Raw genomic sequence first — 57,671 nt, 5'->3', positions numbered from 1 at the left:
GGTGTCAAACCAAAAATACCAAGAACAGCTTCCTGAGTCAGTAGCCCACGTAAGCCCATAAACAAACCAGTGGCAACCAGTACAGGAATAATAGGTACAAATACATCCCCAAAAATCCGAATAGCCCGTCTAAAAGTTAGTTTTTCTGGTGCAGTTAAATCATCATCGACTTTAGCAGACATTGCTTGTCCAATTAAAGGCATAAATTCTTCATAAACCTTATCAACAAGTCCTGTCCCAAGGATAATTTGATATTGGCCGGAATTATAAAAGCTACCTTTTACTTTATCTAAATTTTCAACAGCTTTTACATCAACCAAATCCTGATTTTTTGTAATGATTCTTAACCGAGTTGCACAGTGTTGGGCAGACTTTACATTCTCTGCACCACCGACATACTGTAGTATTTCTTTTGCTAGTGTTTTATTATCCATTTTCTTCTCAACTTTCTAATTTTGAATAGGTAATCTTCATCTGGTGCGAGGAACGAATGTCACAAGAACGGTTTTCTTGCTGCAAGAAATAACGTAAGGACATAACCTTCTCACCCTGGTTTATGAAAAATTCCATGGCAGAGCTATCAATAAAAATTTGCAGTGCAGTCAGTTCCTTGAGTGGAACTGTTTTTGTATGCACCTGTTTATCTGACCAAGATATTCTTGAAAGGATAAATTCTTGATTCTTGTATACAAGAGTCACATTTTGGTCAAAGAATGCAAGTTCAAAGCTCGAAGGGCTATTACTCCATGTCATATCAATAACAGACTGAGTAGCCAGCTCCTCTGATTCATAACGAACCGTTTCAAGCGATTCTATCAATATTCTTCTTTCAAGAATTTCTTGGAGAGGCAATTGGTAAAGTTTGCCATCTATCACCCTTAATTCCCTAGGCATGGTCAGACAATGTAGGTAACCGAACTCTCTTGTCGGGCAGGCTTCTTCCTCTTTAGAGTTCATACGACTCATCCATGCCCACATCAAGCGTCTTCCTTTGGGATCTAAAAATGTTTGCGGAGCATGAAAATCAAACCCATCATCTATTGGTCGAATTTCCGTTTTTGGATGAAACTCATTCCTGTTTAGATTCCCAATATAATGAGCTGAATAGCCTGAAATATCCTTATCATTTCTCAAGTCACGCTTCTGAGGACAAACTAAGAGTACAGACTCTCCATCCAGTTCAAAATAATCTGGACACTCCGCCATCTGTTCTAAATCCTTTGAAGTATAGAAGATACCTCGATAGTTCCACTCTTTACAATCAATGGATTGATAATAGGCTATCGCCCCTTGACCAGTTTTTGTCTGACTACCAACAATCATGTGGTAACCATTTTGATCAGACCATACCTTAGGATCACGATGGTGTTCTGTATATTCTTCTGGTGTCGTGATAACTGAGTCATTTTTTTGAAAGGTTTTGCCGTCTTCACTGATAGCTTGGCATTGAAGAGAACGCCTTTTTCCATCTATTTTACTATTACCAGTATAGAAAATGTGCAGCTTATCTTCAATCACAAGAGCTGAACCCGAATAGACTCCCGACACATCCTTGTCAGAATCTGGAAGCAAGGCACTCCCTTGATGTTCCCATCTTAGTAAATCATTTGATGTAAACAAGCCCCATTCCTTATAGCCATGATGGAGATCAAAGCGATTCCATTGGTGGAACACGTAATAGGTTCCTTGAAAATAGGTTAGGCCATTTGGGTCATTCAATAACCCTCTAGGAGCTTCAAGATGAAAATAATTTTTATATAGATTTTCCAAATATTACCTCCCGAATAAATAAAACGCTTTCAACTAGTTGTTGTTTATATTTTAGCGGATTGACTGCTATTATCATATAGAAAATTTATAGTACTTTATGGAAAAATCTAATCTCTTCTGGTATTTTATTTCTTGTTTCGCTATACTGTAGATATGGAACACTATCTCAAACAATACACTGATCGTTTTACTGATTTTAGTAACAAACATATCTCGGACTTAATTCTTTACAGTAGCGGTATCGAACAATGCATCCCCAACTACTCCTATAGTCTAAAAGGTCGTGAATACCATCTCATTACCTTTGTCAGTCAAGGAAAAGGAACCTTTGAGATTGAAGACAAAGTCTACGACATTAAGGCTAATCAACTATTTATTATTCCTGCAGGATATTGGTTCAAGTATACCGCTGATGCCACTGATCCTTGGAGATATTCTTGGATTGGTTTTTTGGGAATTAAGTCAAACTTTATTTATCAGGCTGCCGAAAGACACCAATTTGTCTATGATTGCAGAGATGCTAGCCAGTATGAAGGCATGATTGCAAGCATTCTTGACAGTTCGGGCGACACCTTTAGTTCCTTCTTGAAAATTAACGGACTGATGTATAGTCTTCTGGGTGATTTGACCGAGGAAATAGGGATTTTGAACCAATCTACCAATCAGCAACTTTCTACACTTGCTAGACATTTTATGGATTTACATTACCATGATCCTATCCAAATGACTGATGTTGCAGAGTTTGTGGGGGTTCATCCCAACTATCTGGCCAATATTTTTAAGAAGGAAACCAATACCACTCCCAAAAGCTATCTGACAAATTTACGGATTCGAAAGGCCAAGGAACTACTTCTCGAAACCAGCGATTCCGTTTCGTTGATTTCCCAGTCCGTTGGATTTACTGATAGCCTCTCCTTCTCCAAATTTTTCAAGAAGGAAACAGGAAGCTCTCCTCTGCATTATCGAAAGGAACAGGCCCATGATTCAGATTCGCTTTGATCAGCAACAGAACTTTTTTTACCTCTCCAACGCCCGTATGTCTTATATTCTGGAACTTTACCAAAACCAGCAGCTCTTTCATCGTTATTGGGGGCCAAAACTGACTCACTTCCACGCTTGGAATCAGGCACCCAGCCAGAAAAAGACCTTTGCGGCCTTTAGAGATTTTGACCAACCTCAGGAGTCCCTCGAAGCCTATCCCCTTGAATTTTCCTTGCCCTATCAGGGGGACTATATGGAGCCTAGTCTTGAAGTTATCTTGGCTAATCTTTCTCAAATCGTCCATTTTGACTTTCAATCCTATCAGATTATTGAAGGGACTCCTGAACTTGAAGGCCTGCCACATGCTCGAAACAACCAGGACAGTCCTGCCCAAACCTTGATATTGACTTTTGTAGATGAAAAAGCCCAACTGACACTGGAACACTATTATACTATTTTCCAAAATCATGACAGCATCGTTCGTTCTTACAAACTGCTGAACCACGGAAAAAATCCCGTGATGATCAATAAGTTGATGAGTGCTTCTATTGATATTCCCTTCGATTATCAAGTGCTGACAAGTTTTAGCGGTTCCCATCAGGCTGAATTTCAATTACAGAAGAAAGAAATCCATCCAGGACAAAGCATGCAGTCTACACGGAGAGGGGCTAGCGGTCCACAGTATCCCCCTTTTCTTGCTATTTCATCTGCAAACACAGATGATTTTTCAGGTGAAGTAAAAGCCATGACCTTGATCTATAGTGGCGAACACGCTGAATCTGTAGAGCGTAATCAGTATGACTTTGTTCGTCTGCAAATCGGGCTAAATCCAGATAGCTTTTCATGGAAACTCAAACCAAATGATAGCTTTCAGACACCCCAAGCTATCCTCACCTATAGTAAAGAAGGTTTTAACGGCATGTCGCAACAATTTCATCGCTTTACGAAAGACCATCTTGTTCCGCCTCAGTTTGCACATCGTTACGCTCCAATTTTAGTCAACAGCTGGGAGATGACCTACTTTGATGTCAATCATGAAAAGATGGCCTCACTTATCTCCAAAGCTGCTCAGCTTGGGTTTGAAGCTGTTATTTTAGATGACGGTTGGTTTCTAGGAAGGGAGAATAGTCGGTCTTCTCTTGGTGACTGGACGGTTGACAGAGAAAAATTTCCCCATGACCTCCACCCCCTCATTCAGACCTGTCATGAACATGGCCTGCAATTTGGTATCTGGTTTGAACCCGAAATGATTTCCTCAAGGAGTCTTCTGGTTCAAGAAAAACCTCATTGGGTAGTGGGTTCCAAGTTCCGCCCCCCATTGTATAGCCGTCACCAATATTGTCTGGACCTAAGTCAAAGAGAGGTTCAGGACTGGCTGATTGATACCCTGACCCACTTTATTCAGAGCTACCAAGTCGATTATATCAAGTGGGATATGAATAGACATCTGGTAGAACACGAAAGTCAGGTAACTGTTCTAGGTAGTGCAAAAGAATTTGCCCATCGTTATATGCTGGGTCTCTACCGAATTGTTGACACTATTACCAAACGCTTCCCTGACTTATTGATTGAAAACTGTTCTAGTGGCGGTGGCCGATTGGATTACGGGATGCTCTACTACTTCCCACAAACTTGGGCAAGTGATAATACAGATGGATTTGACCGCCAGGCGATTCAAGACGGGGCAAGCTATCTCTTCCATCCCTATCAATTGACTGGACATGTTTCTGTTACTCCCAACCATCAAACTCAGCGAGTGACCCCGCTTCAAACCCGCCTCGATCTAGCATCTGCTACGAATATGGGCTACGAACTCAATCTACTTGACTTTTCTGAGGAAGAGGAGGTGGTGGTTATGGAGCATATCAAGGAATACAAAAAACAGCGTCCCCTTATAAAACACGGTAATTTCTATCGCTTGCAGTCTCCTTTCACTAGTAATCAGACTGCCTGGCTGTTTGAAAGTCCTGATAAATCCCACTATCAACTCGTTGCCTTTAGAAATATCTTCAAGGTCTCTCAGCATCATACCATTATTAAGATTCCATATCTTGACCAAGACGCAAACTATGTAGACCAAAACGGAAGAGAATTTTCAGGAGCTGAGTTGGCCTATTCTGGTATTCATATTCCATTTGCAGCCAGTGATTTTCAGTCTTATAGTCTGGAATTACGCAGAATATAAAAAGTACACTAGGAACATGTGTGAACCTAGTGTACTTTTCATTTCAATGTTTTTCTGGATACTGTTGCTACTACTGTTCTTCTTACCGCCTACTTCCTCCTCGGTTTCAAGGCTGACAGACCGTGGGCCTTGATGGTTTGAAGAAGATAGGGCCAGGCATGCTGACTGATTTTGACACTTTTTCCCTTGGCCAAGCCTTTCATCTGGGCCTCGTAATAACTGACACCGATAATGGGACCAAGAGCCTGATCCAGTTTTGGAAGACCTGTTGTCAGGCGAGGCGTTGTCAGTTGCACATCACCGACTTGACGGTAATCATTGACTAGACTTGCACGAAGGACAAAGGGTCTGGCAAGACCAATCATGGACACACCATCCTTGATAGCCTCCTCCATCTGAGTGACTTTTCGGAAACCGCCTGTTGAAACAATAGGAACAGAAGTCAAATCTGCTAAGGCAAGGGCATAGGTCACAAATCCAGCCCCATTCTCATATTCACTGCCAAAAACCGGCGTCTCATAATTGCCACCTGAAATTTCAATCAGGTCGATACCCAAGTCAGACATGGTTTTCACCACATGCTTACAATCCTCAAAACCAAAGCCTTCTTCCTTAAAATCGGAAGCATTCAATTTCAAGGCGATGGTAAAATCTGGCCCCACTTTTTCACGCAGACCTTGGTAGATTTCCACCAAGAAGCGCATGCGATTGTCCAGACTTCCACCATAAACGTCCGTCCGCTGATTATCTGCTGGCGAGAGGAATTGATTGATCAAGTAACCATGTGCAGCGTGCAACTGTACACCTGTAAATCCTGCAGCTTTTGCCCGAAGGCCTGCTGCAATAAAGTTATCCCTGGCTTCTTTGATGTCAAACACGGTCATCTCTCTCGGAGGACGAAAGGCAGAAGCTGAACCACCTGAAATCGGAATGGCACTGGGTGCAATGGGGGTTTGATTGATGGAGCGATACATCTGTTTGCCAGGGTGATTGAGCTGGAGCCAGATAGGCACACCGTTCTTTTTCCCAATGGCTGCCCATTTCCGAAATTGAGCCAGATGAGCTTCAGAATCAAGAACCACATTGCCCGGCTCACCAAGGTAGCGGCCGTCCACCATGACATTGCCTGTCACTAAGACGCCCATTCCCTGCTTGGCCCAAAAATCATATAAGGCGATCAGGTCATCTGAGGGAGCTCCCTGACTATCTGCCATGGTTTCGCTCATGGCGGATTTGAAAAAGCGATTGTCTAAGACCTGATCATTGGGCAGTTGCAGGCTTTCTAGCAAGATCTTAGTCACGGTAGCCCTCCTTGAATACGTGGATTTTCTTATCAAGATAGGCTAGTAAGGCTTGGCTCTTTGTCCAATCAAAGCCTTTTAGGCTGACCTTTGCCACTTTCTTTTCTGCAAAATAGCGACCTGACGCCCCAGCCACTTCTGGTGACAGGCTTAAGTAGTAACCTGTTTCAATCCCCTGGTCCAAATCCTTGGAAAATGGTTTCATCAGACGAGTGAGAATCCGACTTTTCAGGTTGCGTTTGACGCCATCATTGCCCAGATTTGTCGCAATCAAGCCAGGATGGTAGGCATTGATGGTCACAGATGACCCTTGCTTTTCTAAGGCTTCTACCTGAGCTATGGCCAGCCAAATGGTGTATAGTTTGGCATTATTGTAAGCCATGGCTGCAGAATAGCTCTGCTCTAAACCAAAATCCAAGCCTCTGATTTGTGCAAAATGGTGCATGAAAGAAGAGGTATGAATGACCCTGCCTGCTGCTTTTTCCAGCAAGGGCAGCAACTCCGTCGTCAGGATATAGGGAACTTGGACAGACAGCATGAAGGTCATCTTGATATTTTCTGCCGTTGCCACACGGGCATCACCAAAGTAGGCTCCCGCATTGTTGAACAAGACATCAATCTGCTCAAAATCTCGTTTAATCTCTTGGCTGAAACGATAGACATCTGCTAACTTGGAAAAGTCTGCAAGATAGCCGTGAACCTTTTTATTTCCTGTTTTTAGGTGGATATCACTGAGAGTAACTCGGAGTTTTTCGCTATTTCGCCCGTGCAAGATGACTTCATGACCTTCACTGGCCAATTTCATGGCTAGGTGTTTGCCTATTCCGTCTGTTGAACTTGTGATTAAAATGGTTTTAGGCATTGGTTTCCTCCAAAAAGGCCATCAAAGATTTTGAAAACTCCTCTGCATTTTGGAAGATGGAGCCGTGACCTGCATTGGTATAGATGATCAGTTGGCTGTTTTTGATTTTCTCGTGCATGATATAGGAATTTTCAGTTGGAACTTGCATATCCTTATCGCCATTGACAATCAGGGTTGGTTGCGTGATAAAGGCCAGCTCGTCTTGAGGCTCTCTGCCCCAGCCTTTGATAGCTTTCAGCTGTGTCAAAAATCCTGGAACCTTCATGGCTTTGTCAGCATCAGTTGCCCTTCTTTGGCCCATACGACCCAAGACTTTTTCTGCCTCGAAACGACCTGCTTCATCATGATTGTAAAAGATGTAGCGTTTTGGATCCACACGCTCAAAGCCAGCCCTCAGCATATAGCGGAAGGTTTTTCCTGTCACCTTATCGACTTCAACACCACCACGAGGACCTGTGCCTGCTAAAATCAAACGGTTGACTAGCTGACTATCCAGACGGACAATTTCTTGGGCAATAAAACCACCCATAGACAGACCCAGCAGATTGATTTTCTCATGACCCAAAGCCTTGATGATGGCAAGAGCCTGCTCGGCCATTCCTGGAATAGTCGGTGCTACCTTGCCCTGACTAGCTCCCACGCCAGGCAGGTCTAGGACAATCACATGGTGCTGTTCAGCCAGCAAATCCAGCAATTTTGGATCCCAGTTGTCCAAGGTCGCTGCTAGGTGAACCAGCATGACCAAAGGAAGGTCTGACTTGCCCTTGCTGAGCTCACGATAGGCGATTTGGTTCCCAGCGACAGTAATATAGTTATTTTTTTTTGTGATATAAGACATGACTTCTCCTATTTTTCAAAACTGAGGACGGTTTTTCCGCGTGAACGGCCGTTGGCAACCTTATCAAGGGCTGCGTTGACTTCTTCAAATGGATAAACGGTATCGATTGACGGTTTGATTTCAAGCTTGCTGAAAATGTCTGCTACTTCTTGCAGCTGCTGGCCATTGCTTTCTACGAAAATGAAATGGTAGTGCACGCCGTAGCTGTCAGCCATCTTGTCAAACTTGCGACCAACCAAGCCAAACAGGACTTGTTTCCATTTTGGCAGGTTCATGCGTTTGGCAAAGGCGCCATTTGGCATGGCACGAAGGGAAACCAACTGTCCACCTTTTTTCATGATCGACATTTGTTTCTCCGTCTCTGCACCGCCCAGTGTGTCCAGAACATAGTCGATTTGGGAGAGGGTTTTGGTGTAATCTTCTGTCTTGTAGTCGATAAACTGGTCTGCTCCCAGCGCCAAGACCCGCTCTGCATTTGCTCCATCTCCATTTGTGATAACAGTCAAGCCCTTGGCCTTGGCGATTGGAATGGCCATACCGCCGACACCACCGGTTCCCCCTGAGATGAAGATGGTCTTACCAGCCTCAGCCCCCATGAGATCCAGCGCCTGCATAATGGTCAGGGCCGTCAGGGGAACGGCCGCCGCCTCCACATCGGTCAGGTAGTCTGGGACTTTGGCAAGGGCAGCTACTTCCACCGCCGCATACTCGGCAAAAGCACCGATACTATCAAGCGGAAGGCGGCCGAAGACACGGTCGCCTGCTGCAAATGTGGTTACAGTTGCACCGACTTCTTCGACCAGGCCAACAACCTCATTGCCAGCTGTTTGTGGCAATTTATAAGGAACAATCATTTTGACATCTCCGCGAGAAATCATATTATCCAGGGGATTGACGCCTGCTGCGGTCACTTTGACCAGGACTTGGTTGGGTTGGATTTGTGGTTTGGCAATGTCAGTCAGGCTGAGGGCGATATTGTTTTTGTTATAAGATATGTGTTGTGCTGCTTTCATGGTTTCTCCTTTTATTTAACAACTTGTATCTGATACAGGTCTAACTGTATTCTAAGAAAATCTGACTAAGCCAGTCAGATGCGCTTTTGCTTGGCTTCCGCGTAAAGATTCTCAATCACCTTGTCCAAACTTTGCTGGGCCAAGTCTTCCTCCAGTTGTTTTTCAACCTTGGTAAAAATTGGGCTCACTGCGCCTACAATATGCTTGCCGACAGGGCATTCCTGATTGACATGCTGGTGCTGCTGAAAGAGTTGGATATGGGTGACTTCCTGGGTTGCAAAGTAGATTTCCAAGAGGCTCATCTCAGCTGGCTCCTTGCTCAGCTCATAACCAGCCTTGCCCTGCTGGGACTGGATAAGGCCTGCGTTTTTCAAGAGGGCAATGACCTTTCGGATATAGCTGGCATTGGTGCCAACACTGTTTGCCAAGGCCTGCGATGTCATGACATCACTGCTCTCGCTAATCATGGTAAGAATGTGAAGGGCAACAGAAAACTTAGTGTCCATAGGTTCTCCTTTGTGTTGTATCTGATACACGAACAAGTTTAACACAAAACATTTCCCTTGGCAAGGATTTGGTTTAAAAAATCACAACCGATTGGTTGTGACGAATTGACCCTATCCTTATGAAGATAAGCAGTTTGCCTCTTTTCTGCCAAAGCATTTTGAACCATAGCACGGGCGACCTGCCCTAGCCGAATGCCCTTCCAGCCTGCCACAGGACCGACCAGAACGGGCGAGATGACTTGGAAGATTTTGATTCAAATGCCCTTGTCTACTGTCAGCCCCTCTCGCTTGGGTGCAATCAACATAGACGGCCGATAAAAGCGGTGAGTGTATAGATTCAGTTTGAGCAAGTCCTCATCCAAACGGCCTTGACTTGTAGATACTTATAGCCTGTTTTACTATTGGCTCCCATAGCAGAAACGAAATTGAAGCTTTTGACCCTGCCTGCACAGAGTTTATGGGAAAAGCTGCTGGAGATAGGCATGGCTCTCCAGCTGTTCTTTGGGATCGAGCATATCTACCAGATCAATTTCATAGATGCTAGTGGCTTTTGGATTGAGCAAGGGAATAACCCGCTTCCAGTCGATGGACCCTTGGCCCAGAGGCAGACTGTCATGCTCCTGCCCTTTTGAATCAACCAAATGATAGTGCACAATATGATCTTTCAAATAGGTCAAAGACTCTTCCAAGGCCTCCTGTTTCCCCTTTAAGGCGATGAAGGCGTGGGAAACATCGTAGGCCAGACGATAGCTGCGCTTAAAAATCTCACGCTCAAGCTCCCTATGCCCAAAACAAAAGAGAGGGGAAATGGAATTTTCAAACATAATCCGATCTTTTCCCAAGTCCCGATAAGTATCCAGTCTTTGCCAAAGGACTTCCGTAGCTTCAGCCAAACTCCGATAATCCGCAATAAAAGCATGGGTCTGTTTTTCGTAGGAGCCATGAACCAGCACCTGTATGTCATACTGAGCAGCCAAATCTAGCAAAGTCCTTGTGGAAAAATCAATAAAATCCACTAATTGTGGATGGCAGTCAGCCTTGGCAACCAGCTCCAGCATCTCCCCTCGATAAAATACAGGGTGGTGCAGGATGATATCCCGAATGCCAGCATCCTTTACTCTCCTAATCCCCTGTTCCAGCCTAGACAGTCCCTCTTTTGTAAAATTTTCTTCCGAGGTATAAAATTCAAAGACGCTTGGCTGATGTTTCAGACGGCTTTCTACTTGGTTGGGATCAGCACTTGATTTTAGTCCTAAACGCATATAGCTACCTCCTATCTCTCAAGACCCATTATAACAGATATACCGTCACTTTTTTCTCAACTCAAGTGTTTCTGTTCCCTTTTGTAACATTAGAAAACACCGCAGCAAGCTACGGCGCTAGGATCTGTTTGATTTCACAGGGCCATTGACTAAACTCGTAGCCTTAAAACTTCCCGAGATTGGTCAAGTCTTTTTTGTCTGGCATGACTTCCTTGTTGTCCCAATGCTCCACAATCTTGCCGTCCTTGAGGCGGTAGATGTCAAAGTGGGCGTAGTCCTGACCTGCGATCCAGACCTTGGAATAGGCCACCACATAGTCACCCTGTCCCATCACCTTGAAAACAAAGTCGTAGGTAACTTGATTCTCTACAAGATAGTCCTTATAAGCTGCACCGCCCTGGGCGATTTCTTGGTTGTGCTGAATCAAGTCATCTGCCACATAGTCGTCAAATTTTTCGATTTCCCCATTTTGAAGGACATCGACCAAGAAGCGACGGACGATTTTCTTGTTTTCCTCGGTCTTGTCCAAATCGGTCAGCTCAAAGTCTGCGTAAATCGGGTCTGTTTGGCCAATGGTTTTTGGATAGGCGTCAATAACATCCCAGTGCTCGACGATGCGGCCTTGGTCATCCGAGCGGAAGATGTCCGCCGTCACCCACTCAGCCTCACCATCATTGAGTTTCTGGTGGACATGAACAAAGACGAAATTCCCGTCTTCAATCGCACGGACAATGGTGATTTCCCGCTTGGGATTGCGCTTGAAAAAGTCCTCAAAGAAAGCCGCAAAGCCCTCCTTTTCATCAGGCACACCTGTACTGTGCTGGGTGTAGCTGGCTCCCATATAGTTTTCATGAACTTCCTTGATTTCTCCGTCTCGAATGCCACGGAGGTAGAGATTTTTTGCGTTTTCTAGTTGATTGGACATAATTTTTTCCTGTTTTTTATTTTTTTGCTTTATTTCCTGTTCTAAGTCAAGAAGGTATTGTTTGCGTGCCACTCCTCCACCATAACCGCCCAAATCACCATTACTGGCAATAACACGATGACAAGGAATTAAAATGGAAATTTGATTGGCTCCATTAGCATTACCAACCGCCCTCACCTTATTAACATCTCCTAAATTTCCTGCCAAATCTTTATAAGAACGTGTTTCTCCAACTGGAATTTCTTGTAATTGTTCCCAAACTTTCTGTTGAAATGGTGAGCCAAATAAATATAGAGGGGTCGTAAATATTGCTGTCTGTCCCGCAAAATAAGCTGACAATTCCTCTTCTAAACGCCTCAACAGAGAATTTTTTCCTTGAAAAATTCTTGCGTTAAACTTCTGGCGTAGACGCTCAATCTCACGTTCAAGTCCTCTGCGATTATCAAACTCTAGTAAATAGAGATAGTCCTCATCTGCTAGAGCAATCATACGCCCTAGTGGTGTCATGATGAAAGTAGAGATTATCAGTTTTACCTCCGTCTTCTTAGCTGGATTTCCCATTATCTTACTAAAAGCATCATTAAAGCCACTAGCAGATTGATACCCCATCGCTACTTGTTGGTGGATAACTTTTTGTCCATTTTCTATATTCTTAAAAGCAAGTCCCATTCGTCTAGCACGTGCATACTGAACAAAGGTCATCTGGTAAATATCCTTAAATTTTCTTCTTACGGTCGCCGAGTGAATGCCCAGTTTCCGAAAATCCTCTTCCTTCCATCGCTTCTCTGGATTCTCCTCTACCGCTTCGACCAATATCTTGACCTCATCTGGTAATTGATTGGGATAGGACATGGGATTACAAATCTTACACGGGCGATATCCTGCCAATAAAGCTTCTTCTGCTCTTTCGTAAAAGAAACAATTTTCAAATTTTGGTTTTCTCGCCCGACAAGTAGCGTGACAGAAAACTCCTGTTGTTTTGATTGCTGCAAAAAAGATACCATCAAAGTCACTATCTCGATTAACCAGTGCCTTATAGTATTGTTTTCTTAGCATTTCATCCGTAATCATTTCACTACCTCGCATTTTCTAATCACCCCATTATACATCAGGATGAATAAGAAAACTTCCGAAAAATGAACAAGTATTTCCACAGACTCCTATTTTAGTAAATTTTCTTTTTCTAAATATTCCCTCGCCACTTCTTCAGCCGATTTGCCTTCCACATCGACCGCATAGTTCATCTGGGTCATCTCCTCGGTCGAGATTTTACCCGCCAGAACTCCTAGAACTTGCTCCAACTCTGGGTATTTCTCTAAGGTTTCTTGGGACAAAAGCGGAGCGGCCTGATAAGGAGGGAAGAGCTGTTTGTCGTCTTCTAGGATTTTCAGCTTGTAAGTAACCACCTTGCTGTCTGTTGAGAAGGCTTCCACAATCTGCACATCCCCGTTTTTAATGGCTTCGTAGCGCAGAGCTGGCTCCATGGTCTTGACAGTGAGGTTGAGACCATAGAGGTTTTTCAGGCCCAAATTCCCATCTTCCCTGTCATTAAATTCCAGGGAGAAACCAGCGACTGCTGTGCCCTGAACCTTGGCCAAGTCTGAAATGGTTGTAAGGCCATTTGCCTTGGCATAGTCTTCCGTCACCGCAATGGCAAAGGTGTTTTGGAAGTCCATGGGTTGCAGATAAACCAGACCATCCTGTTCCAAGATAGCCTTGCGGGCCGCCTCATAGACCTCTTCTGGATTGTTGGACAGGTCTGTCGGAGGATTGGTCAAAAGGGTGGTCGTGATGGTGCCTGTGTACTCTGGATAAATGTCGATTGAGCCTGACTTGAGGGCTTCATAGAGGAAGCTGGTTTTGCCAAAATTAGGCTTGATGTCGACTGAAATATCAGTTTGATCCTCAATCAGGAGTTTGTACATATTGATCAGGATTTCAGGCTCGGCTCCCAGTTTCCCAGCGATGACAACCTTCTTGGACTGGCCTTGGAAAACCGGAACATAGCTGACCCCAACCGCAAAGAGGGTGACCAGCAAGGCCAAGAGGATGGTTTTTGGCTTTTTATCCTGTAAGAGCTTGATGACATAGCCAAAGACTACTGCCAGGACAGCCGAGGACACCGCCCCAATCAAAATCAGGGCCGAATCATTGCGGTCAATGCCCAGCAGGATAAAGGAACCCAGCCCGCCAGCCCCTACCAGGGCGGCCAAAGTGGCTGTTCCGATAATCATGATGGCGGCTGTCCGAATGCCCGACATAAGAATGGGCATGGCCAGGGCCAACTCAAATTTTTTCAGCTTTTCCCACTTAGTCATCCCAAAGGCGGTCGCTGCTTCTTCCAGATAAGGGTCAATCTCTGCCAGTCCTGTCAGGGTTCCCTGCAGAATGGGAAAGACTGCATAGATGACCAGGGCCACCACAGCTGGCAGGGTCCCAATACCCATAAAGGGAATGAATAGCCCCAAGAGTGCCAAAGAAGGAATGGTCTGAAAGATTCCCGTAATTTGCAGGCTCCACTCGGTCAGGCGTTTTTTATTGGACAAGAGCAGACCTAGAGGAACCGCGATGGCAATAGCGATAATCAAAGAGAGTAGGGAAATCCGTAGGTGCTCAAAGAGGGCTATCTGCCAATCTCCCTGTCTTTCTACAAAGGTTTGGATTAGGTTCATTTGGCACCTCCGCTTGTCTGCATAAATTCGGTGACAAAGTCATCTGCTGGATGATGGCGAAGCTCATCAGGGCTGCCAATCTGCAGAACCTGTCCCTCTTTCATGAGGCAAATTCGGTCGGCCAGCTTGACCGCCTCATCCATATCATGGGTCACAAAGACGGTTGTCATACCAAATTCCTGATGGAGAGCCTTGATCAAATCCTGGAGCTGACTTCTGCTGATGGGGTCCAAGGCTGAAAAGGGCTCATCCATGAGCAAGACCTTGGGATTGGCAATAATGGCCCGCAAAATCCCAATCCGCTGCCGCTCTCCGCCAGAAAGGTCCTTGGGCAGACGGTTCAGGTACTGGTCAGGCTCCAAGCCCACCTTGGTCAAGAGTTCTCTGGTTTTTTCCAGAATCGCTGCCTTGTCCATACCCTTCATTTCAGGAATGAGGGCAATGTTCTCTGCCACGGTCATATTTGGGAAAAGAGCAATCTGCTGGAGAACATAACCTGTTTCCAGACGCAGCTCCCGAAGATTGTAGTCCTTGAGCCGCTTGCCCTGAAAGAGAATATCGCCATCTGTTTGCTCCAAGAGGCGGTTAATCAACTTCAAGGTTGTTGTTTTTCCACAGCCGCTGGGACCAATGAGGACAAAGAACTCCCCTTCTTGAATGGTAAAGGTCAAGTTGCGTAAGATTGGCCCATTGACAGAGCAGTCTAGGGTCACATTTTGGTAGTCAATCATAGATCCCCCCTTCTTCCTTTAAAAACAATGCTGTAATGGACTGGCTATAACGTTCTGACAGCTGCAAAAACAAGGTCTGTTCCTCATCAGACAAGGCTTGCATCGCTTTCATCTCCAAAGCCTCTAATGGATCCAATATAGCTGAAGCATAGGAACGGCCTGCTTCTGTCAATGTTAGTAACTTGTGGCGCTTATCCTGAGGATTTTCTTTGCAGGTCAGATAGCCTTTTTCTATAAATTTCTTGATGGTTGCATTGACCACTTGCTTGCTGGCATAAGTTTTTTCACTGATACGCTTCTGAGTAATCCCTTGAGGATTGTAGTAGATCCACATCAGCATGTAAAGCCCCTTGCTCTGTAAACCATGCCGTCTGGCATAGCCTTCATAAAAGGCCAGCTGCTGATCAAAAATACGAGCATACTGCTTGGTTTGTCGGTGTAAATCTGACATCTTAACTCTCCTTCTCATGGTTTAGTACAATCACTTTGCCAAAACTCTCTTTTCCTTCCAAGTAAGCATGGGCCTCTTGAATCCTGTCCAGTGAAAAAATCTTCTCAGGCCCGACTGGGACATGATAACTTGCGATATAGTCAAACATCTCTTGAAGCTTGGTTTTGGAAACATTGCCTGATGCAAAAGTGGTCAGATAAACGTTGTGTCGCAGCATTTCAATTGGATCAAAATCTTCCAGATACCATTTGCCGCCAAGCTGACCAGTTGAACAGACGATACCGCCCTCTTGCAAGTGAGCTAAAGAATCTGCTATGGTGGCAGGCCCGACCAGCTCCAAAATCTTATCAAAGGTCAGCTCTGTCTGCAGGCGGCCCTGTTCGTCCACGATAACATCTGTAAAACCAGAGGCTAGCAGTTTATCCTTCTTCGCCAGACTTCTGGCTGAGGCATAGACTGAAAGATGGGGATAACGGGCTTTGACCAGTTTGACAAAGGCCTGGCCCACACCGCTGGTTCCACCCCTGACCAGAACCTTATCGCTGGCTTCAATCTTCAGATTTTTCATCGAACCATAAGCTGTATAGTAGGTTTCAGGAACGCTGGCAAGCTCTGCCCAGTCTAGGTCAGTCCTGATGACATAAAGGTTGCTGTTAGGAACCAAGGCGTATTCAGCATAGGAGCCATCGTAGGCACGCCCCATCTCCCCCATGATAGACACCACCTTGAGTCCGACCAGCAGATTCTGACTGTCGCTGGTTTCTTCGATAAGACCAACCAGCTCAATGCCTAGAACTCTGGGAAAGGAAACGCTGGGTGACAGTCCCTGTCTGGTAAAAATCTCCGAATGGTTAATGCCAAAGCCCATGACCTTGACCAACGACCAGCCTGGTTTGAGGCGAGGACGTTCGCGTTCAACGACTTCAAGAACTTCTGGGCCACCTGCTTGAGATACGACTACTGCTTTCATGCCATTCCCTCCGTTATTAGTCAATAGTTTTTACTAGTTGCATTTACTATATACTTTTATTCTTACCCTGTCAAGAAATTAGTACAATATTTTGACTAATTGAGATAAAAAACAGATAAACTAGACACCATTTACAAGATGCACCCCGATTTTCAAATAGACGAACCGTTTCAGTCTGTTCGCATTCTATAATACCTTGACAAACGTGCACCTTCTGTTTACAATAGGAAACAAAAAGGCATGAACACATAGTTATGTGGACTTAGAGTATAAAGGAGTTGCCCATGAAAAAAGGATACAAATGGTTGCTTGCGTTGGTCAGTCTTTGTTTGGCTGTTAGCTTTTTGACCTCCTGTGGCTTTCTCAATCAGGAATATCAAGAAGACGATGAAACCAGCTTGTTCGAGCAAGAATCCAACGACGACATTGAGGATGAAGACGACTAAACGCCCCAGGAAGATTCCTGAGGCGTTTTTGATTTGAAATATTATTGACGTGAGCGATTGGCATAGGATTGCCAATCAATACTGCGGGCCTGACACCAGTTTTGAACATCCGGTCCGAGAATCAAATCCTTGGTTCGTAGTTCCTCAATATTTTTAGCCCCCACAAGGGTCATGATGGACGCTAGCTGTCTTCTGTGGAGCTGGATGTCACGAAGAGCATCTTCCATAAGGTCAATCTTGCCCGTTTTCACATATTGAAGGTAGCGATTGGACATTCCAACCAGATCAGCTCCCAAAGCTAGTGACTTCACAATATCCAACGGGTTCTTGATACCGCCAGAAGCAATGAGTTGAGGTCGTTCTTCCTTTGGCAGACTCATGGCTTCTACCAAAGAAATAACCGTTGATTGCCCCCACCCCTCTAGGAAATCATAGTGTTTAATGGTGCGACGATTGTTTTCAATTTTGGCAAAATCCGTGCCACCTGTTCCTGAAATATCCACAGTCTGAACACCGACTGAAGCCAGCTGGGCCACCGTTTCACGGCTCATACCAAAGCCCACTTCTTTGACGATAACGGGCACTTCCAATTCTCGAACGATGGTTTCAATATTTTTCAGCCACATGGAGAAGTCACGATCACCCTCTGGCATAATGACTTCTTGGGGGGCATTGATATGGATTTGAAGCGCATTGGCTTCGAGCAAATCGACCGCCCGTTTGGCATTTTCAAGGTCATGGTGAGCTCCCAAATTAGCAAAGATGATACCGAATGGATTTTCTCGACGCATGACAGAGAAGCTCTCTGCAACAGAAGGCTCCTTGATGGCAGCGCTGACGGAGCCGGAAGCTAGGGCAATTTTCCCATAATGAGCCATAATTCCCAGTAAACGGTTGATTTCTCTAGTTTTTTTGCTACCACCTGTCATGGCATTGATAAAGAAGGGAGTCGCAAATTCCAAACCAGCTACTGTGGTTGAAATGTCCACATCGTTAATCTTCATCTCTGGTAGTGACTGGTGGACAAAGCGTGTTTCTTCAAAATCCTTGGCAGATTGATAGGTAAATTGTTGACTGGCCAGTTCTACATGCTGGTCCTTTCTGTTTCTTCCATGGGCTCGATTATCAATCATAGGTTCTCCTTATTCTCCATAGGTTATAGCTAGATCAAGCGGTTGGATTCCCGCTTCTAGCCAAGCCTGACATATTTCTTGTTGCTGCTTAGAGCTGGTCACCAGACAAAAGCCACAGTCACCGCCGCCTGCTCCCGAGGACTTAGCTGGCGCTCCCTTATCAAGTGCTAATTGACAGAGCCGGCTCAGTAGCGGGGTCTCAATCACAAGTCCCATTTCTCGGGCAAACTCTCTCAAGAGTCTGCGATTTTCTAAAATTGCTTCTTCTACCTCGTGAGCGGATCCAGCCTGACAGGCAGCAACCAGTTTGTGGACACAGGCTTTGCTTGCAGATAGGAAGGATACTCGGTAGGCCGTCTTATCTGCTTGCTGACCTTGTTGCTGCATCTGAGTGACCAATTTTTCCGTTGACGCAGCCTTACCTGTCCAACCGACCAAGAGTCTTAGCTCTGCTGGTAATTGGAGGGACTGGATGGACAAGCCCTGCCAATCAGCCTCCAAGAGTTCTGGCAGAGAAAGCTCTGCCATTTTTTGCGCTAACCAGACCTTATCAACAGAGTGATAAGCAATCAATCCTTCAAAACTGGACGACGCCAAATCTCCGAAGGAGCCGGTCATCTGTAAGCACATCTGACAGAGGGCAGCCAATTTGAAGACCAACAGGGGCTGACTTTCTTGGTGATAGTAATCCAGTAAGGCCTTGATACTTGCGACTGTGACGGCTCCTGATGACCCTAGTCCATACTTGGTGCCTGTTGCTGCATCATCCAAGCTAGAGGTGACCGTGAGTGAGTAGTAGCCTTCAACCGCCTGCCCTAGAGCACGGAGATAATCTTCTACTAGCTGCATGGCGGTACTGATGATGCGATAGGGATTCTCACCCTGCACTTCCAGTTGGTCGCCCTTTCGTATCCAGTTTAGGGTTAGATTGGCCTGCTGGCTAGAATGGATCCGCCCCTCGTCTGCACGCGCGATGCGCACCCATAGACGTTGATTGACCGCAGCAATCACCGCTGGATAACCAGGCTCAACAACTGCGTATTCACCTGCCAGAAAGAGTTTTCCTGACGCACTTGCTTGGCTAATCATAGTTGTCCACCTGCCCCAAAGCGCTCCAGCGAAGCTTGCCAGTCTGCTTCGGTCAACTGACTAGCCCCTTTTCCTGGCAGACTAGTGATTATCTTATCAGCAGGAAAGTGTTGGCTGAGTGCTCCAACTAACTTGTCCACATCACTTGCTCTGCAAAGAACCTTGACATTAGGGCCTGCATCCATGGTCATATAAGCTGAAACTCCCAAGTCTTGCCGCACCTGCCGAACAGCCTCTTGGGCCAGTAAGCTGCCTGCATTCCAATAGGTAAATGGTGGATTGGCTGAAAGAGTGGTCGCATGCATCTTCATACCGTTATGCTCCGCAATCTGACCAACCTTATCAAAATCTCGCTCCGCAATCGCTTTTTTAATGGCAGCCAAGTCCGCCTTAGCAGTGTCAACCCAAGCCTGATAAAAGGGAGAGGTCGCAACTGTATGATCCATCCCTTCCCGACTGGCTACCTTTTTCTGGCTGGTATCAACTGCCAGCACCAGCATAGCAAGATCCCAGTCTGCCGGATCTATCGGCCGAGCAAGTGAATCTTCTGAGCAGGTACCCATCTCCCATTCAACAAATCCGCCGAACAAACTGCGAGTGCTGGAACCTGACCCCCTACGGGCAAAAGTGGACAACTGCTCCATGGACAAATCCAACTGCAAGGCACTTGCGGTTGCCAAGGCTAGGGCCGCAAAAGCAGAAGCCGAGCTTGCCAAACCTGCTGCTGTCGGTACAAAATTGAGGCTTTCAACTCGAGCAAAACGCTTCTCACCTATATATTCGCGAAATAAATTCAAAAAACGAGAAATTTTTTCAATTTCTTTTTCCGACTGCTCTTTTTGATTCAATGAAAAGCTGTCCGCAGTCAATTCTGTATCAAAAACTACCTTGGTATCCGTATAAAAGGCATCCAGTGTCAGAGATAGACTGGAATTCATCGGTAAAAACAATTCCTTGTCCCTTTTTCCCCAGTATTTAATCAGGGCAATATTGGTATGGGCACGCGCGATGCCGATTGATTGAGTCATCTTATTCTCCTAAGTATTGAATCCAAGTCTGTTTGGCACCTGCCTCCTGCAGGGCTGCAACAATCCTATCAGCTGCTTCTTGATCCTTGGCTAGTGCAATCATGCAGCCACCACGGCCGCCTCCTGTCAACTTGGCCCCCAGAGCACCTGTCTGCCTAGCAACAGCTACCAGATGATCCAGTTGCTCATCTGAAACTCCCAATTGCTGAAGATAATGGTGGGCTTGGTTCATCTTGTTGCCTAGACTTTCTGCACGATTTTCTGCCAAATCTTCTTTGGCTCCCAGGGTCAGCTCCCCCAAGGCTTCAAGCCAATTTTTGACCTCATTTTTTTGCCGCCACAAGACAGCCACATCGGTGATGGCTTCCAAGGTATGCCCTGTTTTTCCTGTATCGGCCACCACTAGATGGGCATCGAGCTGGATAGTCAAGGGTTGGATTGGATGGCCCTTGATAAAGAAAACAGGCGATTTTCCACTGGTAGTCGTCGCATCAATTCCTGACGGATTTCCGTGGGCAATTTTCTCCGAGGACTGAACAATATCCCAAAGCTCCTGATCGGTCAGCTCCTTTTTGTAATAGGCAAAGAGAGAGCGGGCGACTGCTACCGCCACTGCCGCACTGGAGCCCATTCCCCGCTCTGCTGGAATCGTTGAGCGAATTTCCACATGAATAGCCGGATCTGTCGGAGCCCCGATGCGATAGAGAGAAAAGCGGATGGCATGCTTGAGACTCTCCCAAATCTTGGGCATCTCATGCACCAAGCCCTGATAAAAATCACAGGTTACCGACAGAGCCTCTCCTTTAGAGCTTACTGTTGCGACAATTTCAACAGCAGAAAAAGGCATAGCGATGGCTGGTTGACCGTAGACCACTGCATGCTCCCCCATTAAAATAATTTTTCCTGTTGCTTTTCCAACTGCTTGCATACTCTCTCCTTGTCAATCCTAGTGAATCGTTCACAGGATTGAGGGCTCCTATCTTTTCTTATTCTCAACTTTGTCAAGACTTTTCACCAAAAAGGCCGTTCTAATCCTTCTTCTTAAGCAATCACTCATATTATATCATTTTATAGACAATTGAAAAAAGAAAATAGCCATTCTTCCGCAAGAGTTTGGAAATGAGCTGAAAACTTTCTAACTTGCCACTGGCATTGTTGTTTGTTAGGCAGGCTGTCGCTATTTTTGACACTAAAAAAGAAGTCGATTGGCATCAACTTCCTCAGTTTAATAGACCTTCCCCATGTTTTCTCAGTTCCCGCCGGAAACAAAGTGATAAGAAAACGGCTCGGAACACATTGTCCACAATCGTTCCAATCCAGATAGCTGCAAGACCCAACTGAAAAACCGTCAGTAAAATATAAGCCCCAACAATTCTTACCAGCCACATCCCGATTGTCGTTGCATAAAGAGGGAGTTTGGCATTCCCCAAGCCTTGCCAAAGGGCGGTGAAGATTAGAGTTGCGGCTGTTGCCGGCAAGCCTATCAAGCAAAATAAAATAACCAGTTGACCCGCCGTCGTAGCTTGTGCATCTGTCGTGTAGAGGGCAAGAAGCGGCTGACGACCAACAAAGATCAACAGCCCAACCAAGCCCATGGAAAGGAGCGCAAGAAACAGACTAGCCCGTCCTAGCGCACGAATCTCGCGCCAATCTGCACGACCTTTTTCCTGAGCAGTCAGGATGATAGTTGCTGTAGCAAGACCCAAGCCGGGCATATAGTTAAACTGGGTCAAGGTTTCACCGATGCTATTTCCTGCTACCACAGCCGTACCTAGGCTAACAATCATCCCTACCACCACCAAATCTCCTAGCCGCATCATCAGGCGTTCCCCAGCTGCAGGCAGGGCCAGACGCAACAACTGCCTATCCAACTTCCAGCTCGGTTTGCCCAAAGGAATTTTTACAAAATACCAGAGAATCAAGCAACCGATAAGACGGGATAGGATGGTTCCCCAAGCCACCCCTGCAATACCAGCCTTCAGAACGAAAACAGCCAGAGCAGACAAGAGGGCGTTGAGCAGATTGGACAAGAGGCTGACATACATGGGCAGCCGAACCCGCCCAGTCGCCCGCAAAATAGCGCCGAGACTGGTCATGAACCCTAAACAGCCGACCGCTCCTCCCACTAATACCAGATAGAGTCCGCCAGCTTCTGCAACCTCTTTTTCAGCTCCCATCCAAAGCAACAAATTTGGGCCTAAAAGTATGGATAAGACTCCCAGAATAAGACTGAGCAAAAGGGTCAGTTTCACCCCTTCTGTCAACTGTTGAGAAAGAAGAGCCTGGTCTTTTTTTCCAACGGTTTGCCCTAAGTAGGCAGAAAGAGCTGCTCCTAGGGCAATGAAAATCGCTTGGTAGATAGCTAGAACATTATTGGCGACAGAAACACCAGACAGAGCAACCAATCCCAAAAAGGCTACTAGGTAGGAATCCACCATCCCCATCAACATCTGCAACATATTTTCTACCATAGCCGGCAGGGCTATCTGCAAAATATCCTTGTATCTTTTTTTCATATCTCTCCGTAAAGCAAAAGGGCGTTTCCGCCCCTTTTCCTATCTTTATTCAAGTCCCAGATACCGCTCAACTTCCGCTTGCATCTGATCTGCTGCTACCACCGTCTTGTGACGGACTGGAGCTGTTTCAAGACCATCAACTGCTGGCGGAACAGCAACACCTGAGATGGCATGAAGCTTGGCAAGGGCTTCAAAATCTGTCAAGCCTGACTCGCCTGTAACAGCCTCCACGGCAACAACCGGAAACTTGTACGGACTAGCTGTTGAAGCAATAACCGTCGGAGTTTGATCTCCCGTTTTTTCCACATACTGTTTATAGACAGCTGAAGCCACGGCCGTATGCGGATCCTCGATATAAGCTGACTCCTCAAAGACACGCTTGATTTCAGCAGCCGTTTCAGCTTCTGTCGCAAAGGCCGCATCAAAGAGAGATAGAATATCCGCGTCAGCTCCTTGAATGTCATACTGCCCCACTGTATTCAAGGCTGCCATTAACTCAGCAGTCTTTGCAGCATCATTTCCAAAAAGATGGAAAATCAAACGCTCTAAGTTGGATGACACCAAGATGTCCATCGATGGGCTGGTCGTCACGCGGAAAGCCCGTTTCTTGTCATAAACACCTGTCGCAAAGAAATCTGTCAAAACATTGTTGTCGTTGGAAGCACAAATCAACTTGCCGACAGGAAGGCCGATTTGCTTGGCATAATAGGCCGCCAGAATATTTCCGAAGTTGCCTGTTGGAACCGTGAAATTGACCTTGTCACCAGCCTGAATATCTCCACTCTTGACCAATTGAGCATAAGCGTAAACATAGTAGACAATCTGTGGCACCAAGCGACCGATATTCATCGAGTTGGCCGATGAGAACTGCAAATTCTTGTCTGCCAACTTGGCGCGAAGCTCCTCATCATTAAACATGTTCTTCACATTGGTCTGAGCGTCGTCAAAGTTCCCGTCAATAGCGACCACATGAGTATTGTTGCCAAGTTGCGTCGTCATCTGCAACTCCTGCACCTTGGATACCCCGTCACGCGGATAAAAGACGATAATCTCTGTTCCTGGAACATCCGCAAAACCAGCCATCGCAGCCTTGCCTGTATCACCAGAAGTAGCCGTCAAAATAACAATCTTGTTCTTCAGACCATGTTTTTTCGCGGCAGTGGTCATAAAGTAAGGCAGGATAGACAAGGCCATGTCCTTAAAGGCAATCGTCGAGCCGCGGAAAAGTTCTAAGTTATACCGCCCCTTAAGTTTGACCACAGGAGCAATAGCCGGTGTATCGAACTTACTGTCATAAGCGTTCTCAATACAGTAATCCAACTCCTCAGAGGTAAAATCATCTAAAAATGCAGATAAAATCAATTTCGCCACTTCCTGATAAGAAGCGTCCTTGAGTTTGTTGAAATCCAGCTCCACCTGCGGATAGCTGACAGGCGTAAACAAACCACCATCAGCTGCCAAGCCTTCTAAGATAGCCTGACTAGCAGAAACTCGATTGTGTGCATCGCGTGTTGATTGATAAACTAGTGTCATGTTCTTCCCCAAAAATCATATTTTATCCATTTTACCACAATTTGACAGAAAATTGGCAATATATTACAAAAAACCAGACAAAAGTCCGGTTTCTCCTTATTTTACACTTTTTTGCCTTACAAAATCACTTCTGCAAAGAGACAATCCAGCTCAAGAAGGTCAATATCCTTTTTCAGATGGATTTTTATTTTGCCTATCTTGGTCCAGAGTTGCACTTCAGAACTAAAGTCCAAGAAATTGCCCGCATTTTCTGTTGACCACATCAAAATGGAGCTGTAAGGGAGAGAGTAGGTTTCAATCTTCTTTCCTGTCAGTCCTTGGGCATCACGGACAATCAAACGTTTGTTGGTAAATAGGGCCTTATCACGAATCGTTTCATATGCCGCTTTCACTTCCTCACCTTTTAACAAAAGGTGGGAAACATCCGTCGGAGTTGGGCATTCTTTGATAAAGGTCCAAGCAAGCGTGCTTATTTCTGCCATAACGGCCTCCTTCAATAATCTAGACTTATTATATCATAGGCTTGTCTGTATTTTGCTCCTTCAAAAAAGCAAGCGCCCATACAAAAACTCCCTACTCAAGCAGGGAGTCTTGGCCATCAGTCTATCGAAGACTGACGAGAAATTAGATTATTAGAGGTGATTATTTGATACGACCTGGACGCTTTTTGTAACCATAGTAAGCATCTTCGATGATTTCTTGCATATGGTCAACCATTGCCAAGCGTGGGTTAGCAGGTGTACATTGATCTTCGTAGGCAAGAAGAGCCAACTCACGAGAGTATTTCTTGAGTTCTTTCTCATCAACGCCTTGGTCTTTCAAGTTCATCTTGATGCCGACGCGCTCACCCAACTCATAAACAGCTTTAGCGTAAGATGCTACACCTTCTTCTGGAGTTGAAGCTGGAAGTCCAAGCATTTTTGCGATGTCTTGGTACTTCTCATCCGCACGGTAGTAGTTGTACTTAGGCCATGTAGCGGTCTTAGCTGGACGAGTACCGTTGTAACGGATAACGTATGGAAGCAAGATAGCGTTGGTACGACCGTGAACTGTGTGGAAACGTCCACCAAGTTTGTGAGCCATAGAGTGAGAAATACCTAGGAAGGCGTTGGCAAAGGCCATACCTGCCATTGTTGAAGCGTTGTGCATCTTCTCACGAGAAGTCCAGTCTGCTTCTTTAACAGATTTTTCAAGGTTTTCAAATACCAACTTGATTGCTTGAAGAGCCAAACCGTCTGTGTAGTCATTGGCAACTGTTGACACATAGGCTTCTGTCGCGTGGGTCAATACGTCCATACCAGTATCTGCTGCTACGAAGTCTGGCACACTCATAACGAAGGCTGGATCCACAATCGCGATGGTTGGAGTCAATGAGTAGTCTGCAAGTGGGTACTTGCGGTTGTTCTTCTTGTCTGAGATAACGGCAAATGGTGTTACTTCTGAACCGGTACCAGATGTTGTTGGAATACCAACGTACTTAGCCTTTTCACCCAATTCTGGGAACTTGAAGGCACGTTTACGGATGTCCATGAATTTTTGAACCAAGTCACGGAAGTCCACTTCTGGTTGCTCATAGAAGAACCACATGATTTTCGCAGCATCCATTACAGAACCACCACCGATAGCAACGATTGTGTCTGGTTTGAAGGCTTTCATCGCTTCTGCACCACGCTCAACAGTTGTGATGTCTGGATCTGGTTCGATGTCTGAGAAGACTGTATACATCACCTTGTTTGAGCGCAATTGAAGCTGTTCGATAACGCGTTGAACAAAGCCGAGCTTCACAACCATTTCATCGGCTACGATCATGACTTTCTCAACATCTGCCATTTTTTGGAGATATTGGATTGAGTCACGTTCAAAGTAAATTTTCGCTGGAACTTTAAACCACTGCATATTGTTTCTCCGTCTTCCTACTTTCTTGATGTTGAGCAAGTTAAGGGCACTTACGTTGTCACTTACTGAGTTACGTCCATAAGAACCACATCCGAGAGTAAGAGATGGAAGGAAGGCGTTATAAACGTCACCGATACCACCGAAGGTAGATGGAGAGTTCCAGATAACACGGATAGCTTTCACGCGTGTTCCAAATTCTTTCGCCAAGTCTGCATCTTCTGTGTGGATAGCTGCAGAGTGACCAAGCCCGTGGAATTCAACCATTTGACGAGCTGCTTCCAGACCTTCTTCACGGCCTTCAACTTTCAAGACAGCGATAACTGGTGACAATTTTTCACGAGTAAGAGGCTCCTTTTCACCGATTTCAGCTACTTCTGCCGCCAAAATGTTAGTGCCTTCTGGTACTTTGAAACCAGCTTGCTCAGCAATCCAAGCTGCAGGTTTACCAACGATATCAGCGTTCAATTTACCTTCTGCACAGTTCTTGCTGTTTGCTTTCACGCCGAAGCAGAACTCTTCCAGAAGCGCTTTTTCTTTTTTGTTGACGAAGTAAGTGTGGTAAGATTTGAATTCATTCACAAATTCATCATAGATGTCTTTGTCCACGATAACTGCCTGCTCAGATGCACAGACCATACCATTGTCAAATGACTTAGACATTACGATGTCGTGAGCTGCTTGACGGATGTTTGCAGATTTTTCAACATAGGCTGGTACGTTACCGGCACCTACACCAAGAGCTGGTTTACCGCATGAGTATGCTGCACGCACCATAGCGTTACCACCGGTCGCAAGAATCGTTGCAATACCGTCGTGTTTCATCAATTCAGAAGTTGCTTCCATTGATGGTTTTGTAATCCACTGGATACAGTTTTCAGGCGCACCTGCCGCTACCGCTGCTTCATACACAACGCGCGCTGCGTGAGCAGATGATTCTTGTGCAGATGGGTGGAAGGCAAAGACGATTGGGTTACGAGTCTTCAAAGCAATCAATGATTTAAAGATTGCAGTTGAAGTTGGGTTGGTTGTTGGAGTAACCCCACAGATAACACCAACTGGCTCAGCAATCAAGGTCAAACCAGTCACTTCATCATCTTCGATAACGCCAACTGTTTTAACACCACGCATATTGTTAACAACGTGCTCACAAGCAAAGAGGTTTTTTGTCGCCTTGTCTTCAAAGACACCACGGCCAGTTTCTTCATGAGCATGTTGAGCCAAAACACCATGTTGATCAAGAGCTGCCACAGATGCTTTAGCTACAATGTAGTCCACTTGTTCTTGGTCAAGCAGGCGGAACTCCTCCAAGGCAACTAACCCTTTTTGAACAAGCTCATCAACATGTGCGCGAGCCTCTAGCAACTTTTCTTCTGGTGATACTTTTTTCTCAGCCATTTGGTTTCCTCCAATAGTTTAATTTCTAGTCAACAAACTTTGTTAACTTTTTCACAAAAACATTCTACACTATTTTTTCGTTCTTGTAAAGTGTTTGTTAAATATTTCACAAATTATTTTTCCTATTTTGTGAACTTACTCTGCAAATCCGGCTAAAACATAGCTTTCCCTTGCTTTCTTTGTGAACTTTTTTTCCGAACTTTTTTTCTTTCACAAGGAAATTCTCCCTCTTTTATCCGAAAAAAGAGCAGCAGGAAACTCCTGCTACTCATCCGAAAAACAGAGATAGGTCTTGAACAGGTAATCAGGAGTTATAAGGCAGATTATCCTGATGCAGCACCTCAGAAGGGGCTCAAAACTAAAACAGAGACTCACACAAAACGTGAATCTCTGTTTTTCTTTAGAGGAGAAGTTTTTTTATCTTAGACTCAGCTAATTGATCCATAATTGTTTGGAAATCGCTCTTTACTTGGGCCAAGCTTGTTTCCAGCTGTGTCCGGGTCTGGTTGTTTTTAACGAGCACCTGACCTGTCTCGATTTCGCTGCTCCCCAACGTAATGATACATTTTGCGCCGAAAACATCTGCTGATTTAAATTGGGCCTTGAGCTTGCGATCCAGATAATCACGTTCGGCTTTAAATCCTTGTCTGCGTAAAGCTTGAACCAGCTCCAGCGCTCCGCTATTGGCCTCCTGACCCAAGACTGCAATGTAAACATCCAACTGGGTGTCTAGTGGAAGGCTGATTCCTTGCTTGTCAAGAACCAGAATAAGGCGTTCAATCCCTAGCCCAAAGCCAAAACCAGCCGTGGCAGGCCCGCCAAAATACTCTACCAAACCATCGTAGCGACCACCCGCACAAATCGTCAGCTCGGTATCTGCTACTTGGGTAATAAACTCAAAAATGGTGTGGTTGTAATAGTCCAAACCGCGCACCATATTGCTGTCAATGACATAGGAAATCCCCAGATTATCCAACATGGACTTGACCGCTTCAAAGTGAGCGGTGCTTTCCTCATCCAGATAATCCAAAATAGAGGGAGCATTCTCCACCGCCTGCTTGTCTTCTTTTTCCTTAGAGTCTAGGACACGAAGAGGATTTTCCTCCAAGCGGCGCTGACTGTCCTTAGATAACTGGTCCTTGAGCGGAGTGAGGTAATCAATCAGAGCTTGGCGATAAGCTGCGCGGCTCTCTGGATTGCCCAGGCTGTTGAGGTGGAGGGTAACTTGCTGGATCCCCAGCTCCTCAAATAGCTGGTAGGCCATTGCAATGGTTTCCACATCGGTCGCTGGATTGCTGGAGCCGAAACATTCCACCCCTATCTGATGGAACTGGCGCAGACGACCTGCTTGCGGACGCTCGTAGCGAAACATAGGGCCCATATAGTAGAATTTAGAGGGTTTTTGCACTTCTGGGGCAAAGAGCTTGTTTTCCACATAAGAGCGGACAACTGGTGCTGTTCCTTCTGGACGAAGGGTGATGTGGCGGTCGCCCTTATCGTAGAAATCGTACATCTCCTTTGTCACGATGTCTGTTGTATCCCCAACGGAGCGGCTGATGACCTCATAGTGCTCAAAAATGGGCGTGCGAATTTCCGCATAGTTGTATTGGGCAAAAAGCTTGCGCGCAAAACCTTCCACGTACTGCCACTTGGCAGACTCCTGCGGAAGAATGTCCTGAGTTCCTTTTGGTTTTTGAAGTTTCATCGTTTAAAATGCAACAGATGTCGAATGCAAGGTAAAAACAAATCGTATCCATCTCGATCTTCCGTATGGTTTGTTTTTTTACACAAGGTTTTGTCTGTGCATATTCCTTTCTGAAATATAAGTCTGAAACAAACACTCGTCCAGACCACTTGTAATCTCCTTATTTTACCATAAATGCTCTGCTATTTCTCAAAAAAATGAAAAAAATCGTGTCAAGTAACTTTACTTTACAAAAAAGTTTTGATATACTGTTACAGTTGGCGAAAGCCAAAACATACACTTGAAAGGAAAATAAAGAAAATGGCAGTACCTGCACGTCGCACCTCAAAAGCGAAGAAAAACAAACGTCGCACTCACTACAAAGTAGCAGCTCCAACTGTGAAATTTGATGAAACAACTGGAGATTACTCACGTTCTCACCGTGTATCTTTGAAAGGATACTACAAGGGACGTAAGATCGAAAAAGCAGCTTCAGCTGAATAATAGAAGGGAGATACCATGCGCGTAAACATTACACTTGAACACAAAGAATCTGGTGAACGCTTGTACCTTACTTCAAAAAACAAACGCAACACTCCAGACCGTCTTCAATTGAAAAAATACTCACCAAAATTGCGCAAACACGTGATTTTTACTGAGGTGAAATAGGGATTCACTACACGTCAATAGGCGGTAGAAACCTTGATTTTAAGCGATTTTTGAAAGATGAACTTTCATTACATTGCAGTACAAATCAATTGAAACTCTACAATTTTCTCTACATTTTTTAGATAATAAAATTTAAGTAGAACATGCAGATAATGAAAGGAACACTTCGAATGAGGTGTTCCTTTTATATAACAAAAACTCTACTATTTGGAATAGTTCATTTATTATAATTATGTCAAACCTTATGTTTTTTTATTTTTGTATAGATAAAATCTTTGGGATTATCAGGTGTCCTCAATATCTAATGATTCTAATTTTTCAATTGATATTTGATATTGAATCTAGTCAGAATCTTTCCAAATTATAGCTTGACAAATATTTCAACTGTCATGAGTAATTCTCTTAGACCAATAACTCTAATTCTTCTATATCTTCCTCTCTATCATTTTTGATTGCAGAAAATGCAGATAAAGTAGCTTCAAATGCATCAGCTCTAAAAGTTCTATTCCCTTCTCGAATACCATTCTCAAAAAGAGTTTTTAAATTTTTTTCTTTTTCCAAAAACATACTTTCAACAAAGCTAAATTTTTTTGTACTAGAAGAAATATCATTACAGTTCAAGTACATACTATAAAGATAATTCTTAAAATTCATGCTCTCATTCCATAAATATGACGTTATAGGATTTGCTCCCAAATATTCAGCAGTATAATCATTTGAAGGCTGGAATAGATGTAACTTATCTCTATTCTGTGCTAGTGCTAGCTGCTCGGGTTTAAACTCACTGAACGTATTATTATCATAATACCAAGTACTTCTCCGCTTTATAGACTCTTCTTCATCCATAAAAAACATATCTGGATTAAAATTTCTAACATTTTGATAGTTCCCAGTTGCAATCCCATCAAGTCCAACCGATGCAAACATCAAATCTTGTGGATTAGCATAACCTATAATAATCTTTTTCCCAGATAACTTTAGACTAAGTATTGCGTCCAAAAGATTGTATAAATAAACTGAATTTGATACAAAAGGTTCTTCGTTTGGTTTCCTTAAAGTTAAATAGTAGCCATCGACCTTAGATAAAACTAAAAATCCAATAAAATCGCTAAACCGCTCGTCTAACACAAAATCACTTCCAATTGAAATAGTCTGATAAAAAACGCCATCAATATCGCTCGATAAACCACCGTACATAAGGTCTTCTTGTTGTTGTATCCAATCTTCACTAAAACTGTTAGAAAATGTTCCTGGAATAATATATTCATCTACACCCAATGTATTTTTTTGAAAATTGATGACATTTTTTGAAAATTGCTTTGCTTCTTCACCAGTAAATGAAGTTGTTTTATAATCTAATTGTTCAAAGTAGGGAAAATTCAAAATTTTATCTAAGTTTGTCCTTGGTTGGTAAAATTGCGGGTCAAATAAAATCTTCCCGCCGTTCTTCTTTATTTCATTAGCGTGCTCTTTCAATCTTTGAGGCCGTTGTCCTGATTGCAGAGCTCGCGGAGACAATATAACCTCAATATTGTTGTATTTGCCAGAAAATTCTTTATTCAGAGCCATCATGCCGTAGCCCTGCTGTAAAATCATTCTCATCTAGTAACCTTTCCTTTTTAAAAAATCTAATATTTCAAGTGCCGAACTAGAACGTTTATGTACTACCGGAGATAAATTCTTTTTTATAACATATTTTAATTCTTCTGGAATATTATTAAAGTCAACCGAATCCGGAGAAAGTTTTAATGTTTTTTGTAAAATTCTCTCCTTTGAGATTTCTCCTTGTACTATAGGATTTGTTCCTGTTAATAGTTCATATAATACAACAGCCCATGAAAATAAATCTGTTCTCTCCGAAATCAACTTTTTTTTATTTGCAACTTGCTCTGGGGCTGCATAACCAATTGTCATCGGCCCAAAAATGGCTAAGTCAGAAGTTATTGAATCATCTGTTAAATCTCTTGCGATTCCAAAGTCTAACAACACTAACTCTCCATTTTCTGTAATCATTATATTTTCGGGCTTCACATCTCTATGAACTAATTTTTTTTGGTGAACTAAAGCCAATGCTTCTAGTAATTCCTTCCCAATTATAACAGCTTCTTCAAATGCTAGGCCGCTTTTATTAAACTCTCTCAAAGTTTTTCCAGTGACAAAACTTTCAAGAATTATAAAGATTTCTTGCTGTCCAATCTTTACTATCTGAGTATCCAAAATTACTGGAAAATATCTTGATGATAATAATTTTAAAATATCAATCTCTCTTTTTGTTCTCTTCTCGCCATCATCGCTCGTAAACTTAATTATTTTAATAACTAAATTCTTCTTTAAACTCTTATCGAAAGCTTGATAAACTGTTTTCATACCACCGTGACCAATAGGGTTAGGATTTATCTCTAAATCCGGATATGTAAGAAACAATTTATCTAATACAAGTCTAAAAAAATCATCGTTATTCAATCTTAAATTTTCCATCTACTATCCCTTCATTTATTTCCCAAAGAAGTGGTGTGTTTATTAGTTTATTTTTCCTATTTTTTGTTTTAAAAATAATTTTATGGTTACTCGTAACAGCTACTCCAACCCCTCTTCTATGTGCTAGCTCCTTAGCTTTCTGCTGTATATCTTCTGATAATTCCGGCAACAAAATAAAAGACTGATTTGAAAACCAAAGATGACGCTCAGCTTGCTCAATAACATATTTCCAATTTGTCAATTTAGCTTCATAAACTGATAAAGAAGAAATAAAGAGAAGGTCGTTAATGCTCTTTAATTTTATGAGATTTCCATCAATATCTATCATATCTCTGTTCATTAGCCGACTTAAAGAAGAGTTTAAAATAGGTAATTCTAGATTTAAGTTTCGTAAAACTGTTTCCTTCTTCACATAAGACTTTCCTTTTAAATAAGAAAGTATATATGTATCTACCCTCTGTATGTGAGGGATATTAGAATTAAGAAGCCTTTTTTCTAATAGCGACGTGTTTATTGATAACTCAATAATATCTGGTCTTCCAAAATTTGTTGGCAATTCTCTAATATAGAATTTTTTGTTTTTCTTTGAAAATTTTATAAACGAATCCACTAACTCAAATTCAGTTAAAAACATTTATTCTCAACTCCTAACTTGTATATTATAACATCTTTTTAGTGTTTCATTGAACCTTTTCATTGCCAATCAAGTAAAATTTTATAAAAATGTCATTTAAACAATATAAAAAGAGGAATCTACTTCAAATTCCTCTTTAGTTCATATTTTTAGTAATCTCATTAAACGAAGAAATTAACTTTTGTTGCTTCTCATTTGATAAACTTGAAATATTTTTGCTCAAAGTCTCTAAGGATACAGCATTCTCTGAAAATTGAAAATCAAAGAAGTCTTCTACTGAGATATCTAATGCTCCAATAACTTTCTCTAGAGTTTGAATTTTAAAATCATATTTTTGAGTCTCAATATTTTGTATTGCTTTAATACCTAACCCAGCCATCTCCGATAATTTTTCTTGACTAAGCTTTTTTTCTTTTCTACATTCCCTTATTCTAAGTGAAATATATTCTTGTAATTGGTCGTGTTTCATGTTTCACCTCTTTCGTTTATTCTACTATCCATTTTCTCCAACTATAAGTACAACAAACAATCTAAAATCACACGAAAGTGTTGCGCATTGTCTGTTTTGTTGATACAATAGATAAATAACCATACAAAAGGAGAATTTTATGTTCAAAAAGAAAACTTTTATCACTACAATTGGACTTTTAACCTCTTTAACTTTGATGAGTGCCTGTTCAAATACCAGCAAACCTTCCACAAATACTTCTCACTCTCAAGAGAAAACTTCTTCTGAAAAAACAAAAGAAGTCAGTATCGGAAACTATATAAACCAATCCAAAAAAGCTACCCAGCTCTGGTATGAAATCGACGGAGAAGAAGCTATCAAGGGAGTATATGTCTTTGAAGATAATCAAGTAACTTATTATGATACTTCTTATGAAGCTACTACAAACACTGAGACAACCATTTCTTCTGCACAATTTAAAGCTGACTATGTTGGAAAAAATGTTTACTCGGCTGGTGGAAATACACAAAGTTTCTTTGATAGCTTTGATGGAACAGATACGGCAGAAAAAATTTCTGAAGAAATGCTAATTGATATTATCAAGAAATACGATACTGAAGATGGTAATGCTGATGGAATAATTGATGTTACGATTCCAGATACACTTACTCTTGAAAGTATTTCAGCTTTATCAGATGATGAAATTATTAAACAAGCTAAAGCATTTGAAAAGGCTAGTGCCCATAAACAAATTATTTTTGAAAAAGTATCACTTGCGCTTAGACAATTGGTTGATGGAAAAGATACTACTTCAGCAATAGACAAGTTGACAGAAATTGAAAACCAATATAACCAAAAGGTAGCGTCAGATTATCAATTGAAAATTTTACCTGATGAGGACTTGGCAGAAACACTAGAAGAAACCCTAACAATTCCTATCAAAAAACTTAGCTATGATAATGTTATTGATTATACCTATGTTATTAAGGACGAATCTTTCTCTGCACATTTAGCCTATTCTCAATTTGCTTCAGAATCAGTAGATGATGTGAAATATATTGGCTTCCCATCGTTTGTCACAAAGCAAAAAGACGGCGAAAATGTGACTCTAGTTTATGATACCTACGATTTGAGACCTGACAATGTTCAAGTAACTTCAGATAGCGTTGACGATGAAGAATAAGAGAAGGAGAAGAGAAGGAGAAGATGATGAAGAAAATTAAAGCACTTTTGCTGGCACTCACAACCGTACTGTTACTTACTGCTTGTTCTGCTAGTAATCAAAGTCTGGATGGAACATATACTTACGAAGAAGATGGAAGTATCATGACAATAATAATTGATGGGCAAGATGGTTCACTTAGCATTGAAGCAGGTGATGGCTCAGGTTCACTATTTGTAGACAATATTAGCACAGATTTTACAGTGGACAAAGAAAACAAAATATTTAATGTAGAAGGAGAAGAGCTTGAATATTCTCTTTCAGGAAATACTTTAACTGTAAGTGGAGATGGCTTCGGAACTGTAAAATTGAAGAGAGAATAATAAATGAAAGACGAGCTTTAAATGGCTCGCCTTTTTATATTAATTTGAATCGACTTCTGATATACCATACATATCCCATAATCCTTCCGGAATGTATTCCTTTAGCATACAATTCTCCCTATTTGCATTAGTTGGTAATTTTATAGATGTGAGATTGCCATCTCTATTGTATTGTTGACACAACTTTGCTATTTCACTATACACCATATTTTGCCTTACCTGAATCTTAGTTGGCTCATGTAACATTTTTCTATTCCAATATTGAACACGACTATATTTTTCATCATCATCCAAAAAGAACATATTCACCGAACGAAATACACTATTTATTTTCCTTCTATCATTTTTAACTTCAATATACAGATATTCTTCTGTAAAAGAATTAATGATATTGGAAAACTTCAGTTGATTTTTACTTCCTCTAAAAAGTTCAAAAACATTAGTCAGCTCACTTGATGATAACACTCCAAATTCTCTCAAACTAGCCTCGGCACTTGTGAACTCTTTTCGAAAAGATTCTGTTTTTGCTAAAGTCATACACTGAATAAAAGTGTAAATACGCTCAATATCTAGAAGCACTTTCTCTCTATCAATCAGCATATAGACTTCATTAGATTGCTGTTTAATATTATTCAAGATTAAGTCACAATATCTCTCACTAATTACTAGAGTTGGATTATTACTCAATTCTTCTAATAAGTTTTGAAAAATAAATTGTTGGATTTCAGCATAAATAACAGGCAGGTATAAATCGGAAAGTAGACTGTAAACCTTTTTTTCCACCTCATTTTTATCAGATATAAAATCTGTAAGTACTTTAGTAGCCTTTGAAATGGAATTAACAATATCTTCTGAGATAATTGTTTCTATCGAGAGAATGGATAACCTTCGCAACTTGCGACTTTTTTCTGCTATTAATGTAATTATCTTTTCATCATAAAAAGTTTTTCCATTTTGAACCACTTTCTCAAGCAAAATGGTGTCCAGCTCATCATAAATCTGCTGAATAATACGGTCGATACTTGAACGACTGATATTCTCATTCGGAAAAACACTACTTCTTATATACTGTCCTGTTGGCAGAAACCCCTTGTTAAAGAAATACAAAATATCATCAACTGAATAATAAATTTTAGGATTGATTAACATTAACGTTAATACTATTGCATTTTCAAGATATACTTTATACTGAGTCTGCGTATATTCATCCTTTGAAAAATCATCATTAACGGGGTGAGAAGATTGTGAAAATCCATTTAGTTTATCATATAAACTTAAAACGGTATTTTCTAATAAGCGCCTATCTTTCTTGTTCACCTTGAATTTTGCAAAACATTCTTGTAAAAGTTCATAAATCATTTTTAATTCCGTAACTGAATTTGAAGAATTAATATGGTATTCTAAGCGCTCAACTATCTCTGAAATCTCTAATCCTTTATACAATTCATCTGTGAATATTTTCCAAGGATGATTATCAGACCAGATTTTTCTATTGACTACATGACACTCATAAAACAATCTGCTTTCTTCTCTCTCAGCTAAGATTTTATAAAATTCATCTCTATTTGAACAGCTATTCATAATATTTTTTGTGGATATCTCAATTTTTTTATCAAAAATTTTAAACAACATAGTTCACTTAACTCCTTTATTTCGTGAAAAATTTTTGTCTACTTTTCTTCAAATCACGCTCAAACCCTTGTCAAACAAGGACTTGTGGCTATACTCAAAACTCGCTCAAAAACTCATTTCTTTTGTTTTTTAAGTATTGTAAACTAAGACTCAAGAAGTGCTTCAAAGAACGAAAGTGAGGTTTGAATTATGACAAGTAATAACTACTAACTACATGATATCATCTTTTTCGTAGAAAAAAAGATGGAGCTTTTCCAAAAAAGAAAGGAACTAATTTATGCTAATATATCCAACTTTTGATGGCGTCCCAGAACTTTTAGGAAAATTCATCCTGTTTGACATGGATGAAACCAAAAAAACTCGGGGTGGAATTGAAATAAATCTAGATGATAACTACCAAATTGTTGCGTATTCTGAAAACAATCACGCTCCAATATTCAGCGGTATTATTATCGGTGAGAACAAAAACACATTGCGTGTCGCAAGCACAGACACGAAACTTGATTCATTTTTAAGCGACTATGTGTTAAAGAAAGATAAGTTGATAAAGGAAATTGCTTCTCTTGAATCGGAGTTTGAAGAAAAAGCTGATTTGAAAGACAGTGAAATTTTCAATTTAGATACTGAAATTAACGAGCTAAAAAATCAACTTAAAGAACTACAGCAAACATACAAAAAACGTAAAAAATTAGTTGATGCTGAACTTAGAAAAAACTTTTATAACTGGATTAACAGCAACTGGTTTCTTAGAATCTTGTATTCGCTTTATGAAAACTTATCATAAGTTGAATTCACTTTAGACTTAATCAATTAATTATATAAAATTGAAAAAGCTGACATGAAATAATGCGCAGTTTAAAGAAAGCATAGATTGTGAAACGAATGAATCTGCTTTGCAGATAGCGTTATGCATCGAGTCTGAACGATTGCGTGAAGACGCAGAAAATAACGCGTCAGAATGAGTGCAACAAGCTGTGCTTTCTAGAACTCGCATTATCATTCAGTGATAACTTCTGTTTTATAATTACGATTAAACAAAGTATTCAACATATGATGTTTTCTTAGCATACAAGATTTAAAAACTTGCTGAAATACAGCTAAAATTTTGACTGTTCAGCAACTAATTTTACAACTTTGTATTTAGATGTTTCTGTTGATTTTTTATCGTCAAGAAAGTCTAAATATCATTCACGTTTGAAATTAAACTTGTACTCTCATCAAGAGAAAATGTCTTTTCAGTTTAGCTAATTAAAAAAATAACAAAGAAAAAATGAGGATTAATAATATGGCTCAAGTAGAAATTATAACAGTATTAGGTATCAGTAATAAAGAAGATAAAAAAGAGGGTTGGTTATCTTGTGTCAAAACCAATGCACCAGCTTGGAAAACACTGTTCTTACCTTTCAATAAAGAAATTTTTACCTCTACCTTCTCTAAATTAGGAATCTATGAGGTATCTCTCGTTGACCAATCAGGATTCGGCCAACGTCCAAAGTTTGAGATTTCTGAAGCACGACTCATTGTATCAGTGGATGACATACTCAAAACTTTCAAGTAAATTTTAACTCTAATTATTCTAACGGGTGTACAAAAGGGCTTGTCAACAGTAGTACACCCAAGAATAGTTAAAAGAATAATTATCGAAAAGGATTTTAACTATGACACAAAAACAATCTAATTTGACTGTAGTCGCTGGTACACAACAATTAGAATTTGAGTTTTGGAAAAATTATCCTAAAGAGCTTATCCAAAAAGCTATTGATGGAGATGCAAAAGAACTACTCCATAAAATGGTAGAATATCTTTCTACAATCGTAGTAGTTGCAGACGCTTACATTATCATCCATAATAAGGATTGGTCCGAAGTCTGGAATCCATCACTCAATGAATACGAAAAAGTATTAAAAACGATACACGTTCATTTTCTTTTTAAACTTGCTGAAGGAGCTACTTTACCTGAAATTGCGAATGCATTAGGTCTTGAAACTCAATATTTAGAAAAGCCAAAATCTGGAAGGTATGCCTACGACAACCTATTGTCTTACCTAATACATGCCAAAGAACCTGATAAATTCTTTTACTCTCCATCAGAAGTAGTTACTCTAATGGGAAGAGATTATCAAACAATTTATAATGAGCGAATTCGTACATGGGAGAAGGGACGTGCTAAAAAGACTTCAAAACAGGCTAAAAACGACGTTGAAGCACTTATTATGGATATCATCAAAGGTAAAATAAAAAAGGATGAGATTCTGAATAACCCTGAATTTTATGCTATATATGCATTCAATAAATCAAAGTTGAATGAAGCATTCGAGACCTATGCAGAACGAAAGTCACTAAAAACTTACAAAGATTTAGAATTAGGATTGTTTCAAAAAACTATCATCTTTCTGCAAGGTGCATCTGGGCTGGGTAAAACTACGCTAGCAAAAGAACTAGCACATAAACTTCAGTTCTTATCAAGGGTTAATGGAGAGGATTGGGAGACTGTTATTACAGCAGCAACAAATCCTTTTGATGATGTTAGAGGAGAAGAAATTATTCTTCTGGATGACGTTCGTGGACAGGCACTATCAGCTTCAGACTGGCTGAAATTACTAGACCCTTTTACAGCTTCTCCAATTTCTTCACGCTTTAAAAATCGTTCTGGTGCTGTCAAAACAATTATTATCACAAGTAGCAAGTCAGCCCTTGAATTTTTCTTTAAAACAAAAGATAGTGGTTATGAAGACCTCAGTCAGTTTGTCAGGAGAATCAATCATTTCATAACGCTACGAACAGACAGCTCTGGCAACATCATTTACAGTAGTTCATTCCCTGAACGAAAGCATACTCCAATACAAAGAAAAATCCCTAACAAAGAAGTTATAGTATCATTAGACTATGATTTCTCAACAGCTAAAGAAATGAGCTCTGAAAATTTACTTGAATTTCTCATTGAAACTGTTCGCTTAAACAATCACTGGGAAATTTCTTATCAAGATAGCAAAAAAGCCATCACTACTACCGACCAAAGCAAAAGTGATGACCTAAATCAGTGAGATAAATAACAAACCTATCTCTATTGTTATTATCTCATATTTAAAAGAAAAAGGATAATACAAATGAACTCTGAAAGAATAAATCATATTGAAACTCTGCTGACTCTGCTAGTTAGCTTGATTCAGCAACAGGTAAAACAACGTACTACATTTGGAATTGTGACACAAAAAGAGCTATTAGTTCTCTTAGATATTTCTCCTAATACTTTGAAAAGTTGGGAGAAAAAAGGTTTGCCACGACTTGAACCCCCAATCGAAGGTACTAGAACTGTATATTATAAACTATCAGATGTACTTGATTTTTTAGAAAACTAGGTAAGAATGTGCTAAAATAGATTCATCTAATTAGGAAAAGAGGATAGTCTATTTTAGCCTTTTCATTATCTGCATGAAGAGGCATTATGAAAACTGAAACAATCATTTACAAAAACAAAAAAGTTGTCAAAAAAACTAAGAACAACGGCGAAACTAACTATGTCTTACGAGGTGTTTACCTTGGTTTAGATGAAAAAACTGGAAAACAAGTTACAACATCAATTACAGCCAAAACACTTCGTCAATTGGACAGAAAATACACTCAAGCCAAGTTAGACTTTGAGCAAAATGGCTCTACTCGAAAAGAGACTATAACAGTGACAACGTTGAAGGAACTAGCTGAAGAATGGTTTAAAAACTATCAAAGCTGGGTTACGTCATATAATACGTTAAACCGTGTGAGAGGTTATCTTGATACCTACATTATTCCACGTTTTGGCGATTATATCCCTGATAAAATAACCTCTTCCGAGATTCAATCATGGGTTAATGAATTAGCGGATAGAGCTAAAAAATCTGTTGAATCTGGCGTTAAACGAGCTCAAAAAGGAAGGGCAAAAGATTTTGGAGCTGTAGCTCATAAGTTAAGCGATATTTTTGACTTTGGGATAACAAACTATGGTTTGTTAAAGAATCCAGCATTGACTATCAAAATTCCTCCAAAGCCAAAGGCAAACAAGAAGCGAATTATGGTACTACATGATGAAGATTTATCACACTGGTTAAAATTTTTATCAGATTTACCAGATACACGTGCTAATCGTAGGTTCAAAGTCATTTGCAACACCCTACTTGCTTCAGCTTGCCGTATCAATGAATTGCTAGCATTGGAGATTCATGATTTAGATATAGAAACCAATGAAATTGTCGTAAATAAAACTCTAATGTGGAAAAGGGCAAATATAAAGCTAGGTTTAAAGGGTGAGATGGTTTGTAAGCCAACTCCAAAAACCGACGCTGGAAATAGGCGAATTCCTGTTCCTAATGAAATAATTGTTACTTTAGTTAATTTTCACAATGAGATGAATGCTTATTTTGAAAAACATGGCTTACCTAAATCTGATTTAATTTTCCCAACAATTTATGGAAACTATATGTGCGATAGAAATGAGCGTGCTACACTCAAGAAGCGCCTGTCCTCACTAGGATTGCCTGATTATGGTTTTCACTTATTCCGTCACACTCACGCTTCTTTGATGTTAAATGCTGGAGCAAACTGGAAAGAATTGCAAATCAGAATGGGACATAAGTCTATCACGACGACAATGGACACCTATGCTGAATTGGCACCTAAGCAAAAATTTAGAGCAGTGGATATTTATCTTGATAAAGTTTCAAAATTAACAGCTTGATTTATCTCTACATTTTTCTCTACACATTAGACACGACTCGTTCTCAAACCTTGATTTAACAGGGTTTACAACCGCTAAAATAGACATTATTAGACCTTTACTGAAGTAAAATAAGACAACACACAGAAAGCCTATGAAATCAACGTTTCAAAGGCTTTTTTCTTTTGATTTTAGCAAAATAACTGAATTTTAACTGATTAAAATAAATCAAATAATTATTTCTGCTAAATCTATCATAGCCTGTTCAATCTTATGTTTTCCTTTCTGCATTACATGAAGATAAATTTTCTCTATCTCCTTACTATCCTCGGAATGTCCTACAAATTCTCGGATAACATTCAAACTAACTTTTTTATCAGCCATAACTGAAACAAAACTATGTCGGAACATATGAGGCACTATATGAATAGGTCGCCCAAAATCTACTAAATCATCAATATCCGCATACGGCTTGCCACTTTTCTTATTGTATTTTGCGGATTGACTAGAACTACCTCGTAGAAACATTGAGATTTCTGACTGATACATAGGACATACAGATAAACTGCAAAACAAGGATGCTAACTTGAGCTAGGCATCCTTGTATTAGTTTTATTCAATAACCTGTGTTTCCGCTACTTTTTTATACCAATAAGCACTTTTCTTTGGATAACGTTCTTGGGTCTCAAAGTCAACATAGAACAATCCATATCGTTTCTCGTATCCATTTGACCAAGAAAATACATCCATCAAGGACCAGATGAAATAACCTTTAACATTGGCACCATCTGAGATAGCATCTGAAATCACTTCTAAATGCTTTTTCACATAATCAATTCGACCATCGTCATAGACTGTACCATCTACAAATTCATCTTTATAGCCTAGACCATTTTCAGTGATGTAGATTTTCTTATAGTTTGGATAGTCATTTTTCACACGCATGATTTGATCATAAAGACCTTGTGGGTAGATAATCCAATCCCAATCCGTTTTTGGAATATCAACTGGAGACTCTCTACGACCGACTCCTTTGATTTGATACTTAGAACTTCCCTTTTCACCTTTACCATTATGGATAATTTCAGTCTCACCGTCATGAGCCCTCATCCAATCACTCATATAGTAATTGATGCCCAAGAAGTCGTTCAAATCTTTTGCGGCATCTAAGGCAGCGAAGTCTTCATCACGAAGGTCTAATTCCCCACCATTCACTTTCAGAATATGTCGAACACCTTCAAGCGTTTTTTCAGAATAGTAACCCAAGTATGTAGCATCGAGGATAAATTTATTATGAATAATATCTTCAAGTTCCGCTGCACGAACATCGTCAAGGTTGCTTGGATCATAAGGATATTTCGTTGGCAATGCGTGTACAACACCAATTTCTCCACTATAACCAGCATCCTTGTAAAGCTTAACAGCCTTGGCATGTGAAACCATCATATTATGATGGGATTGAAATACTTTAGACAAGTCATACTGAATCCCTGGTGGGAACTTCCCAACTAGATATTGCCCATCACCAATTGGACCGATTTCATTAAAGGTTGTCCAGTAATTAACTTCAGGGAATTCTTTGAAGCAAAATGCTGCGTAATTGACGAAGTGTTCAATGTTATCTCGATTCAGAAAGTCACCATTAGAATGTAGCGTTTCTGGTGTATCAAAATGATGAAGCGTTACAAATGGTTCTACGTGACGTTTATGGCATTCCGCAAATAATTTATGGTAATACTCTACTCCCTTTGGATTCACTTCTCCAAAGCCTGTTGGGAAGATACGAGACCAAGCAATTGAAATTCGAATGCCGTTTACCTCAAATTGTTCACTTAGTTCTAAATCAACTAGATAACGATTATAAAAATCAGAAGCTGGTTCCGCAGTGTACCAGTAATTATCTTCTAGATACTTATCCCATGCAACACGACCTTTTCCATCCGTCTGTGTAGCACCCTCTGCTTGATATGCAGCAGTTGCTCCACCAAATATAAAATCTTTCGGTAATGTTTTAACCATATGCCTACCTTCTTCTATCAAAAATAAATAAAGGGGTAGGAGTTGGAGATGATAACTCCCTCCCCTTTTGATTAAGAACCTGTATTCACAAGTGAAGTGCTTGTATATAAGAGATAGTTTTTCGCTAATCAAGGCGGTTTTTTGAGGGAATACTGACTGTATTTTGAAAAAAACTAACGATGAGTAGCTGAAAAACTAGCCTTAGATGGAAGTGCTGAACTGTGAATACAGGTTCTAAAACTGTTGTTTGACAAAGTCAAGAGCACCTTGACCATCACGTGTGAGTTTAATGTATTGGGCTCCTTCAGTCTTGGCAAGTTTTATACCCAATGCATCGGTTTCTTGTTTAATGTCATCGTAGTTTGATGCCACTTGTGGTGCAAGGATGACTAATTGATACTCTGGCAAAATCTCGCGGTGAGCCCCATAGCTTCCTGCTGTTGCTGTGACTGGAACACCGTATTCTTTTGCAGCTTTTGTTAAAGCATTGGCAAGCAAGCCGCTTGTCCCACCTCCTGCACAAAGTACCAAAACGTTGGTTTGTTCCGAAATCTCCGTATCGACTACAGCTTTTTCAAGAATAGCATCCGCTTTGGCAGTATTAAAGTTAGCCGCCACTTTCTCTTTCAAGCTATTTTCAACTTTCCCTGATTGTTCTTCAGCAAGAATTTGCTCGTCATAAACTTTCAAGAATGGATAATAGATAAGTACATCGACAACTACCAACAAGATGGCAAGTACAAAGGCTAGTGGGGCAAAGTTTGTTCCCATGACAATCCCCAATGGTCCTGGAGTTGTCCATGGCAAGTTAACGCTGAAACTGTTCATTTTTAGCGTATCAACAAAGAATTTGAAAATCCATACGTTGGCAATTGGAGCTAGAATAAACGGCACAAAGAATACTGGGTTGAGTACGAGTGGGGCACCAAACAAGATTGGTTCATTTACTCCAAAGAATGTCGGAACAACTGAAGCACGTCCAATTGCTTTATTTCGTTTAGACTTAGTCAACCACATAAACATGAATGGAACAACCAAGGTAGCACCTGTACCACCCATTGTCACGATAAACATTTGAGTACCTGAAGTCAGGATTTTGTCCGCATGTTGACCCGCCTGTAGAAGCTGGAAGTTGGTTTCAATATTGGCATAAGTAATGGCTGCAATTGCTGGTTCCACAATAGATGGGCCATGAATCCCTACAAACCAGAACAAAGCATAGGCACCAAAGATAATGGTGATACCAACATAACCATCTGCGGCTGTAAACAGAGGCTCAAATAATTTCAGAATCGCCTCAGCAACGTTTGTTCCAAGGAATTGACGTGTCACAAGATCAATTCCATACAAGACAAAGATAGACAATGCATATGGAATCACATCTTTAAATGCCTGGGATACATTCGGTGGAACTTCGTCTGGCATACGAATGGTGACATTGTTTTTCACACAGACCTTATAGATATTAACCGTAATGAAGGCTGCCAGAAAGGCTGTTAAAAGTCCCTTAGTTCCCATATAACCATTGGCAAATCCACCTTCAATACCATCAGAAGCCAGTAATAGGAAACCTGAAATTGAGGCAATCATTGTTGAAATGAAGTTAATCTGATTGGTTTTTGGCAATTGACGGTTAAACGCATCTGTCAAAGATTTTGCGGTCGTTCCTGCAACTAGGACAGCTACAATACCCATTGTATAACCGTAAGGTTTCATGATAGCCGCAACTGCTTCATCGGACCAAGTAAATCCAAAGATATTAGGCACGAAAGCCACCAATAGAAAGATACTTGAGAACAAGATAACCGGCATGGCTGCGATAAAACCATCACGGATAGCCCTTAAATAAGGGTTTCTCGAAATCTTTTCAAAGAAAGGCTTTCCTTTCTCAATGAATTCAATCAATTTATTCATTATTTATCACCTCGTTTGTAAAGTTCAATCATATGACTCATCATATCTTTCAATAACAATGTGGTCATGAGATGGTCTTGGCCATGCATGAGCGTCACACTAAAGGCTAAATCCTCACCAGCCGCTTCTTTCTGCAACAAACTTGTCTGAGCATGGTGGGCTTCAACAATACAAGCATTGGCAGCTTCAACTAGTTCTTCTGCTTTTGCATAATCACCTTTTTGAGCAGCGGCCAGTGCCTCCATCAAACGAGAACGTGCATCACCAGCGAATGCAACAATCTCAAAACCTAATAACGTAATTTCTTCTCTGTTCATAATATGAACCTCCTATTTTTTATGTACTCAATGGAAATACCATTCAGACTAGGCGACGAAAACGTAGATAGAACTAAAGTTCATCAAGTTGAGGCAACAACGTCTGAATTGGATTTACGAAGAGTATGATTTACAATAACCGTTGAATATGTAACACAATATAGAACCTTTCACTATCATTTACTGGCTCATCAACCAATGATGTGATCATCTCAAAAATCTGACTTCCAATCTGATAAGCTCTTGGGTTCTGGAGTTTGATATACTGTTCCAAACTAGCAATCGATTCATTTGACTGATGGGATCTATCTAAGTAATTCAGAAAATAGGACAAATGAATCATAAAGCGATCATAAAAATTGCTATTTTCTTTTGAGCGTTTAATCCCATTCTCTATCAAAATTTGTTCAACCTCAGCAATAATTTTCTTACTGATGTCATGTTCTTCACTAGTGGGATGAATGGTTTCACCCTTTGCATTGATTAAGTGAAGTGCAATTCTACCAATCTCATCATTTGGAAAATCATTTAGCAACTTTTCACGAAACATAGCTAAGGCTTCACGCGCCATTTTATATTCCAATGGATATTCGGCTGAAATATTAGGTAACCTACTTTCTTGATAGGTATTCTTTAAAACCGCCTGATATGCACAATAGATATGATCTGTCAGTGTCACATATAGATATTCTTGTACAGGGTAATGATAAGTTTCTACCAGATGATTAATAACCGTGTAGGTTGCCGAAATAAAATCTAATGGAATATCTTTTAATAAGGTTAGAAAATTTTCTTTGGCTTCATCATTTTTTAGCGAAAAGATATTTTCTATCTTGTCCTTAACAATTAAATCCCCTTTCTTCTTTTGAAAGGTTATACCTAATCCCATCACGACTGCCTGTTCCCCATGTTCATTTTTCACCAGGGCAGCGTTATTATTTAGTGACTGTATAATCCTAAACATATATCCCTCCTATATTTTTAAGCAAAAAAAGACTACAAACAAACCGAGAATATCCTACTCTCAAATCCATTTGTAGTCTTGCCTAATCGAATTAGTTACAATCCACTCTATTCTTGCTGATGAGATTATTATAGCATATTCCCAGAAAATGTAAACCCTTTCTTTTGAGAAAATGGTTATTTTTTCAATTATTTTTCTAGCCAAGAAGTTGCTGTTTGAGACAAGACTGCATCAAGTCCCTCGATATTTTCACGACCAACAGTTCGTAACCATTCACGCGCAGCTTCTTCACCCTGTTCAATATAGACTGGCACAACACCCGCCCACGTCGCACGACCGCAGAGAACACCGTTAAATTTAGCACCTGCTTCATGTGCAAACACTAGAGTATCTTGGAAGAGTTTAGCAGAAACACCTGCACTTAGATAAATATAAGGTAAGTCAGTTGACGCTTCTTGCTGACGGAAATATTCGGCTGCTTCTTCTTTTGTATAGACAACTTCCCCTGTTCCAAAGCCTTCTACAAAATTCATGTTCACAGGTACTTCTACCTTGAGAACATCCACTCCAAAGCGTTCATCCGAAAATACTTTCATAGCCTCATTTACTTTTCGAGGTTTGACTTTTGCAAATTCCACACTGGCATTGTCTTCAATCGTTTCATCATAGCTCAAAATTTCCAAGAAGAATGGTAAACCTTCAGCCTGACATTCTGAACCTAAGCGTTCAATATAGGCATGTTTTTGAAGATTGACGTATGGATCCCCATCAACGTCATAGTAGAGTAGAAACTTAATCGCATCTGCCCCTTCTTCTTTTAGTCGTTTTACAGACCACTCTACTAGGCAATCTGGTAATCGACTAGTAGAGCTGGTATCATAGCCAGTTTTTTCATAAGCTAAAAGTAGACCACATTGTTCATCGCGGGCGCGCGATGCTGGCAAACCAAATTCAGGATCTAACAGAATTGAGGAAGAAAACTGTGTTAATTCCTCTGAAACTAGTCTCTTTAGTTCTTCCATCTGTTCCACAGTAGGTTCTTCTGTCTGATGTTTTGCCATCATTTTTTTCAGGGCTCCACGTTGGTCAAAAGCTAAAGCTGAAATAATACCTGCTTCATTGCTCACTTTTTCCATATATTTTCTTTTATCTGCTGTTACTACCATCTTAAACCTCCTCGACTTCGATTTGAGAATACAACGATTCTGCGTTTTCTAAATTGACGTAACCCGTCTGTTCTTCCTGGGCATTTAACATGCCTAAAACATTAGCATTTTTTAATAATTCTGCTTCAGGTAAAGCATGTACCAAACCTGCTGCAATACCTGCAACAGTTGAATCTCCTGATCCTACTGGATTGACGACTTTGATTTTTGGAATTCTGACACGATAGAACTTGTCTTTGTACTTGGCAAAAGCCCCCTGTGCCCCTAATGAGACGACTATCCAATCAATTCCTTGGAAAAGTTGACCAGACAAAACTGATTTCAACTCTTGAATATCATCAGTAACTTCTTTACCAATCAATTGTGATAACTCCTCTGTATTCGGCTTAATCACAGTCGGCTTCTGCTGGCTTTCTAAAACGTTTTTCAGCGCCTCACCAGAACAATCCAAAACAACAGCTACACCGCATTTTTTACAAAGTTCTACAATCTCAACATAATAATTGCTAGCAAGTCCCTTAGGCAAACTTCCTGAAATAACAACAACATCTACATTGTTCAGGATGATTTCAAGATGTTCTATAAAATTCAAGGCTTCATGTTCTTGAATAGTTGGTCCTTGTTCTAAAATCTCCGTCTGCTGGCCATCGTGAAGAACCGCAATGCAGTTACGTGTTTCGCTCCCAATTTCCACAAAGGAATTTTTAATATCATTTCGAGTGAGTTGTTTCTTTACATAACTTCCAATCTCACCGCCAATAAAGCCTGTTGCTACAACATCTTCACCGATTTGTTTCAAAACTCGTGTGACATTGAGCCCCTTACCACCAGCTGTTTTTTGAACTTTTTCTACTCGATTGACCGTATCCAAATGAAAGGTATCCAATTGATAGGCAATATCAACTGACGGATTTAAAGTGATTGTTAAAATCATGTGAGCCTCCTAGTCGTGGTATTCTCCACGATCCCACTTTTCAAGAAATTCAGTAAAGAACTCTGGATTAGCCTGCTCTTGATTGAGCGTTTCAACTGCAGCAATCTTTTCAATCAAACGTTTGTTTGCTTCAGTTGGTTTGTATTCTGCTTTAATGAAGGCTTCAATGATGTCGCACATGAGCAACTCACCTGTAATTTTCCCACCAAAACCAATGACGTTGGCATTTAACTCTTCTTTTGCATAGAGTGCGGAGGTCATATCACGAACCAAGGCTGATCGAACGCCAGGTACCTTGTTTACAGCATTGTTGATTCCAACACCTGTTCCACAGATACAAATTCCCAAATCTGCTTGCCCGCTCACAACTGCTTCACCAACTTTTTTACCAAAGATTGGGTAATGAGTACGAACATTGTCATAAGTCCCAAAGTCCAACACTTCATATCCTTGATTTTTCAAATAATCTACCACAGCGATTTTTTCATAGGTTACAATGTGGTCACAACCGATTGCAATTTTCATCTCTTATTCTCCTTTGTTTACAACAATTAGCACATTTTATTTAGCATATCGACACGAATTTGGTGACGGCCACCATCATACTCACCTTCAACAAATCCTTTAACGATATTTTTAGCAATTCCTTCTCCTACAATCTCACTACCGATTGTAATAATACGCGAATTGTTGTGTCCTCTTGTCATATAGGCAGAACGTTCGTCTGAAACTTCTGCAGCAATCATGCCTTTGACTTTAGTTGCGGTCATAAATGGACCAACACCATAAGCATCAATCACAATGCCTAGATTTCCTTCCTGTTGATTAACTTCTGCAACTACTGCCAAAGTTGTATCAACAAAATCACTTCCATCACTGACATCTTTAAAGTCATATGATTTTTCTAGCAAATAATCTTTAATAACGTCTTTTAGTTTTGAACCCGCTGGATCAGCACCGATAATGATTGTCATAACCTATCTCCTAACAAAAATAGAAAGTTGTAGCCATATTTGGCAGAAAATCTTTGTTTTGCAAAACTTAGAAAAAGCGTTTTCGCTTTTTATGTTTAAATTATACAACCAAACAAACATAAAGTCAACAACTTTTGTTTGATTTTTGTTTATTTTTTTCGTATACAAACAAAAAACCAACATTTAGCTGTTGGTTTTGATAACTTTATGATTTTGTAGTGATCATTTCGATGTGCTTACTTAATAATTGGTAATTTTCATCCTTTGCAGTCATATCGGTCACTAGAGCAGTTACATCATTCAAATCACAAAAGGAAGTAAAATCATCTTTTCCAATTTTCGAGGCATCCAGCAGTAGATATTTTTCTAAAGAATGTTTAATGGCAATATTTTGCGTATAGGCTTCCGCTAAGGTGGAGGTCATGACATCAGTTCCCTTAAGTCCGTTACCTGAAAAGAAAATCTTGCTGAATCGCATTTTTTCTAAACTTGTATTGGTAATTTCTCCTACAAAAGATTCTGTCACTTGGCGATATTCTCCCCCCAGAAGAAAGACTTGAAACTCCTCGGTCTTCTTTTGAGATAGGATGGTAAAAACAGGCATACAGTTTGTGATGACTGTTAGGCGAGGATTTTTAATGGCCTCAGCCAGAAAGGCCACTGTTGTTCCTGGACCTAAAAATACCGTGTCTCCATCTTCTATCAGTTGTGCAGCCCTTTCCGCTATCTCTTGCTTGGCTTCCTTATTCTGAATGTGTTTCTCAGAATGGGAATATTCCCGATATTGAAAAGCCTTATTACTTCTAGCACCACCGTGAATTTTTGTTAAGACACCTTGCTCTTCCAATTCAATAAAATCACGTCGAACAGTCATATCAGTAACATTTAGCAATTCAACAATTTCAGAAATTCGAACTGTGCCTTTTTTGTTTACCAATCGTGTAATTTCTTCTAGTCGTTCTCGTTTATTCATGTTTAATCCTTTGTTGTTTTTCTACATTATATCAAAAATAAACAAGAATCTGTTGGAATTTTGAACATTTGTTAATGTTGATGGAGTTATTTCTAACCGTAAATCAATTGAAAAGATATCACATTAGTGAAAAGAAGGGAAGAAAAAGAGAGCCAAACGGCTCTAGAAAAAAATTACAGTAAATACTTTGCGAAGTATTCTTTAAAGATATACGGTTCTAAGCTCTTTGGTGAAAATCCTTTAGATAGACTATTGCATTCTTTTGCAGTACCTTTTTCTGGTCGGAGATAGAATGCTCGAACTCCTTAAAACAACTTTCCAGCATATGAATACCAGCAATATAGCGATTTATTTTACTCACTCAACACTGCCGCAAAGTCCGATAATAAGACAAGGACTGTTTTTTGTTTGAAGACGTGAATAACGTGATTAGCAGATTTAGGGGATGACACCTTGCGCATCATAATCGTCAAATGCCCCCACAAGTCCGTGTTTTTCATATCTTTTCCAATTTGCTTGGATAAAGCTCAGCAAACAATTGGCCAATAGGAGCTATAAAAAGCCTTGAGCTGCTACTGTCAAGGCTTTTGGATACTAAGCTTCCTTCACGATTTCTGTGAAGCGGTGGGTAAACTGGGCTGTCATGCCCCAGATGGTTTCTCCCAGTTGGTCATAGAAGGGAATGCGACGGGCATTGTGACTGAAGGGATAGTCCTGTCCATTACGGATACGATCAAAAGGAAAGGCACTGTCGGCATCTACCGTAGAAGTCAGGGAATAGTAGGTTGGCTCCTGTTCAAGCAGGCTCTCCAGCGGAACGGTGAAAAGCCGTGCGACCTCTTCATTGGGCTTGATTTGTCGCCAGTCAGCCAGCTTAAGCTGGCCGACAAAGCAGTGAATAGTCGTTTGTCCAAAGACTAAGTAGTCGATTTCTCCCAGAAGGTCAATGTCAGCGTCCTTTAGATTGAGTTCTTCTCTGGCTTCACGGACAGCCGCCTGTGCATAGCTCTCTCCTTCTTCCAAGGCGCCTCCGGGAAAGGAAACCTCCCCTGGCTGAGAGATAGACTCGCTTCTAACCTGATAAAGAACCTGCCAGGTGTTTTCCTGCCAAATCAAGGGCAAGAGGACAGCGTAGCGGCGTTTTTCGCCTAAGATTTTTGGCTGATAGTCCTGTAAGATAGAGTGAATCGAATCTAACATACTTTTTCTTCCCTTACTGGGGCCTTTCTGCGATGGTGATAAGGTTCTTTCCATTATATCATGTTCGTTAGACACAGACAATTTTCACAGCTTGTCGGATTGGTAACGATTACTTGAAGATTTTCATATTTTTTCCACAAAATCTCTTACTATTTTTATATTTTTCTGGTATACTCATATATTGTGAGATTCATCTCAAATTTTAGTGAAGAGGTTATCGTCATGGCAGAACACGATACATTGATTTATAATATTGATAAGAGTATTAAGAAAAAAGCAGACTTGATTGAAAGCAACTACTTCGCCTATGCTCTTCGGGCTATTATGGCCAGTGTCTATCTGGCGATTGGTTTGGCAATCTCTGCCTATGTAGCGGACAAACTCAACCACATCGTAGATGGACTGGGCAAGTTCGGCTACGGTCTCATGTTCGGTTGGTGTCTGGTTATGATCTTATACATGAACGCTGAGCTGGGTACTTCTAATATGATGTATATGACCTCTGCCGTTCACAGAAAGGTCATTCCTGCTAAAACAGCCTTTAAAATTTTGGCAACCTGTATCTTCTTCAACTTTGTCGGTGCAGTAATCGTCTGTTACTTGCTGTCTTTCACCCAACCTTATCAAGTAGGGCATCTGAACGAACACAGTTACCTGATTCAGGCAACGACTGCCAAGTTGATGAAGACTCCTCTAACCCAGTTTGTGGAAGGGATTTTTGCTAACATCGTCGTGAATATCGCTGTCTTCATCTCCATGCGGATGAAGGATGATGCAGGGCGTGTCATTTCCCTTATCTTTATCATCTTCATCTTTGCCTTCCTTGGTTTTGAGCACGTTATCGCCAACTTCTCTACCTTCTCATTGGCCTTCTTCTCATTTGGTGGCCCTGTGGAAGGAATGACTGTTTGGTCTGTTCTCATTAACTTCTTCTTCTCTGGCTTCGGCAACTTTGTCGGCGGTGGTATCCTGATTGGTTTCCTTTACAGCTGGCTCAGCAACAAATCAAAATTGTATATTGACTAATCGATTGCTAGAAAGGTCCTTGGGGCCTTTCTTTTTTTCTTCTAAATTTGTCTATAATCACTTGACTTTTTGAGCGAATAGGTTTATATTTTATATATACAGAAATTTTATATATGCGTTTTTTCAACATACTAAACGGAGGTGTCCTATGGCCTTTCCTGTACCTGCCATACTGACGGAATTTCTGATTATGGCCATCTTGGAATCGGATGATTCCTATGGTTATGAAATCTGTCAAACCATCAAGCTGGTCGCCAACATCAAGGAATCAGCCCTTTATCCCATCCTCAAAAAGCTGGAGAAAAGTGACTTTCTGGCCACCTACTCCAGAGAATTTCAGGGTCGAACCCGAAAATATTACAGCTTGACCCAGCTAGGTCATGAACAGCTGGTTCAGTTAAAAGCGGATTGGGATGAGTATACGTCAACCATCAACGGTATTATAGAAGGGAGCGTGCGCCATGACAAGAACTGAATACATGGCCCAGTTGGAAAAATATCTGAAAAAACTGCCTCATAAGGAATACCAAGAGGCCATTGGCTTTTTCAAGGAATATTTTGACGAGGCCGGCCCCGAACGGGAAGCCTATCTCATCGAAGAATTGGGCACACCCAAGGAAGCTGCCAATGAGCTAATCAACAATATGCTCAACCGTCAGGTCGAAGAAGCTCAAGAAGACCAGTCTCAGCCTTCCAAAGAGAAAATGCTGTTCCGCTGGTTTAGTTGGCTAGCAATGGGAGTGCTGTTTACCCTCTCCCTTCTTCTCTTGCTGGCAGGAGAGTTTCTGGGCTATTTGATGGTCTTTCTACTGCTGTTGGTCGGCGCCTTCTTCTTGGGCAAGAACATCAACGAATGGAGGAAAACGAGAAAAACGCTATGGCTAGCCATTCTGGCAGTTGCGACCCTCCCCATCACCCTACCACTGCTCCTCTTGCTCCTCTTGCTCCTCTTGGGGTTAATTGCAGTGATTATTGTCTTTCTCCTGGCAGCCTTTGGCCTTGGTATCTGTTTGACTGTCCTTGGAGCCTATCTGATTTGGGAAGCCTTTGCCCTGTTACCCCAAGCATTCTCTGTTTTTCTCATGGGATTTGGCGGTGGGCTTTCACTCATCGGTGGAGCCATCCTGCTTTACATCCTGACAGGCTACTTTGCCTACTGGTCTGGGCGTTTTGTCAAAACCTTCTTCCAGTGGATTCTCAAGCGAGGTAAAACATCATGAAAAAGAAATTAACCATCTCTCTCATCATTGGTTTTGTCAGTCTAATTACTGGTTTGATACTGGCGGGAATCGGTTTTTTCTCTGGTGGGGTAGCTCAGCTGGAGGACATCAGCCAGCCAGAACTCATCGAGAAAACCTACAATAAGATTAGCGAAATTCAGATTACGGGGTTGTCAAAGGAATTTTATATCCAAGAATCTCCTGACCAAAAAGTTCATGTTCGCTACTACAAGCAAACTAATTACCTAGGACCTGTCCTTGAAGTATCTGAAAAAGATGGCATTCTAAGACTGGAACAAGCATCAGAAGACCCTCTGCAAGTGAAAGGAATCCTGCAACTGGGAGGTGAAATCCTAGCTTCACGCGACTTGGCCACATATCGCGTTGAGATTGAACTGCCCAAGGGAAGCAAGCTGAACAAGCTTTCTGGCACTCAATATGGTGCCCTTCTTTCCTTGACAGATGTAGCCATCGCCGAGCTGGACTTTATTGGTAATATCGCAGCCGAAAATACTAGTATTGAAAAAGCCAGCGTCCAGGCTCCTTATCTCTATCTGAATAAATCTGTCTTGAAAAATGCGACCGTCCATTCAGAAGCCGGTCATGTGGTCATGAAGGATTCTAGTCTGGAGGCCACAAAGATTGACTACTATCAAAATTTAGAAGCCCAAAACCTAACCATCATCGGTCAGGTGACCTTCCTCTCAGAAAGCAATCTAGTAGCAACCAATGTTGACCTGAGCGAGCAAACTCTTGCTAATACGGGGCTTGACGCAACAACAAGTATTGACCCAAAAGCTTTTGTAGAAGCCATGGGCTACTATGGCTATTCCGGTCAAGGAGGGGAAGAACTGAACCTGCAACAGATCTTCAAAGAGGAGCCATATCTGGAAGAAGCCTTCCAAAACATCGGTATCTTCACCTCCGAGAAATACGCTCACCTAACTGTAACCAAACAAGAAGACCAAGAAAAGGTGACCGTGGAGAAAAAAGACAGCAAGAACAAACTGACGATTCAAGCAATCAATGGTACCATCAATTTCAGAGAAAAAGTCTTCAACCCGTAGACTGGAGAACAAAAAGACTTAAAGCTGCGCTTCTAAAAGCTCTAGCTTTAAGTCTTTTTTGAATGTTTGATTTGTACCTAGGTATGTTGGCTACTTCATCATCAAGCCTTTTTTCAAGCTCTTCCAAAGTCCGATGTCATCGGTTTGAAGAATGAGGCCTGCATAGGATTTGCCGATAAAGTAAATAGCGCCTGCCGTGGTAGCAATGAGGATTAGAAGGGAAATCCCTGCTTCTACACTGCTTGCCCAACCGTTGATGATGCGGATTGGCATGAAGAAGGTGGATAAAAGGGGAATATAGGAGCCCAGCTTGATTAAGATATGCTCCTGGGCCTGCTGCCCCAAAGACATAGAGCCAATAAAGCCTAGAATAATCGGATACATGACTGGTTGCACAGCCTTATTGACATCTTCTTGGCGAACGACCAAAGAACCACAAAGGGCGGCAATGACAACAATTAAAACCAGACCAAAAAGGGCAAAGAAGATAAAGAACCAGTCAAAACCTGCTAGAATACTGTGGACAATGGGATTGTCCTGTAAGCTCAACATGGCCAGACTAGCGAACTGGTAGCTTCCCAAACCACCGAGGGCATAGATGCCCAGATGCGTAGCAATAACCATGAAAATTCCTAGAATTCGACCATAGAAATAAGTCGAAGCCGGCACACTGGAGAAGATAACCTCCATAATCTTGGTTCCCTTCTCACTAGCTACTTCCTGAGCCGTTGTTGAAGCGTAAATCATAGTTAGCACATAAAGGAGGAAAGTCAGAGCGAAAAACAGGACAAACTTGCCAATCTTTTCATATTCCTTGTTTTCCTCCAAGTCAACCTGATAGTCCGGAATTCGTGCTAATAGTTCCTGCTGCTGGCTGGTCAGCTGAGCTTGCTCTCTATTCAACTGGTTCTGAAGGGTCGTCAAGATCTGCTGAACAGCCGTATCAACCTCTTTATTCGGCAAATCATTGCCATGATAGACAGCTCGTAGCTGGCCTTCTGCCACATCCACCGTCAGATACCCCAGTAAGTCCTCATCCTTGAGGGCTTTTTTAGCACTCGTTTCATCAGTGTAATCGAAGGTCAGACCTTCCACGTCCTTAAAAGCGAACTGGACAGACTGGTCTTGGCTAATAAGAGCGATCTCCTGCCCACCCTGGCCTATGCTCGTTCCTGTCAAGTACCCAACACCCAGTGAGAAGAAAATCATCAGAAAAGGTGATAAGACCATAAAGACAAAAGACCAAGACTTAACCTGACGGAGATAGGTTTCCTTTGCAACTAAAAATAGTGAGTTCATTCTGCCACCCCCGATTTGATTTTGAAGATTTCATCAATGGTTGGTGCTTGCTGGTCAAAGGTTGCCAGATAGCTTCCGCCGCTGATGGCTTGGAAAAGTTCTGGCCCTGCTCCTTCGTCATCCAAAACCAACCGCCACTTATCTTGGTTGGTCATCTGTATGGAGAGCACATGAGGCAGACCTTCCAAGCGTTCACGCGGTACATCGGCTGAAACAAAGAGGCGAGTTTTGCCAAACTGACGACGGATTTCCTGGATACCACCATTCAACACCACATCACCGTCTTGAATCATCACCAGCTGGTCGCACAATTCCTCAACATTGGTCATAACATGGTCAGAAAAGATAATGGTCGCTCCACGTTCTTTTTCAGTTAAGATGACGCGCTTCAAAAGACCAGTATTAACCGGATCCAGACCAGAGAAGGGCTCGTCAAGAATGATAAGACTAGGCTCGTGAATCAGGGTGATAATCAGCTGAACTTTCTGCTGGTTCCCCTTGGACAGGCTCTTGATTTTGTCTGTCAACTTGCCCTTGACCTCTAGTTTTTCCATCCAGATCGGCAATTTTTCACTGACCTCCTTGCTGGTCATCCCTTTGAGACTAGCCAGATAACGGACTTGCTCAAAGACCGTCAGTTTGGGCATTAGACTGCGTTCTTCTGGCAGATAGCCTATATCTCGATAGCGATCTACGGTCAGGGATTTTCCATCTAGCAAAATTTCGCCTTCATAATTGACAAAGCGCAAAATGGAGTGAAAAAGCGTGGTCTTGCCGGCTCCGTTTTTGCCGACCAAGCCGCAGATGCTGCCGGATGGAATCTCAAAAGACAGACCCTTGAGCACTTCTTTTTCACCGTAGTGTTTAGATAACTGTGAAATGCTTAACATGAAACAACCTCCTTTCCATCTATTATACGCCTTCCGCCCAAAAAGTAAAGATTTGTTTTTAAAAACATATCCATCCTTAGCACTCTTCTCTTTAGATAGTTTCAATAAAATGCAACTCAATTTCATAATTTCCAAAGATTTTCTTTCTCTTTTTTGATACACTAGAGAGAAAAGTGAGGTAGTTTTATGAATCATGAACAGTATTTATACAATCATTGCAAGCAACTCTTGGCAGAAAGAGGAATTGAGCTGCAGCAGATGGCCGAGTTGGTTCTCTTTCTGCAAAACAAGTACATTCCCCATTTGACAATGGAGGAATGTCTAGAGAGTGTCGAATCCGTTTTGCAAAAGCGAGAAGTCCAAAACGCTATCATCACCGGTATCGAACTGGATTGTCTGGCAGAGCAGAATAAGCTCTCCCAGCC

General features: G+C 41.4%; 58 protein-coding genes and 1 pseudogene (2 of these 59 running past the window's edge). 17 read left to right on the top strand and 42 right to left on the bottom strand.

All coding sequences use genetic code 11. From position 1 onward, the window contains the following. Positions 1-434: the start of a PTS transporter subunit EIIC gene (locus INT76_RS09335; protein ID WP_212570155.1), read on the bottom strand. It extends 955 nt beyond the left edge of the window; only the first 434 of its 1,389 coding nucleotides appear in the window; its start codon is at positions 432-434; its stop codon lies beyond the left edge, outside the window. 7 nt (positions 435-441) lie between these two features. Beyond that, positions 442-1,770, bottom strand: coding sequence for a glycoside hydrolase family 32 protein (locus INT76_RS09330; protein ID WP_212570154.1), 1,329 nt, complete (start codon positions 1,768-1,770; stop codon positions 442-444). A gap of 132 nt (positions 1,771-1,902) precedes the next feature. Here INT76_RS09330 and INT76_RS09325 point away from each other — a divergent pair, with 132 nt between their 5' ends. Continuing rightward, complete coding sequence (locus INT76_RS09325) at positions 1,903-2,769, top strand: AraC family transcriptional regulator (RefSeq protein ID WP_249116146.1); 867 nt, start codon at positions 1,903-1,905, stop codon at positions 2,767-2,769. Then, entirely contained in the window at positions 2,750-4,936 is a 2,187-nt protein-coding gene (locus INT76_RS09320; protein WP_212570153.1) for an alpha-galactosidase, read from the top strand. The genes INT76_RS09325 and INT76_RS09320 overlap by 20 nt, the downstream gene beginning before the upstream one ends. An 89-nt stretch (positions 4,937-5,025) precedes the next feature. Here INT76_RS09320 and INT76_RS09315 read toward each other — a convergent pair whose 3' ends face one another. The 12 genes and pseudogenes from INT76_RS09315 to INT76_RS09260 form a co-directional block, all read right to left on the bottom strand. Further along, on the bottom strand, positions 5,026-6,237 hold the full coding sequence (locus INT76_RS09315) for an NADH:flavin oxidoreductase/NADH oxidase family protein (RefSeq protein ID WP_212570152.1): 1,212 nt from the start codon (positions 6,235-6,237) through the stop codon (positions 5,026-5,028). Further along, positions 6,230-7,099, bottom strand: a complete 870-nt coding sequence (locus INT76_RS09310; RefSeq protein ID WP_212570151.1) for an SDR family NAD(P)-dependent oxidoreductase — start codon at positions 7,097-7,099, stop codon at positions 6,230-6,232. Before INT76_RS09310 ends, INT76_RS09315 begins: the two co-directional genes overlap by 8 nt. Next, on the bottom strand, positions 7,092-7,937 hold the full coding sequence (locus INT76_RS09305) for an alpha/beta fold hydrolase (protein WP_212570150.1): 846 nt from the start codon (positions 7,935-7,937) through the stop codon (positions 7,092-7,094). Before INT76_RS09305 ends, INT76_RS09310 begins: the two co-directional genes overlap by 8 nt. Positions 7,938-7,945: 8 nt before the next feature. Then, positions 7,946-8,950, bottom strand: coding sequence for an NADP-dependent oxidoreductase (locus INT76_RS09300; RefSeq protein ID WP_212570149.1), 1,005 nt, complete (start codon positions 8,948-8,950; stop codon positions 7,946-7,948). A gap of 74 nt (positions 8,951-9,024) precedes the next feature. Further along, the gene (locus INT76_RS09295) at positions 9,025-9,456 is read right to left on the bottom strand and encodes an Rrf2 family transcriptional regulator (protein ID WP_212570148.1); all 432 of its coding nucleotides are present in this window, start codon (positions 9,454-9,456) and stop codon (positions 9,025-9,027) included. A 455-nt stretch (positions 9,457-9,911) separates the two neighbouring features. Beyond that, on the bottom strand, positions 9,912-10,718 hold the full coding sequence (locus tag INT76_RS09290; RefSeq protein WP_212570147.1) for a sugar phosphate isomerase/epimerase family protein: 807 nt from the start codon (positions 10,716-10,718) through the stop codon (positions 9,912-9,914). Between the two features lie 163 nt (positions 10,719-10,881). Continuing rightward, on the bottom strand, positions 10,882-11,643 hold the full coding sequence (locus INT76_RS09285; protein WP_212573057.1) for a nuclear transport factor 2 family protein: 762 nt from the start codon (positions 11,641-11,643) through the stop codon (positions 10,882-10,884). A 24-nt stretch (positions 11,644-11,667) separates the two neighbouring features. After that, positions 11,668-12,714: pseudogene (locus INT76_RS09280) on the bottom strand (bifunctional transcriptional activator/DNA repair enzyme AdaA); the annotation flags it as partial. Positions 12,715-12,803: 89 nt separating this feature from the next. Beyond that, a complete protein-coding gene (locus tag INT76_RS09275; RefSeq protein WP_212570146.1) occupies positions 12,804-14,315 on the bottom strand; it encodes an ABC transporter permease/substrate-binding protein in 1,512 nt (503 codons plus the stop codon). After that, a complete protein-coding gene (locus INT76_RS09270) occupies positions 14,312-15,046 on the bottom strand; it encodes an ABC transporter ATP-binding protein (RefSeq protein WP_212570145.1) in 735 nt (244 codons plus the stop codon). The genes INT76_RS09275 and INT76_RS09270 overlap by 4 nt, the downstream gene beginning before the upstream one ends. Then, a complete protein-coding gene (locus tag INT76_RS09265) occupies positions 15,039-15,497 on the bottom strand; it encodes a MarR family winged helix-turn-helix transcriptional regulator (RefSeq protein ID WP_212570144.1) in 459 nt (152 codons plus the stop codon). The genes INT76_RS09270 and INT76_RS09265 overlap by 8 nt, the downstream gene beginning before the upstream one ends. Position 15,498: 1 nt before the next feature. Beyond that, a complete protein-coding gene (locus tag INT76_RS09260; protein WP_212570143.1) occupies positions 15,499-16,467 on the bottom strand; it encodes a zinc-binding dehydrogenase in 969 nt (322 codons plus the stop codon). Positions 16,468-16,751: 284 nt separating this feature from the next. On the opposite strand from INT76_RS09260, the gene INT76_RS09255 reads away from it, so the two are divergent. Then, complete coding sequence (locus INT76_RS09255) at positions 16,752-16,913, top strand: hypothetical protein (protein ID WP_212570142.1); 162 nt, start codon at positions 16,752-16,754, stop codon at positions 16,911-16,913. A 41-nt stretch (positions 16,914-16,954) separates the two neighbouring features. Here the strand turns inward: INT76_RS09255 and fni are convergent, their stop codons facing one another. From fni to hisS, 9 genes are all read right to left on the bottom strand, one after another. Continuing rightward, positions 16,955-18,046: a type 2 isopentenyl-diphosphate Delta-isomerase gene (fni, locus tag INT76_RS09250; RefSeq protein ID WP_212570141.1), complete on the bottom strand. Its 1,092-nt coding sequence runs from the start codon at positions 18,044-18,046 to the stop codon at positions 16,955-16,957. Positions 18,047-18,055: 9 nt separating this feature from the next. Continuing rightward, positions 18,056-19,135 (bottom strand): phosphomevalonate kinase, encoded by a 1,080-nt coding sequence (locus INT76_RS09245; RefSeq protein WP_212570140.1) that lies wholly within the window; start codon positions 19,133-19,135, stop codon positions 18,056-18,058. Then, positions 19,132-20,163, bottom strand: a complete 1,032-nt coding sequence (gene mvaD, locus INT76_RS09240; RefSeq protein ID WP_212570139.1) for a diphosphomevalonate decarboxylase — start codon at positions 20,161-20,163, stop codon at positions 19,132-19,134. The genes INT76_RS09245 and mvaD overlap by 4 nt, the downstream gene beginning before the upstream one ends. Before the next feature lies 1 nt (position 20,164). Next, positions 20,165-21,091, bottom strand: a complete 927-nt coding sequence (mvk, locus tag INT76_RS09235; RefSeq protein WP_212570138.1) for a mevalonate kinase — start codon at positions 21,089-21,091, stop codon at positions 20,165-20,167. A gap of 292 nt (positions 21,092-21,383) precedes the next feature. After that, positions 21,384-22,679 (bottom strand): MATE family efflux transporter, encoded by a 1,296-nt coding sequence (locus INT76_RS09230; RefSeq protein WP_212570137.1) that lies wholly within the window; start codon positions 22,677-22,679, stop codon positions 21,384-21,386. A 45-nt stretch (positions 22,680-22,724) separates the two neighbouring features. Then, entirely contained in the window at positions 22,725-24,212 is a 1,488-nt protein-coding gene (thrC, locus tag INT76_RS09225) for a threonine synthase (protein ID WP_212570136.1), read from the bottom strand. 116 nt (positions 24,213-24,328) lie between these two features. Then, the gene (locus INT76_RS09220) at positions 24,329-24,694 is read right to left on the bottom strand and encodes a PH domain-containing protein (RefSeq protein ID WP_212570135.1); all 366 of its coding nucleotides are present in this window, start codon (positions 24,692-24,694) and stop codon (positions 24,329-24,331) included. 160 nt (positions 24,695-24,854) lie between these two features. After that, complete coding sequence (gene adhE / locus INT76_RS09215) at positions 24,855-27,503, bottom strand: bifunctional acetaldehyde-CoA/alcohol dehydrogenase (protein ID WP_212570134.1); 2,649 nt, start codon at positions 27,501-27,503, stop codon at positions 24,855-24,857. A 400-nt stretch (positions 27,504-27,903) separates the two neighbouring features. After that, positions 27,904-29,208: a histidine--tRNA ligase gene (gene hisS / locus INT76_RS09210; RefSeq protein WP_212570133.1), complete on the bottom strand. Its 1,305-nt coding sequence runs from the start codon at positions 29,206-29,208 to the stop codon at positions 27,904-27,906. Between the two features lie 300 nt (positions 29,209-29,508). Here hisS and rpmF point away from each other — a divergent pair, with 300 nt between their 5' ends. Further along, positions 29,509-29,691, top strand: a complete 183-nt coding sequence (rpmF, locus tag INT76_RS09205; RefSeq protein WP_018166715.1) for a 50S ribosomal protein L32 — start codon at positions 29,509-29,511, stop codon at positions 29,689-29,691. A gap of 15 nt (positions 29,692-29,706) precedes the next feature. Then, positions 29,707-29,856, top strand: coding sequence for a 50S ribosomal protein L33 (gene rpmG, locus INT76_RS09200; protein WP_002262412.1), 150 nt, complete (start codon positions 29,707-29,709; stop codon positions 29,854-29,856). A gap of 402 nt (positions 29,857-30,258) precedes the next feature. Here the strand turns inward: rpmG and INT76_RS09195 are convergent, their stop codons facing one another. The 4 genes from INT76_RS09195 to INT76_RS09180 form a co-directional block, all read right to left on the bottom strand. After that, positions 30,259-31,458: a hypothetical protein gene (locus tag INT76_RS09195; RefSeq protein ID WP_212570132.1), complete on the bottom strand. Its 1,200-nt coding sequence runs from the start codon at positions 31,456-31,458 to the stop codon at positions 30,259-30,261. Further along, positions 31,459-32,334 carry a serine/threonine-protein kinase gene (locus tag INT76_RS09190; protein WP_212570131.1) on the bottom strand — a complete coding sequence of 292 codons (876 nt, stop codon included), beginning with the start codon at positions 32,332-32,334 and terminating at the stop codon, positions 31,459-31,461. After that, on the bottom strand, positions 32,312-32,968 hold the full coding sequence (locus tag INT76_RS09185; protein ID WP_136671748.1) for a hypothetical protein: 657 nt from the start codon (positions 32,966-32,968) through the stop codon (positions 32,312-32,314). Before INT76_RS09185 ends, INT76_RS09190 begins: the two co-directional genes overlap by 23 nt. A gap of 136 nt (positions 32,969-33,104) precedes the next feature. Further along, entirely contained in the window at positions 33,105-33,437 is a 333-nt protein-coding gene (locus tag INT76_RS09180; protein ID WP_212570130.1) for a helix-turn-helix domain-containing protein, read from the bottom strand. A 139-nt stretch (positions 33,438-33,576) separates the two neighbouring features. Between INT76_RS09180 and INT76_RS09175 the strand changes: the two genes are divergently transcribed. Further along, entirely contained in the window at positions 33,577-34,599 is a 1,023-nt protein-coding gene (locus tag INT76_RS09175; RefSeq protein ID WP_212570129.1) for a hypothetical protein, read from the top strand. Positions 34,600-34,622: 23 nt separating this feature from the next. Then, on the top strand, positions 34,623-34,961 hold the full coding sequence (locus INT76_RS09170; RefSeq protein ID WP_428843976.1) for a hypothetical protein: 339 nt from the start codon (positions 34,623-34,625) through the stop codon (positions 34,959-34,961). Between the two features lie 39 nt (positions 34,962-35,000). Here INT76_RS09170 and INT76_RS09165 read toward each other — a convergent pair whose 3' ends face one another. Further along, entirely contained in the window at positions 35,001-36,593 is a 1,593-nt protein-coding gene (locus INT76_RS09165; protein ID WP_212570128.1) for a hypothetical protein, read from the bottom strand. Positions 36,594-36,870: 277 nt separating this feature from the next. On the opposite strand from INT76_RS09165, the gene INT76_RS09160 reads away from it, so the two are divergent. The 5 genes from INT76_RS09160 to INT76_RS09140 all read left to right on the top strand — a co-directional run bounded on the left by INT76_RS09160 (position 36,871) and on the right by INT76_RS09140 (position 41,304). Next, positions 36,871-37,377, top strand: coding sequence for a coiled-coil domain-containing protein (locus INT76_RS09160; protein ID WP_212570127.1), 507 nt, complete (start codon positions 36,871-36,873; stop codon positions 37,375-37,377). A gap of 501 nt (positions 37,378-37,878) precedes the next feature. Beyond that, positions 37,879-38,151, top strand: coding sequence for a hypothetical protein (locus INT76_RS09155; protein WP_249116145.1), 273 nt, complete (start codon positions 37,879-37,881; stop codon positions 38,149-38,151). A gap of 100 nt (positions 38,152-38,251) precedes the next feature. Continuing rightward, positions 38,252-39,637 (top strand): nSTAND3 domain-containing NTPase, encoded by a 1,386-nt coding sequence (locus INT76_RS09150; RefSeq protein WP_212570125.1) that lies wholly within the window; start codon positions 38,252-38,254, stop codon positions 39,635-39,637. A 63-nt stretch (positions 39,638-39,700) separates the two neighbouring features. Continuing rightward, a complete protein-coding gene (locus INT76_RS09145) occupies positions 39,701-39,952 on the top strand; it encodes a helix-turn-helix transcriptional regulator (protein ID WP_018376420.1) in 252 nt (83 codons plus the stop codon). Between the two features lie 86 nt (positions 39,953-40,038). Then, on the top strand, positions 40,039-41,304 hold the full coding sequence (locus tag INT76_RS09140) for a tyrosine-type recombinase/integrase (RefSeq protein WP_212570124.1): 1,266 nt from the start codon (positions 40,039-40,041) through the stop codon (positions 41,302-41,304). A 207-nt stretch (positions 41,305-41,511) separates the two neighbouring features. On the opposite strand, the gene INT76_RS09135 is transcribed toward INT76_RS09140, so the two are convergent. The 12 genes from INT76_RS09135 to INT76_RS09080 all read right to left on the bottom strand — a co-directional run bounded on the left by INT76_RS09135 (position 41,512) and on the right by INT76_RS09080 (position 51,744). Further along, positions 41,512-41,832, bottom strand: a complete 321-nt coding sequence (locus INT76_RS09135; RefSeq protein WP_212570123.1) for a tyrosine-type recombinase/integrase — start codon at positions 41,830-41,832, stop codon at positions 41,512-41,514. A gap of 63 nt (positions 41,833-41,895) precedes the next feature. Beyond that, positions 41,896-43,302, bottom strand: a complete 1,407-nt coding sequence (lacG, locus tag INT76_RS09130) for a 6-phospho-beta-galactosidase (RefSeq protein WP_212570122.1) — start codon at positions 43,300-43,302, stop codon at positions 41,896-41,898. Positions 43,303-43,536: 234 nt separating this feature from the next. Beyond that, entirely contained in the window at positions 43,537-45,216 is a 1,680-nt protein-coding gene (locus INT76_RS09125) for a lactose-specific PTS transporter subunit EIIC (protein ID WP_212570121.1), read from the bottom strand. After that, a complete protein-coding gene (locus INT76_RS09120) occupies positions 45,216-45,533 on the bottom strand; it encodes a PTS lactose/cellobiose transporter subunit IIA (protein WP_003048451.1) in 318 nt (105 codons plus the stop codon). Before INT76_RS09120 ends, INT76_RS09125 begins: the two co-directional genes overlap by 1 nt. Before the next feature lie 130 nt (positions 45,534-45,663). Then, positions 45,664-46,497 carry a PRD domain-containing protein gene (locus INT76_RS09115; RefSeq protein ID WP_212570120.1) on the bottom strand — a complete coding sequence of 278 codons (834 nt, stop codon included), beginning with the start codon at positions 46,495-46,497 and terminating at the stop codon, positions 45,664-45,666. 188 nt (positions 46,498-46,685) lie between these two features. Then, complete coding sequence (gene lacD / locus INT76_RS09110; protein WP_212570119.1) at positions 46,686-47,663, bottom strand: tagatose-bisphosphate aldolase; 978 nt, start codon at positions 47,661-47,663, stop codon at positions 46,686-46,688. Position 47,664: 1 nt separating this feature from the next. Beyond that, positions 47,665-48,597, bottom strand: coding sequence for a tagatose-6-phosphate kinase (locus tag INT76_RS09105; RefSeq protein ID WP_212570118.1), 933 nt, complete (start codon positions 48,595-48,597; stop codon positions 47,665-47,667). Between the two features lie 9 nt (positions 48,598-48,606). Next, complete coding sequence (gene lacB / locus INT76_RS09100) at positions 48,607-49,122, bottom strand: galactose-6-phosphate isomerase subunit LacB (protein ID WP_024408802.1); 516 nt, start codon at positions 49,120-49,122, stop codon at positions 48,607-48,609. Positions 49,123-49,148: 26 nt separating this feature from the next. Then, a complete protein-coding gene (lacA, locus tag INT76_RS09095; RefSeq protein ID WP_002935225.1) occupies positions 49,149-49,571 on the bottom strand; it encodes a galactose-6-phosphate isomerase subunit LacA in 423 nt (140 codons plus the stop codon). 205 nt (positions 49,572-49,776) lie between these two features. After that, entirely contained in the window at positions 49,777-50,544 is a 768-nt protein-coding gene (locus tag INT76_RS09090) for a DeoR/GlpR family DNA-binding transcription regulator (RefSeq protein ID WP_212570117.1), read from the bottom strand. A gap of 353 nt (positions 50,545-50,897) precedes the next feature. Beyond that, positions 50,898-51,044 carry a hypothetical protein gene (locus tag INT76_RS09085; protein ID WP_212570116.1) on the bottom strand — a complete coding sequence of 49 codons (147 nt, stop codon included), beginning with the start codon at positions 51,042-51,044 and terminating at the stop codon, positions 50,898-50,900. Between the two features lie 94 nt (positions 51,045-51,138). Next, positions 51,139-51,744, bottom strand: coding sequence for an NUDIX hydrolase (locus tag INT76_RS09080; protein ID WP_212570115.1), 606 nt, complete (start codon positions 51,742-51,744; stop codon positions 51,139-51,141). 222 nt (positions 51,745-51,966) lie between these two features. Between INT76_RS09080 and INT76_RS09075 the strand changes: the two genes are divergently transcribed. The 4 genes from INT76_RS09075 to INT76_RS09060 all read left to right on the top strand — a co-directional run bounded on the left by INT76_RS09075 (position 51,967) and on the right by INT76_RS09060 (position 55,057). Then, on the top strand, positions 51,967-52,770 hold the full coding sequence (locus INT76_RS09075) for a formate/nitrite transporter family protein (protein ID WP_212570114.1): 804 nt from the start codon (positions 51,967-51,969) through the stop codon (positions 52,768-52,770). Positions 52,771-52,918: 148 nt separating this feature from the next. Continuing rightward, positions 52,919-53,245, top strand: coding sequence for a PadR family transcriptional regulator (locus tag INT76_RS09070; protein ID WP_212570113.1), 327 nt, complete (start codon positions 52,919-52,921; stop codon positions 53,243-53,245). Then, entirely contained in the window at positions 53,232-53,990 is a 759-nt protein-coding gene (locus INT76_RS09065) for a DUF1700 domain-containing protein (RefSeq protein WP_212570112.1), read from the top strand. The genes INT76_RS09070 and INT76_RS09065 overlap by 14 nt, the downstream gene beginning before the upstream one ends. After that, complete coding sequence (locus INT76_RS09060; protein ID WP_212570111.1) at positions 53,987-55,057, top strand: DUF4097 family beta strand repeat-containing protein; 1,071 nt, start codon at positions 53,987-53,989, stop codon at positions 55,055-55,057. The genes INT76_RS09065 and INT76_RS09060 overlap by 4 nt, the downstream gene beginning before the upstream one ends. A gap of 90 nt (positions 55,058-55,147) precedes the next feature. On the opposite strand, the gene INT76_RS09055 is transcribed toward INT76_RS09060, so the two are convergent. Further along, on the bottom strand, positions 55,148-56,356 hold the full coding sequence (locus INT76_RS09055) for an ABC transporter permease (RefSeq protein WP_212570110.1): 1,209 nt from the start codon (positions 56,354-56,356) through the stop codon (positions 55,148-55,150). After that, entirely contained in the window at positions 56,353-57,246 is an 894-nt protein-coding gene (locus INT76_RS09050) for an ABC transporter ATP-binding protein (protein WP_212570109.1), read from the bottom strand. Before INT76_RS09050 ends, INT76_RS09055 begins: the two co-directional genes overlap by 4 nt. A 186-nt stretch (positions 57,247-57,432) precedes the next feature. Between INT76_RS09050 and INT76_RS09045 the strand changes: the two genes are divergently transcribed. Further along, positions 57,433-57,671, top strand: the 5' end (the start) of a protein-coding gene (locus INT76_RS09045; RefSeq protein WP_212570108.1) for a phosphatidylglycerophosphatase A family protein. It continues 271 nt past the right edge of the window; the window shows 239 of its 510 coding nt (coding positions 1-239); the start codon lies at positions 57,433-57,435; the stop codon falls past the right edge of the window.

The organism is Streptococcus oriscaviae (genome assembly GCF_018137985.1).
In the GTDB taxonomy this organism is placed as follows: Bacteria; Bacillota; Bacilli; order Lactobacillales; family Streptococcaceae; genus Streptococcus; species Streptococcus oriscaviae.
The sequence above is the reverse complement of the archived record's forward strand: the minus strand, read 5'-3'. Positions and strand labels throughout refer to the sequence as shown.

What these genes read in the sequence shown, in the direction of transcription:
- INT76_RS09155 (WP_249116145.1), top strand. Translation starts at nt 37,879, where the DNA reads ATGGCTCAAGTAGAAATTATAACAGTATTAGGTATCAGTAATAAAGAA.
- lacB (WP_024408802.1), bottom strand. Translation starts at nt 49,122, where the DNA reads ATGAAAATTGCAATCGGTTGTGACCACATTGTAACCTATGAAAAAATC.
- INT76_RS09065 (WP_212570112.1), top strand. Translation starts at nt 53,232, where the DNA reads ATGACAAGAACTGAATACATGGCCCAGTTGGAAAAATATCTGAAAAAA.
- INT76_RS09295 (WP_212570148.1), bottom strand. Translation starts at nt 9,456, where the DNA reads ATGGACACTAAGTTTTCTGTTGCCCTTCACATTCTTACCATGATTAGC.
- INT76_RS09270 (WP_212570145.1), bottom strand. Translation starts at nt 15,046, where the DNA reads ATGATTGACTACCAAAATGTGACCCTAGACTGCTCTGTCAATGGGCCA.
- INT76_RS09245 (WP_212570140.1), bottom strand. Translation starts at nt 19,135, where the DNA reads ATGATTAGCCAAGCAAGTGCGTCAGGAAAACTCTTTCTGGCAGGTGAA.
- INT76_RS09135 (WP_212570123.1), bottom strand. Translation starts at nt 41,832, where the DNA reads ATGTATCAGTCAGAAATCTCAATGTTTCTACGAGGTAGTTCTAGTCAA.
- thrC (WP_212570136.1), bottom strand. Translation starts at nt 24,212, where the DNA reads ATGACACTAGTTTATCAATCAACACGCGATGCACACAATCGAGTTTCT.
- INT76_RS09080 (WP_212570115.1), bottom strand. Translation starts at nt 51,744, where the DNA reads ATGTTAGATTCGATTCACTCTATCTTACAGGACTATCAGCCAAAAATC.
- INT76_RS09115 (WP_212570120.1), bottom strand. Translation starts at nt 46,497, where the DNA reads ATGTTTAGGATTATACAGTCACTAAATAATAACGCTGCCCTGGTGAAA.
- INT76_RS09055 (WP_212570110.1), bottom strand. Translation starts at nt 56,356, where the DNA reads ATGAACTCACTATTTTTAGTTGCAAAGGAAACCTATCTCCGTCAGGTT.
- INT76_RS09145 (WP_018376420.1), top strand. Translation starts at nt 39,701, where the DNA reads ATGAACTCTGAAAGAATAAATCATATTGAAACTCTGCTGACTCTGCTA.
- INT76_RS09190 (WP_212570131.1), bottom strand. Translation starts at nt 32,334, where the DNA reads ATGGAAAATTTAAGATTGAATAACGATGATTTTTTTAGACTTGTATTA.
- INT76_RS09300 (WP_212570149.1), bottom strand. Translation starts at nt 8,950, where the DNA reads ATGAAAGCAGCACAACACATATCTTATAACAAAAACAATATCGCCCTC.
- INT76_RS09075 (WP_212570114.1), top strand. Translation starts at nt 51,967, where the DNA reads ATGGCAGAACACGATACATTGATTTATAATATTGATAAGAGTATTAAG.
- adhE (WP_212570134.1), bottom strand. Translation starts at nt 27,503, where the DNA reads ATGGCTGAGAAAAAAGTATCACCAGAAGAAAAGTTGCTAGAGGCTCGC.
- INT76_RS09105 (WP_212570118.1), bottom strand. Translation starts at nt 48,597, where the DNA reads ATGATTTTAACAATCACTTTAAATCCGTCAGTTGATATTGCCTATCAA.
- INT76_RS09170 (WP_428843976.1), top strand. Translation starts at nt 34,623, where the DNA reads ATGATGAAGAAAATTAAAGCACTTTTGCTGGCACTCACAACCGTACTG.
- INT76_RS09180 (WP_212570130.1), bottom strand. Translation starts at nt 33,437, where the DNA reads ATGAAACACGACCAATTACAAGAATATATTTCACTTAGAATAAGGGAA.
- INT76_RS09160 (WP_212570127.1), top strand. Translation starts at nt 36,871, where the DNA reads ATGCTAATATATCCAACTTTTGATGGCGTCCCAGAACTTTTAGGAAAA.
- INT76_RS09125 (WP_212570121.1), bottom strand. Translation starts at nt 45,216, where the DNA reads ATGAATAAATTGATTGAATTCATTGAGAAAGGAAAGCCTTTCTTTGAA.
- INT76_RS09150 (WP_212570125.1), top strand. Translation starts at nt 38,252, where the DNA reads ATGACACAAAAACAATCTAATTTGACTGTAGTCGCTGGTACACAACAA.
- INT76_RS09265 (WP_212570144.1), bottom strand. Translation starts at nt 15,497, where the DNA reads ATGTCAGATTTACACCGACAAACCAAGCAGTATGCTCGTATTTTTGAT.
- INT76_RS09285 (WP_212573057.1), bottom strand. Translation starts at nt 11,643, where the DNA reads ATGTCCAATCAACTAGAAAACGCAAAAAATCTCTACCTCCGTGGCATT.
- INT76_RS09090 (WP_212570117.1), bottom strand. Translation starts at nt 50,544, where the DNA reads ATGAATAAACGAGAACGACTAGAAGAAATTACACGATTGGTAAACAAA.
- rpmG (WP_002262412.1), top strand. Translation starts at nt 29,707, where the DNA reads ATGCGCGTAAACATTACACTTGAACACAAAGAATCTGGTGAACGCTTG.
- INT76_RS09290 (WP_212570147.1), bottom strand. Translation starts at nt 10,718, where the DNA reads ATGCGTTTAGGACTAAAATCAAGTGCTGATCCCAACCAAGTAGAAAGC.
- INT76_RS09255 (WP_212570142.1), top strand. Translation starts at nt 16,752, where the DNA reads ATGAAAAAAGGATACAAATGGTTGCTTGCGTTGGTCAGTCTTTGTTTG.
- INT76_RS09050 (WP_212570109.1), bottom strand. Translation starts at nt 57,246, where the DNA reads ATGTTAAGCATTTCACAGTTATCTAAACACTACGGTGAAAAAGAAGTG.
- INT76_RS09310 (WP_212570151.1), bottom strand. Translation starts at nt 7,099, where the DNA reads ATGCCTAAAACCATTTTAATCACAAGTTCAACAGACGGAATAGGCAAA.
- INT76_RS09165 (WP_212570128.1), bottom strand. Translation starts at nt 36,593, where the DNA reads ATGTTGTTTAAAATTTTTGATAAAAAAATTGAGATATCCACAAAAAAT.
- INT76_RS09220 (WP_212570135.1), bottom strand. Translation starts at nt 24,694, where the DNA reads ATGGCAGAAATAAGCACGCTTGCTTGGACCTTTATCAAAGAATGCCCA.
- INT76_RS09175 (WP_212570129.1), top strand. Translation starts at nt 33,577, where the DNA reads ATGTTCAAAAAGAAAACTTTTATCACTACAATTGGACTTTTAACCTCT.
- lacD (WP_212570119.1), bottom strand. Translation starts at nt 47,663, where the DNA reads ATGGTAGTAACAGCAGATAAAAGAAAATATATGGAAAAAGTGAGCAAT.
- rpmF (WP_018166715.1), top strand. Translation starts at nt 29,509, where the DNA reads ATGGCAGTACCTGCACGTCGCACCTCAAAAGCGAAGAAAAACAAACGT.
- fni (WP_212570141.1), bottom strand. Translation starts at nt 18,046, where the DNA reads ATGATTGATAATCGAGCCCATGGAAGAAACAGAAAGGACCAGCATGTA.
- lacA (WP_002935225.1), bottom strand. Translation starts at nt 49,571, where the DNA reads ATGACAATCATTATCGGTGCTGATCCAGCGGGTTCAAAACTAAAAGAC.
- INT76_RS09085 (WP_212570116.1), bottom strand. Translation starts at nt 51,044, where the DNA reads ATGAAAAACACGGACTTGTGGGGGCATTTGACGATTATGATGCGCAAG.
- INT76_RS09120 (WP_003048451.1), bottom strand. Translation starts at nt 45,533, where the DNA reads ATGAACAGAGAAGAAATTACGTTATTAGGTTTTGAGATTGTTGCATTC.
- hisS (WP_212570133.1), bottom strand. Translation starts at nt 29,208, where the DNA reads ATGAAACTTCAAAAACCAAAAGGAACTCAGGACATTCTTCCGCAGGAG.
- mvaD (WP_212570139.1), bottom strand. Translation starts at nt 20,163, where the DNA reads ATGACTCAATCAATCGGCATCGCGCGTGCCCATACCAATATTGCCCTG.
- mvk (WP_212570138.1), bottom strand. Translation starts at nt 21,091, where the DNA reads ATGCAAGCAGTTGGAAAAGCAACAGGAAAAATTATTTTAATGGGGGAG.
- INT76_RS09260 (WP_212570143.1), bottom strand. Translation starts at nt 16,467, where the DNA reads ATGAAAGCAGTAGTCGTATCTCAAGCAGGTGGCCCAGAAGTTCTTGAA.
- INT76_RS09195 (WP_212570132.1), bottom strand. Translation starts at nt 31,458, where the DNA reads ATGAGAATGATTTTACAGCAGGGCTACGGCATGATGGCTCTGAATAAA.
- INT76_RS09070 (WP_212570113.1), top strand. Translation starts at nt 52,919, where the DNA reads ATGGCCTTTCCTGTACCTGCCATACTGACGGAATTTCTGATTATGGCC.
- INT76_RS09060 (WP_212570111.1), top strand. Translation starts at nt 53,987, where the DNA reads ATGAAAAAGAAATTAACCATCTCTCTCATCATTGGTTTTGTCAGTCTA.
- INT76_RS09320 (WP_212570153.1), top strand. Translation starts at nt 2,750, where the DNA reads ATGATTCAGATTCGCTTTGATCAGCAACAGAACTTTTTTTACCTCTCC.
- lacG (WP_212570122.1), bottom strand. Translation starts at nt 43,302, where the DNA reads ATGGTTAAAACATTACCGAAAGATTTTATATTTGGTGGAGCAACTGCT.
- INT76_RS09230 (WP_212570137.1), bottom strand. Translation starts at nt 22,679, where the DNA reads ATGAAAAAAAGATACAAGGATATTTTGCAGATAGCCCTGCCGGCTATG.
- INT76_RS09140 (WP_212570124.1), top strand. Translation starts at nt 40,039, where the DNA reads ATGAAAACTGAAACAATCATTTACAAAAACAAAAAAGTTGTCAAAAAA.
- INT76_RS09305 (WP_212570150.1), bottom strand. Translation starts at nt 7,937, where the DNA reads ATGTCTTATATCACAAAAAAAAATAACTATATTACTGTCGCTGGGAAC.
- INT76_RS09185 (WP_136671748.1), bottom strand. Translation starts at nt 32,968, where the DNA reads ATGTTTTTAACTGAATTTGAGTTAGTGGATTCGTTTATAAAATTTTCA.
- INT76_RS09275 (WP_212570146.1), bottom strand. Translation starts at nt 14,315, where the DNA reads ATGAACCTAATCCAAACCTTTGTAGAAAGACAGGGAGATTGGCAGATA.